A 57671-nucleotide genomic window follows, 5' to 3' on the forward strand; every position below is an offset into this window, starting at 1 on the left:
CATGAATTTCCTTCTTCTTCGAAGATAACGTTAATTACTTCGGCAGGACTCATTGCATTGCGAATGAATGTCGCAGCATCTTCACTATGTTCGATAATATCCATGTTTTCGCCGTTCAATTCATTAACAATTGTCTGAACACGTTGACCTTTTTGACCGACACATGTCCCTACTGGGTCAATATTTTCGTCACGTGATCTAACAGCTACTTTAGAACGATCTCCAGCTTCACGAGAAATAGAAACAATTTCTACTATACCATCGTAAATCTCTGGAACTTCTTGTTCAAATAATCTGCGCAAGAAATCAGGATGTGCACGACTTACCACTACTTGTGGTCCTCGGGGTGTTTTCTCAATCTTAGATACATAAACTTTAACTCGTTGGTCGATTTCTAAATGCTCTCCAACAATTTGTTCACGGATAGGCATAACTGCTTCCACTTTATCTAAATTTATATAAACAATCCCTTTGTCATAACGTTCAACAGTCCCTGTTAGAATCTCATCTTCATATTGAATGAATTCATTATAAATAATGTCACGTTCTGCTTCACGGATGCGCTGCATAACAACGTGTTTTGCAGTTTGAGTCGCAATACGTCCAAAATCATTTGGCGTTACTTCGAATTTAATTTTATCGCCTATTTCGTAGGCACGATTAATTTCTAACGCTTCTTCCAATGATATCTCGAACGTTGGATCATACTTAGTTTCGACTACTTCTTTTACTGAAAAAACTTTTATTAATCCTGTTTCTTCATTAAATTCAACTTCAACGTTTTGCGCATTGTCATATCTTTTTTTATAAGCTAATACTAATGCTGATTCTAAAGCCTCTTTGATAATTTGACTTGAAATACCTTTTTCTTCTTCTAGAATTTGCATAGCTTGCACTAAATCTTTACTCATCTTCTGTATCACCTCATTAATTTTTTAGAATTTAATAGCTAAACGGACATTTGAAACAGCGTCACGTTTAATAGCAAGTTCTTTTTTTCTAGTTTTAATTGTTACTTCTATTTGATAAATTTCATCAGTAACTTCTAACAACGTACCTTCATGAAATTTCTCCCCGAATTGTGGAACGTAATAATCCAAGTGAATATATTCGCCAACAGCGTTTAATATATCTTTATCAGATTTTAATGGTCGTTCTGCACCTGGAGACGACACTTCTAAAAAGTAAGCTTTCGGAAATGGATCTGGGTTAATTTGATCGAGTGCCTCACTTAGTTTTTCACTAATTGTTGCACAATCCTCAATATCTATTCCCTCTTCTTTATCGGCATAGACTCTTAAGTACCAGTTTGGCCCTTCTTTTACATACTCTATGTCAACCAAATAACAATTTTCTGATTCTACAATTGGCTCAATTACTGGAACTACGGACTCAATAACTTTACTCAATATTTCACCTCATCCTTTTAATTTAAATCTTAGTTATAAATATGAAAGGAGCAAGCGTCACCGCTCACTCCTCCCCGTCTCTTCTAAATTCCTTAACCAATATACCACAAATACTTATAATGTACAAGTAACAGCTACTTTAAAGGATTCTTCTTTCACAACAAAAAATCCTTTGATAAGTTTGTGCGAACTTATCAAAGGAATATTTAAGAGTATGTGTATAGTTTAACTAAACTTTAAAAATATCCTCCACGGTATTGTTTATATCAATGACAATATATAATTTATTCCCATGGACTTTTCCTGACATAAATTTATTTGATGTTCCACTTACTTCTGTAGTCTCAAATGGGAAATATACTTCATCACTATCAGAATTATCCCATTCTACAGTAAGACGCTCAATATCATGATTTTTGATAACAGTTTCAAACATACCTGCTTCTAAACCACCTTGATTAATATCTGTTGATTGAAACGTATCAGCTTCAGGTAGTATTTCAATACGAAAAGCTTCTGATGGGTGAATTTCTACAATTTCACCATCATTTATTCTACCTAAACTTGTTGATACACGTTTTATCCAAATATCTCCAACAAATTCAACTGGAACTTCCCACTGGCCTCCATTATGGAAATGGAAATTAAATGCTTTAACCCTTCTACTCATAATATATCTCCCCTTGTGTTATATATTTTTCTTATAGTCCAATTATAACAGACACAATTTTAAAACGCTAGTTATTTGATAAAAACTTCACATGATAATATAATCAGTAAATACTATTAATATCGTCTTTTAGAATTAATCGTGAATATTTCCGTTAAGTTTGTGAATTAAAAACTATTATTGAAGTGTATCATTATGCTTGAAAAACTGTAGCAATAAAATTTAAAAGCATTTACATTTTTTATATTATTTTCTATGCTATAATTCAATTTAGTAAATCAAGAAAGGAATTGGTATTATGAAGAAGTTTATAAAACTGTTACTATTTAGTACGTCTTTATTATTTTTGCTTTCGTCATTACAGGTAGCTCAAAGTGAGGAAGATACAGATAAATTCGCCGGCGAGAAAGTTAAAATTGGGACGGTCGGTGATGAGCTTGCTGATATATGGGAGTTTGTTGCTGATAAAGCTGCCGAAGAAGGAATCGAATTAGAAATTATCTTATTTACAGACTATAATACGCCAAATATTTCTCTAGTGGATGGCTCACTGGACATGAATGCTTATCAACATTCTGATTTTCTTAAAGAATGGAATGATTCTAACAACACGCAATTAACATCTATAGGAACATCTTTCGCTACACCTTTGCGTTTCTTTTCAGAACAACATAGCTCAATTGATGATTTACCTGAAGGTGCAACAATCGCAATACCTAATGATTTAGCAAGTAGCTCTTATGCTTTACAAGTATTAGACTTGGCTGGAATAATAAAGATTGACGATAATTTGGACAGCTTACCGACTATTAACAATATCGTTGAAAACCCAAGCAACTTTGAAATTGTTGAATTAGAAGCAGCTCAAATTCCTGCGACAATGCCTGACATTGATATGGGTGTGATTCATCAGGTATACCTAGAAAGCACTGACTTCGAACCAAATGATGCAATCTTTTCTTATGGTCACAACCCTGAAACTTTTAACTATAATAGATTAAATACGATAACTGTCCGTGCAGAAGATCAAGATAATCCATTATACCAGCACATTGTGGATTTATATCAATCACAAGACGTAGCTGATTATATTAACGAAATATCTAATGGTGGTCACTTACCTGCTTGGATTTTATTAGAGGAATATGAAGCCAGTTTAGAAGAAGAAAATACAGAGAACGAAACAAGTTCCAATTAAAAAAACGGCCAATTGGCCGTTTTTTAATTATATTTATTTAGTATTCTTTTCAATATGTGCGATGAATGCATCGGCAACTACTTGTAAGAATCCACGTGTTTCTTCATTATTTAATTTACCTGCTTCGTCAAAGAAATTTTGAGAATTAGCTAAAAACACTTCTGGTTGAGCTAATACTGGCATATCTAAGAATGCTAAAATTGGTCGTAATGATTGGACTGCATTTGCTCCACTAATATTCGAAATAGAATGTCCTAAGATTAATGCTGGTTTTCCAGCCCATACACTTTGTCCCCACGGACGAGATGCTACATCAATGGCATTTTTTAATACACCTGAAGTCGAACGGTTATATTCTGGTGTTGCAAAAATAATCGCATCTTGTTTTGCAACAGAATTACGAAATTCTGTATATTCGCTCGGGCTATTCTCATCATATTCTTCATTATATAAAGGCAAATTCCCAATCTCTAAGAATTCAACTTCTACACCAGATGGAAATAATTCTGCTAAAGCTACAGCCCACTTACGAGCAAATGATTCTTTACGTAAGCTACCTACTACTACACCAATTTTTGTCATAAAAATAACATCTCCTTTAAAGTTTTATTTGTCTACTTCTTCATCTTATACTCATTCAAATGTTTTTGCAAACGTTACGTTCACAATAGATCGTGATATTGTAAAATTGTAATATTTACTGCAAACCATTGCCATTTGTGACAATTTAAACATTAAATAATAGTTTAAATTTCAAATAATTCACAATTAATACTAATTATCTTTTAGATTTCAAAAAAACCTCACCTAACGTAATCCATGGAGATTAGTTAAAGTAAGGTTTATTTATTTATATTTAAAATAAACTCAGTTGATCTTCATCAGGCATACCTTCTAACACACCGTTATCGTCTAAATAAGCCAAAACAGTTTTGGATACTTTACCACGTTTTTGCAAATCTTCTTTAGATAAGAACGGCGCTTCATTACGTGCTTTAACTATTTGCTCTGCAACGTTATTTCCTAAACCTGGAACTGCTCTAAAAGGCGGAATTAATGAATCTCCTTCAATAATAAAATGCTTCGAGTCTGATTTTTCTAAATTTATCATCTGGAATCTGTATCCTCGTTCTAGCATTTCATTCGCAATTTCTAGCTCTGTCACGAGTTCTTTCTCTTTATTAGTTGCTCCAAAGCCTTTATCGTTTATTTCTCTAATACGGCGTTTAACCATTTCTTTACCTTGGTACATAGCGACTAAGTCAAAATCCTTCGCACGGATAGAGTAGTAAGCAGCATAATAATACATTGGGTGGTAGACTTTAAAATAAGCAACCCGTAGTGCCATAAGTACATAAGCAGCCGCATGGGCTTTAGGGAACATATACTTGATTTTTAGACAAGACTCTATGTACCACTCTGGAACATTATTCTTACGCATATCTTCTTGCCATTCATCCGGTATACCTTTACCTTTACGAACGTGCTCCATAATTTGGAATGCAGTTCCGTCTTCTAAACCGTATTGAATTAAAGTCGTCATAATATCATCACGACAACCAATTACGTCTGATAATTCAACCACGTTATTTTTGATTAATTCCTGAGCGTTACCCAACCAAACGTCAGTACCATGTGATAAACCAGATATTTGCAGTAGCTCTGCAAATGTTTTTGGTTTAGTCTCTGAAACCATTCCACGAACAAATCCTGTACCAAACTCTGGTACTCCAAGAGTTCCTGTATCAGAATTAATTTGTTGTGGAGTCACACCTAATACTTCAGTTCCACTGAATATTTGCATTACTTTCTCATCCACCGGAGGTATGTCCATTGGATCAATACCACTTAAATCTTGTAACATACGAATCATCGTTGGATCATCATGCCCAAGAATATCAAGTTTTAATACGTTAGCATCAATTGAATGGAAATCAAAGTGAGTTGTTTTCCATTCGGCATTAACATCATCTGCAGGATATTGAACAGGGGTAAAGTCATAAACATCCATAAAATCAGGTATGACAATGATACCACCCGGATGTTGCCCCGTTGTTCTTCTTGCTCCTTCAATACCATACGCTAACCTTTCCCTTTCAGCCTGAGGTAAGTGTTCTCCAGTAGACTCCAAATACCCTCTAATATAACCATGAGCGGTCTTATTAGCTACAGTACCAATCGTACCTGCACGGAAGACATAATCTTCACCAAATAATTCCTTTGTATAAGCATGAGCTTTTGCTTGATAGTCACCAGAAAAGTTCAAATCAATATCGGGAACTTTATCTCCATAGAATCCTAAGAAAGTTTCAAAGGGAATATCTTGTCCATCTTTGTGTAAATTAGCCCCACAGTCTGGACATGGTTTAGTAGGAAGATCATAGCCAGATTTATATTCTCCATTAGTGAAAAACTCACTGTAATGGCATTCAGTACAATAATAGTGTGCAGCTAATGGATTTACCTCAGTAATCCCAGTTAAAGTTGCGACTAAACTCGACCCAACCGAACCACGTGAACCTACCAAGTAACCTTCTTCATTACTCTTAAGAACTAATTTTTGTGAAATTAAGTAAATAACTGCGAACCCATTGGAAATAATACTATTAAGTTCCTTTTTTATTCGTTTATCTACTATATCTGGTAAAGGTTTCCCATACATTTCGTGAGCCTTGTCGTAACTCATATTAGTTATCTCATCTTCAGACCCTTCAATAACTGGCGGATACAGTTCATCTTTAATAACCAGAACCTCATCAATTGAATCAGCAATTTTTTGTGTATTAGTAACTACTATTTCTTGTGCTTTTTCTGCTCCAAGAAAAGAAAACTCCTGCAACATCTCATCTGTTGTTCTAAAGTGTACTTTTGGCATATGTAGCGTTCTATTTGCATTAATTTTCATTGATTTTTTCAGTACTTCACGGTAAATTGCATCTTTTTCATCTAGGTAATGAACATTACCAGTCGCAACAACTGTTTTATTTTTTTCATCACCTAAACGAAGCATCTCCCTAATAATATGCTTCAGATCATCTTCATTCCTAATTAAATCATCTTTTATTAGCGGTTCATAAACTGATGGTGGTTGAACTTCAATGTAATCATAAAAATCCACGAGTTCACTTGCTTCTTCATACCCTTTTTGCATCATAGCTGTAAATACTTCACCAGTAGAACACGCTGTTCCAATAAGCAAATCATCACGATATTGAGCTAAAACTGATCTTGGGATACGAGGTACTCGGTAGTAATATTCGGTGTTGGCTTTTGTTATCAACTTGAATAAAGCTTTAAGTCCATCTTGATTTTTTACAAGTAAGGTAGCATGGAATGGTCTTGATTGTTTATAACTATCCCCTTGACCTATTTGATCATTTAACTGATTGTGATTCACTATATCAAATTGATCTTTGGCTTGTTCTAACAACTTCATTAATAAATATCCAGTCGTTTCCGAGTCATACACAGCTCTATGGTGTTGCTCTAAACCAATGTTATATCTCTTTGCTAAAGTATTTAGTCGATGAGATTTATACTCTGGATTGACTAAACGTGATAATTCGAGTGTATCAATAACTGGTAATTCTGTTTGGGGTAAGCCCACTCGTTCATACCCTTTATTAATAAAACCGATATCAAATGTTGCATTATGCGCAACTAGAATTGAATCACCACAAAATTGCTGAAATTGCTCTAAAACTGGCTTAGCTGTCGGGGCATCTTTTAACATGTCATCTGTAATACCAGTTAACTCAGTAGTAAAAGCAGAAAGTCCTTTACCAGGATTAATAAATGCTTCAAAAGTATCAATGATTTCTCCTTCTCTCATCTTTACTCCTGCTAACTCAATAATATCATCGTAGACTGATGATAGCCCCGTAGTCTCCACATCAAAAACAACATAAGTTGCTTCATCTAATAACTGATCTCTTAAGTTAAATGCTATAGGTTCTCCGTCATTAACAACATAGGCTTCAATACCGTAAATTACTTTAATACCATGTTTCTTACCAGCCCAAAAAGCATCAGGAAAGGCTTGCGCAGCGGCATGGTCCGTAATTGCTACAGCCTTGTGTCCCCATTTGGCTGCCTGAGTTACTATATCAGTAGCAGAATTCGTTGCATCAAGTTGACTCATATTAGTGTGAGCATGTAACTCCACTCTTTTTGCATCAGTAGGTGCTTTATCCTCGCGACCTGGCATCGTTACTTTTCGGATACTTCTAGGTCTGAAATATAGTTCAGATGTGAAATTATCTGGTATCATATCCCCTTCTAGACGAATCCATTCACCTTTACTAAATTGGTTTAATGCTTCTTTAGTAATTCGACGGCCTGACATTAATTTAACTGTTACAGAGCTAGTGTAATCAGTAATATTCATAATTAATAGCTGACTTCCACTACGTAAATCTTTTACCTCATGAGAGAATACGAAACCTTCAATTACTTGCTTAAATTGATTATCTTCTAATTCTATCAATGGTAATGCTGGGGTATTGGGAATATCTTTACCAATATCATCTGACGTTGACTGAACGACAGTTCGCTCTTGTTTTTGTCTTTTCTCTTGTATCTCTAGAGCTTCTAATAAGCTTTTTTCATCTTCATTACTTTGACGGTCTCTAACCGCATTAATTTCTTCTTGCAGAAGATCCTCATCTACGTAATATTCTAAGTCTAATTCAGTTATTTGAACTTGCTCTAATTTCTCTAATAATATTTTTTCATACTTTTCTTTTAATGTATTAATTTGTATATCACTTGCCAAACCAATTCTTAATGCTTGTCCAACTATCTCGTATTTTGCCTGAGATAAAACTGAACGAATAAATGGTTTTTCTTGTGCTATAACCGACATAATTGCATACCAATATTCAAGTATATTGTTAGTTTCTAACGAATCATCTTCAAACAACCACCAAGTCTCAACTGTTCCGATGTGTTCAAACGCTTTTTTTATATGATGTTGAAATATCTGATATGCATTTGGATGTATTCGATGCTCTGAAACAAATGTGAAGTGCCATTGATTTGTTTGCGCTAAAATGTTCACTGTTTTTATTTCAGTTTTTTGAAATTCTGTGATTATTTCTTCATCCTTCAGCTGAATATGGTCTAGTAATAATTCGAATAACTCTCTTTTGTCTGCCATAATGACTCCTTTCGATAAAATTAAGGATGCAACCATCATAAATGATGCCACATCCTTAAATAAAAACTTATTGGAAAAACGCTCTGTTAATATCATTCCAAGTTACAGCAATCATTAATACTACCATGATTAAAACGCCGATAACTGTAATGATTCCTTCTTTTGACTCACTTAAAGGCTTACCTCGAACTGCTTCAATAGCATTCAATACTATCTTACCTCCATCAAGTGCTGGTATAGGTAATAAGTTGAAAACACCTAAATTAGCAGAAAGCATTGCTAGAAAATTAATTATTACAGGCAATCCTAAACTAACAACTTGATCAGTCATCTGTGCCATCGCTACTGGGCCACCGAAGTTATTGATATTAAAGCCACTTGTAATCATGCTGCCTATTACACCTAGTACACCAGTAATGACTCCCCAAGTAGCAGTAAATCCATATGTGATACTACTTGCAAAAGAAAATTCTCTATCTGCAATAATACCAATTTGTCCGATTTCTTCACCTGATTGTTCATCAGTCACAGCTTGTACATCAACGGTTGTATCAAACGTTTCATTATCACGTTCCACGCTGACTGCTAAAGCTTCATTTGGTTTTTCTTGAATTAATAAGACTAATTCGGACCACTCACTGACAGATTGCCCATCAACTTCGGTCACTCTATCTCCATCAACTAAACCTGCCTCTTGTGCAACGGATCCATCAACCACTTCCCCAATAACACTATCTGTATTAGGTATACCACTCATAAAAGCTACAAGCGTAAAGGCAATAATCGACAAGATAAAGTTATTCATAGGCCCAGCAAAGTTTGTCATCATCTTATCCCATACACTCGCACTTTCATAACGCATCTCACGAGGCGCCACAGGAAGTTTTGTTCCATCTGCTTCAATAATGTTTGCTTTCTTAGCTACAGAATAACGAACAATATCTGTTTGTCCAACTGGAACACCTTCAATAATCATCTCATCGATTAAATCAACATTATCAACTCTAATAGGCATCTCGTCTACTGAGAAGTTATCAGATAAATTAATTAAAGATACTTGATCATTATCATTAATTTCAAGTCCAACTTCCATTCCAGCTTGAATCTCATCTTCTTCATACAACCCAGCTAGACGAACATAACCACCAAGTGGCAACATTCTGACTGTATACGTTGTCCCATCTTTTCCTTGTTTAGCAAATAACTTTGGGCCCATTCCCAATGCAAATTCACGTACTAAAATACCTGAACGCTTTGCGAAATAATAGTGTCCAAACTCATGTATAACTACAATTATCGAAAATATGACTAAAAATACAAGTAAAGTCGTCAATAGTAACCATCCTATCTAAATAAATTTATCCAAATCATCATTATAAAACTTGCGAATATTAAACTATCAAAGCGATCTAACATCCCACCATGCCCTGGTAAAAACTTTCCAGAATCTTTGACATCAAAATGCCTTTTAAACGCAGATTCAACTAAGTCACCGAATTGGCCAAACAGTGAAATAACAATCGTTAAGATCCAAACTTGATTAACTGGTCCTAAGTGTGGTTGGAAAAGCATAACATATACACTCCCGACAACAACTGCAGTTAATACCCCGCCAATCATTCCTTCGATCGTTTTATTTGGACTAATATCTGGCGCTAAGGGCCTTTTACCCAATTGTTTACCAACGAAGTATGCGCCTGAATCTGTCGCCCAGACAACAACAAGTAAGTAAATGATGGTTTCAAGTCCCATATTTCTAATTAATATTAAAAATCTAAATCCATAACCTATATATATACACGCAAATACTATAATTGCAGCATTGACAAAGTTAAATTTGCGATGATTAAACACAGTAAATACGAGTAAAATTAAACAACATATATAGAATAAGTACTCTGTATTCACCTGACTTAATAATTCTGGCATGTATATTTGAGGTACCAATAAAGAGGTTAAACCTATTACAGAAAACAAACCGATATGGTTAAATATTTTTAGCTTTTGCATCTCAGCAAATTCAAATAATCCAATAACGCCAATTACCCACATCGCAAATGCAAAAAAGCCGCCACCTAATAGTATAAATGGAATATAAAGTGCGAGTGCTATTACAGCACTTCTAATTCTTACAATCAAAATATTTCCTCCTAAGACGACTGATTATCTTTAAGTTCCCCAAAACGTCGTTGTCTTCCGTTATAGGCAATGATAGCTTTATCTAATTCGCGTTCGTCAAAATCAGGCCATAAAATATCCGTGAAGTAAAACTCACTATAGGCTGCTTGCCACAATAGAAAATTACTTAAACGTTCTTCTCCACTTGTTCTTATAATTAAATCAGGATCACTAAATTCATTGTAGCGCCCTGTCATTAAGTATTTATTAATTAAAGATTCAGTCACTTCTTTTTCTTCGATTTTATTATTTTTTATATCGGTTATAATATCTTTTACTGCATCAGTTATCTCTTGACGAGAGCCATAATTAAGTGCAAAATTTAGCACCATGCCTGTACAGTGACTTGTTTTATCAATTGCCGAATTCAATATTTCCTGTGTTGCTTTAGGAAGTTTTTCTGTATGACCAATAACTTCGATTCTTATATTATTTTCAATCAATTGAGGCAAGAACTCATTAAAAAATTCTTTAGGAAGTTTCATTAGAAAATTCACTTCTTCCTGGGGTCTACCCCAGTTTTCTGTTGAAAAAGCATACACTGTAATTAATTTTACACCTAGTTCGCTTGCTCTAACTGTAATTTTCTTTATTGATTGAACACCTTTTCGATGTCCTGCTACACGTGGTAAAAAACGTTTTTTTGCCCAACGCCCATTCCCATCCATTATTATTGCAATGTGATTAGGAACCGTTTCAAATTCATTATTCATATAATACTCCCTTTTAAATGATCATCTTTAGTATTATACCAAAAGATTGACAAATTACGAATATTTTTGACAAAAAGCAGCAATTTATCTACTTAAGAAGTTACTTGAAATAAGAACATTTCATCTATGAATAAAAAAAATACTTCTATCGAGAAATGTTATTTTAACAATTCTGATAGAAGTATTTTTCAATTTGATACAAAATCACACTATTTCATTAGGACGACTATTTAATTAATCGTTAAAAATTTCTTCTTCTTTTGATTTAGTTAATTCTTCAATTTGCTTTGTTGCTGCATCCGTTAACTTTTGAATGTCAACCTCGTAATCTTTAACATCATCTTCAGTTAATTCATTCGCTTTTTCTAACTTTTTAACTGAATCAATGACATCACGACGAATATTACGCACAGAAATTTTAGCATTTTCTTGCTCTTTACCTACTACTTTAACTAATTCAGCACGTCTTTCTTTAGTAAGTGCTGGAATTACCAGTCGAATTACATCTCCATCGTTTGATGGTGTAATACCGATATCACTTTGTAAAATAGCTTTTTCAATATCTGTTAAACTTGTTTTATCGTATGGAGATACAACCAACATTCTTGCCTCAGGACTAGAAATACCTGCAAGTTGATTTAATGGTGTTGGAACACCATAATAATTTACATTTACACGATCCAAGATACTTGCGTTAGCACGTCCAGCACGAATAGAAGCAATTTCACGTTGATAAGATTCAACGGATTTGTTCATTCTCTCTTTTGTTGTTGATAAAACTTCACTCGGTGTCATAAAAATCCTCCTAATAATACTCTATTATTTCATTTTTTCTATTATATCATAATTTGTAATTAAAGAGTATTGAATCACACATTATGATAGGTAATTGGTTATTTAATATAAATCATTTCTGAATACTAGTGGACACATAATAGGTTATACTCAAGTGATAATAGTATTATACTGTTTAGTAAACATATTAATCCATCATATTTATAATAAATCGCAAAAACGCAAGCAATATTTATTTTAAAGTTCAATACTTCGCTGTAAATCACTTTTATAAATATTACTTGCGTTTTATATGTTACTAATTTTTTATTGTTTTGCTTCTACAGTTGTACCAATATTTTCACCAAGAATAACTCGACGAATATTACCTGATTCGTTTAAATTAAATACAACTAAAGGTATGTCATTATCCATACTTAACGAACTCGCTGTTGAATCCATTACTTTTAATCCTTTTGAAATAACATCAAGGTGAGTTAAGTTATCAAACTTAACTGCAGCTTTATTTTCCTTAGGATCTGAATCGTAAACACCATCAACATTATTTTTAGCCATAAGAATAACGTCAGCATTTATTTCGGCAGCTCTTAATGCAGCTGTAGTATCAGTTGTAAAGTAAGGGTTACCTGTACCACCAGCAAAGATGACAACACGTCCTTTTTCAAGATGACGAATTGCACGACGACGAATATATGGTTCAGCAATTTGACGCATTTCAACAGATGTTTGTACGCGGGTTGGTACTCCACTGTTTTCTAACACATCTTGTAATGCTAATGCGTTCATAACAGTTGCTAACATTCCCATATAGTCTGCTTGAGCGCGTTCCATTCCCATTTCTTCCCCAATTGTTCCGCGCCAGATATTCCCTCCACCAACAACGATTGCAATCTCAACACCTAAGCCATGAATGTCTTTGAGTTCTTCAACCATTTCTTTGATCGTATCTGGATTTATTCCAAAGCCTTGATTTCCTGCGATAGCCTCACCACTTAGCTTTAGTATTACACGTTTATATTTTGTTGTTTCTTTAGTCATATTATTCTGCCTTTCTTAATCATAATCATACCTTTAAAAATAGCCCCAGATTTCTGGGGCTAAGGTTATCAAATTAATCTTTTTTCATTTGAGCAGCAACTTCTTCAGCGAAGTTGTCTTGGCGTTTTTCAATACCTTCACCAACAGTGAAACGGATGAATTGTTTAATAACTCCACCTTTTTCACCTACGAATTTACCAACTGTTGTATCGTTATCTTTAACAAATGGTTGCTCGTTTAAGCTAACTTCAGCTAAGTATTTGTTCATACGACCATCAATCATTTTTTCAACGATATTTGCCGGTTTACCTTCGTTTAATGCAATCTCAGTTTGAACTTTTTTCTCGTGATCTAACTCTTCAGATGGTACTTCATCACGATTTACATATTTAGGTTGAATAGCCGCTACGTGCATTGCAACGTCTTTAGCAACTGCTTCATCATTTAATCCTTCGATTAATGTAACAACAGCGATTTGTCCACCACCATGAATGTACTCACCGAAAGAATCATTATCAGTTTTTTCTAATAAAGAAAAACGACGGAATGAAATTTTCTCACCGATTTTATTAGTAGCTTCTAATACGATATCTGCAATTGTTTTACCATCAATTTCGATAGCATTTGCTTCGTCCATTGATGCTGGTTTGTTAGTAGCAACTGCAGTAGCAATTGTATTAACAATGTTTACAAATTGTTCGTTTTTAGAAACAAAGTCTGTTTCAGAGTTAACTTCGATAATTGCAGCAGTATTTCCGTTAACACTTGTTGCAGCTAATCCTTCAGCCGCAATACGGTTTGCTTTTTTAGCAGCTTTCGATAGACCTTTTTCTCTTAAAAAGTCCACTGCTTTTTCCATATCTCCATCAACTTCAACTAACGCTTTTTTAGCGTCCATCATACCTACACCAGTCATTTCGCGTAGTTCTTTAACTTGTTGTGCACTAATTTTAGCCATAAAATTCAAATCCTCCTTGATATTTTAAAATTCATAATAAAAAGCTGCCTTAGCACAGGGCAAGGTTTTTAGGCCTGTGTTACGTCCTGGATTAAGACAGCTGTGAATATTCTAACTACTTAGCTTCTGTAGATTCTGCTGCAGCAGCTTCTTCTTCAGAATCAAATAAATTGTCGAAGAATTCTTTATCAGATTTTTCTTCTGAATCATCTTCACTATGTCCTTGATTTCCTTCAAGAATTGCGTCAGCCATTGCAGATGTGATTAATTTAATCGCACGAATAGCATCGTCATTTGATGGAATAACATGATCAATTTCATCAGGGTCACAGTTAGTATCAACCATTCCAACTAATGGAATATTTAATTTTTTAGCTTCTTGAATAGCAATGTGCTCTTTGCGTGGGTCTACAATAAAGATTACATCTGGAATACGAGGCATATCTTTAATTCCACCAAGGTTTTGCTCTAAACGATCTAATTCTTTACGCAATTGTAAAACTTCTTTTTTAGGTAATACATCAAACGTTCCATCTTCTTCCATTTTTTCAATGGCTTTAAGACGACGGATACTTTGTTGGATAGTTTCCCAGTTAGTTAACAATCCACCTAACCAACGGTGGTTAATGTAGTATTGACCAGCACGTTTTGCTTGTTCATCAATAGCACCTTGTGCTTGTTTTTTAGTACCTACAAATAATACAACCGCTCCATTAGCTGCTTCATCACGCATAAAGTTATATGCTTTATCAACTAACTTAACCGTTTTTTGTAAGTCAATAATATAAATACCATTACGTTCCGTAAAGATATATTGTTTCATTTTTGGGTTCCAGCGACGTGTTTGGTGTCCGAAATGTACACCTGCTTCTAACAATTGTTTCATTGAAATAACTGCCATAATTATCATTCTCCTTTGGTTTTGTTTTCCTCCGAATAACTCTACTAACAAAACGTCTCCCATTGAGAGAGCACCCGTTAAATTATCATTATTCGTGCGTTTTTGGTTTTACACCACGGACTATACTACTATAATATTAACCATTATGCAAGCTTGATTAGTGTTTTTCATAAAAAAACTAGTAATATCTTAATATTATTCAGAAATAATTTGTTTCTATCGTTAGTTAAGTAAGATTCCTTTGCTTGTACCCAAATAAAAAACTAGGACGTTGAATATAATTCCATTGTCTATGTTGGAATTTATCAAAATCCTAGTTTAGTTAAATATTTACTTATTTCTGAGACTTTTTGGTTTGTTGATAACTTCGTTAAAAATCATCATCTCTCTTAGCTTAGCTTCGTCATTCAATGAGCGATAAATATGATTTACAGTACGATTAATAGATCTTGATGCTTTTTGTGAGTGTTCATCTTCAAGAATATTTGTCTCATCTAATTCCATCCAAGAAACATCCGTAATTTTACTATCCGCGTACCAATCATCTAGCTCATCCAAGTAATTTTCTACATTTTTTTCTTCTAAATCATAATGACTTTGGGAATCATCGTAATCAGCAATCGTTGTATAATCTACGATTTGATTATCTTCCTCCACGTAATTTTTTACTTTTGATGTGTTATTACTAGTTAAAGTTTTCTTAGCTTTCTTTAAGCTATTATTCAACTGATTTAAAGACATGTCTTTTGCCAAATTGCTTTGTTTTCCAGAGTTTCTGTGACGTTGTCGTAACTCTTGGACATGTTTATTTCGAGTTTGAATATCTGCCTCACGTTTTGGTGTTGTATTAATTGTCGTTCGGTTTTTAGCTATATCAATTGGTTTTTCGACAGATTCTATGTCTTCCACATAGCCGTCCCGAGGACTTTTAGATATATTATCTTTCTTCTTAGGTGAAAACATCGAGAATAGAAACGACCCCACTAAGTAAATAACCCAAACTCCAACTAAAAAATCCATTATTCTCTACCTTCTTCAGGTGAGTTCGTTCCTTTAGCTATAGATTCACGCATTGATGTGTCAGATTCAATATTTTTCATATTGTAATAATCCATGACACCAAGATTTCCTTTTTTGAAAGCTTCTGCCATTGCTAACGGTACTGCAGCTTCTGCTTCAACAACACGCGCTCGCATACGTTGTACTTCAGCAACCATCTCTTGCTCTTCTGCCACCGCAAACGCTCTACGTTCTTCGGCTTTAGCTTGGGCAACATTTTTATCCGCTATTGCTTGATCGGCTTGAAGTTTCGCACCAATGTTACGGCCAACATCCACATCTGCAATATCAATGGATAGAATTTCAAAGGCCGTACCTGAGTCTAACCCTTTACGAAGAATTGTTTGTGAGATAGAATCTGGATTCTCAAGGACTTTTGAATGACTTACTGAACTACCAACAGTCGTTACGATTCCTTCACCGATACGAGCGATAATTGTTTCTTCACCAGCTCCACCAACAAGTCGTTCAATATTTGCACGAACGGTTACTTTCGCTTTTGCTCGAACTTCAATACCGTTCATCGCAACAGCTGATATTAATGGTGTTTCGATAACTTTGGGATTAACAGACACTTGAACGGCTTCAAACACATTACGTCCTGCTAAATCAATTGCTGCAGCTTGTTCAAATTCTAAATCAATATTAGCTCTTTGCGCAGCAATTAAAGCATCAACAACTAAGTTAACATCTCCTCCAGCTAAATGATGGGCTTCTAATTGGTTCGAGTCTAAAATTAAACCTGCTTTAGTCGCTTTGATTAGTGGTCGAACAATTTCAGATGGTTGAACTCGACGCAATCGCATTCCAACTAAATTACCAATCGATATCTTAACTCCAGAGAAATATGCTGTAACCCAGAGACCTACAGGAACGAAACGGAAAAACAATGATATTAAAATTAATACGATAACAATGATAACACCAATTGAAATAATTGTGCTTACTTCAAAATTATTACTTGAAAAATTATTCATACTACATTTCCTTTCTTACATATATTTTTGCGCCCTCAACTTTTGAAACATATATATTAGTTCCACTTTGAATCATATCTTCGGAACTAACAACCTCATAATACTCATTGTCAATTTCACATCGACCAACTGGTCTAAGCGCTGTGACTGTGACTCCTCTTTTACCCTTTAAATGCGAAAAATCTTTGCTACTTGAATACCCTTTTTCTTTTTCAGATGAAGTACCAAGTACAAATCCATTTCCGATAGCCAATTCTTTGCCTAATCGTAAAGGTACGAGTATTCCAATCGCACTTACTAGGATCATTGCAAGAAGTGTTAATACAACATCTCCTAGATCATTCAAATGCATATAGAGTGATATGCCTATTGCTATAAAACCAAACAGACCAATAATACCGAAATCTGGCACATAAAACTCTACTATTAACATTAAGATACCAAGTAAAAAAATAATAAAGATTAATAAATTTTGACCAGGCATTTCAAAGTAAAAACCATAAGCTATTACTGCTAGACCTAAAAATAACCACTTAGGGCTATAAAATAGACATAAACAGAGTAATAGCATCCCTATCAATAATGCTACTATCATATCCATTCTCCTCTCATATTCATTATATCATGAAAATAAGATTTACCGAAGAGGAATATAATTATTTATAGTAAAAAATTGTATGGTTATTAAATCACTATTTTTGCACTTTAATATTAGTCATTTTCTAGATGGGTCATTTTTGCCACTGATTCAACATATTCATTTTTAGCAGACATACTTTTCCTTCTATATTTCACATCATTTTTCAGTAATTTATACAGGGTCGAAGCTAACGGTACTGCTAGCAGCATACCCCATATACCTAATAATCCTCCACCTATTGTAATAGATACGAGAACCCACAATCCAGGTAATCCAATGGATCCACCTACCACGCGAGGGTAAATTAAATTGCCCTCTAATTGCTGCACGATTATAATAAAAAGGATGAAAGCAAATGCTTGTATGGGTGAGTCTACTAAAATTAATAAAAATCCAATAGCTCCAGATATATAGGCACCCAGTACAGGTATTAATGCTGTCACACCTGTCAAAGCTCCAATCATAGATGCATATGGGAATTGAAAAATCCACATTCCTACTGTTACTAAGGAACCTAATATTAATGCCTCTAAAACTTCACCAGTAATAAAGTGACGGAAAGAAAAGTCTGTAACATCCAATACATACATCAATCGTCTATGAATTTTGGACGATAAATACGTTTCAGATAATAATCTAAATTGTTTTCCTAATGTTTCTTTTGACATTAAAACGTAGAGTGAAATCATCAGTGATAAAAATAAATTTACGACAATACTAAAGACTGATCCAACTGTAGAAAGTGTTGTTTCAATAATATTTGTTGTAAATCGATTCATAATAGATAACAAGTTAGACACTATGTTTTGCCAATCTATCTGCGATGTTTCAACTAATTCTGCTAGGGGCGGAAATGCTTCTTCATTTTCAATCACCCAGTTTTGAATGCGGGTCGCAAGTTCAGGTATGATTTCAATAAATCGGCCAATGACTGATACTAATTGTGGAATCACTAAATTTAGAATAAAAGTTAAAACAACCGAAATAAGTATAATTGACACAAGTATACTTATGGGTCTGCGCGTCTTATTCACCATATTATTGTTACTATGTGGAAAATATAACTTTTCTAATTTCACCATTGGTATATTCAATATGTAAGCCATTATAAAACCAACAATAATTGGCATTGAAATTGTTATTAAAAAACTGAAAATATTTTTGATTCGATCAAAATTCACAATAGCTAATATTATAAGTCCTGCTACCAACAAGTATTTAATAATATAAAATTCAAATTCTTTTATTTTTTTCATGTTTCACCTCAACTATTTTCATGTAATATAACACATATTCTTTTTCTAAAATAGTAATATAGTCGTCTTTACAAATGCTTTATAGAATATAATCTGTTTCTAAATGACCAACATGAAATACTACTAATTGTGCAGCATCTTCTGGAAGAACAATTCAGCGTGACAAATAATTTGGGCTTTAAGTTTTTTTATTCCCTACGTCCCACAACCTGTATCCGTATGCTCTGGGTTTATTGCGTTTACTGTAGCGCCTATTCGCGTCAATTAGTCTGACACTAAAAGTGTAAATGCTGATATAGCCCTTTAGTTTCAAAATAGGCTAATTCATCAGTGATTGGAGTGAGAGACTGTCCAAATGTAAAATCAATGATTCGACCCATTCCATAATTTTATTGTTTAAAACAACGGGCAAACTCAACACATAGTAAGAATGTCACTCTCATATATCATTCCCTAGAAGAATGGGTTGCTTTGTTCACTAATATCGAAGGTGTTTTTAATTGTTGAGTAACTATGTATAATAGTCTTATTAATGCGTTTACAGCCAATAAGTCAAACCTTAAGTCTCTACATCTTATTTCATATTCTTGTATCAATTCATCTTTAAAATTTTGTGCTCAATTCGCTTAATATTCCCAATGTATAAAAAACATCTCAATGCTTAATGCTAGCTTACGACAAATAGCTTTTCCAATTCTTTCATTATTACTTTCAACAGTTATTATTGCTATCGATTTCTTTGATTTCATACTTACTTGTCTAACATCAATCTATTCTAGCGGTCTTAAGTAAAATAAATACATACTTAAAATTTTATGTATATCCTCTCTTAAATATATTCACAAAAAAAGCCAACGTATTTGCTTTCAATACGTTGGCTTTTTTGAAACTATTTAGTTTCTTCTTTGTTATTAAAAACGAGTTGACCTTCTTCTAAATCAACAGTGATTATTGAATTAGGTAATACTTTTCCAGCAACGATTTCTTTTGCTAAAGGTGTTTCTAGTTCCTTCATAATGAATCTTTGTAATGGTCTCGCACCATAAATTGGATCATATCCTTGTTCTGCTAACCATAAGGTTGCTGATTCTGATACTTCTAATTTAATTTGTTGGTCTGCTAATCGATTTGATAGATTTTGAATCATTTTTAATACAATTCCACTCATATTATTCAAAGTTAATGGAGAGAATAGCACCGTATCGTCGATTCGGTTTAAAAATTCTGGTTTGAATTGTTGACGGAGTAATTGATTTACTTGTTTTTCTGTTTCTTGAGAGATCAAGCCATCTTCTTCAACACCCTCAAGAAGTAGATGCGATCCAATATTACTGGTCATAATTATAACGGTATTCTTAAAGTCTACGACGCGCCCCTTAGAATCAGTTAGTCTTCCATCATCCAAGACTTGTAATAATATATTAAAAACATCCGGATGCGCTTTTTCTACTTCATCTAAAAGAATAATTGTATACGGATTACGACGAACTGCTTCAGTTAATTGTCCGCCTTCATCATGGCCGATGTATCCAGGAGGTGCACCTACTAATCGTGACACAGTATGTTTCTCCATATATTCACTCATATCAAGTCGAATCATGTGGTCTTCTGAATCGAATAAAGCTACAGCTAAAGCTTTCGCCAATTCAGTTTTACCAACACCTGTAGGTCCTAAGAATAGGAATGAACCTATTGGTCGATTTGGATCTTGGATTCCAGCCCGTGATCTAAGTACAGCTTCATGAACTAATCGGACTGCCTCATCTTGACCGATAACTCTTTTATGAAGAATCTCGTCAAGATGCATTAATTTTTCGCGTTCACCTTCGACGATTTTATTCACTGGGATTCCCGTTAAACGGCCAACTACTTTGGCGATTTCTTCATCTGTTACCGATTCTTGTGTTAGACGATTTTGAACTTCAGTTTCAACATGTTCATTTTCTAAATCAGTTAATTCTTTTTCTAATGTAGGTATAATTCCATGTCTTAATTCAGCGGCTCTTTCTAAATTGTATTCTGCTTCCGCATCATCTAAATCATGTCGAGCTTGATCTAATTGTTCACGTTTATCACGTAATTTATTGGTTTCTTCTTTTTCGATATCCCAACGAGCTTTCAAAAGATTTGCTTCTTCGCGTAAATTGGCTAACTCTTCTCGAAGTATATCTAAACGGCGTTTACTCGCATCATCTTCTTCTTTTTTCAAAGCCTCTTCTTCTATTTCTAATGTCATTAAACGACGGTTGGCTTGATCAATTTCTAATGGGACTGAATTAAGTTCCATTCTAATTGTAGCACAAGCTTCATCGACTAAATCAAGTGCTTTGTCAGGTAGAAAACGATCCGTAATATAACGGTTCGAAAGTGTTGCAGCCGCTACTAACGCATTGTCATGAATGTTAACCCCATGGTGAATCTCGTAACGTTCTTTAAGTCCTCGCAAGATAGATATAGTATCTTCAACATTCGGTTCTTTAACCATAACTCTTTGGAATCGTCTTTCTAGAGCTTTATCTTTTTCAAAGTTTTGACGGTACTCATCCAATGTCGTTGCACCTATACAGTGTAACTCTCCTCGAGCTAACATTGGCTTCAATAGATTCCCTGCATCCATTGATCCTTCAGTTTTTCCTGCTCCAACGATAGTATGTATTTCGTCAATGAACAGTAAAATTTGACCTTGAGCATCTTTAACTTCTTTTAAGACTGCTTTCAAGCGTTCTTCAAATTCTCCTCGGTACTTAGCACCAGCAATCAACGCTCCCATATCTAATGAATAGACAGTTTTACCTTTTAAGTTTTCTGGAACATCATTACGTACAATACGTTGGGCTAACCCTTCTACAATTGCTGTTTTACCTACTCCAGGATCACCAATTAGTATAGGATTATTTTTGGATTTACGTGATAAGATACGAATGACGTCACGTATTTCTTCATCTCGCCCAATTATTGGATCCATTTCATTTGATTTAACTGCTTCGTTTAAGTTAATCGCGTATTTTTCTAATGATTCATAAGTTTCTTCTTGGTTTTGAGATGTCACACGATTTCCTCCTCTCAAATCTTCAATTTTATCTTTAAAAATAGTTTCAGTCAGTCCATTGTTAATTAAAAATTTAACAATAGGATTATTTTTTTGCTTATATAATGCGAGTAATATCACTTCTGTTGATAAGTAATCGTCATTATATTCTCCGGCAATAGTCGTCGCATCTTGTAATAAGCGATTTAAGTTTTGGCTAATACCTTGTCCGTATTGAACATTACTTCCGCTTACTTGAGATATCTTATTAATCTCTTCTTCAACAAGACGAATAAATTGGTCCATTGGTATGTTTTGTTCTTTATATAATTTATAAGCAAAATGGTCTGCTTGCAGCATAATTAACCATAAATGCGCAATATCTATTTGTTGATGTTGCCGAGTCATGGCTACTTGCTGTGCCTCACCAATTGCTTGTTGCATCGTGGTAGTTAATTTGTCAATCATATATACACAGCCTTTCTTTAGTCAAAATTGGTCAGTTAAATTATTGTATAAATATAAGCCTCACCTTGAGACTATATTTATTATACACAATTGGTCAATGAAGGTCAAACTTTATCTTAGGATTGTTTGATAAATCTATTCGTGAAACTCTACCTTGCCCTCGGTTAATGATTTAATTCTACATATTGAGTAAACATCATAACCAGATGCTTCTAACCGCTTACGACCTGGTTGAAATGACTTTTCTACACATATGCCAATTCCCACATTTTCTGCTCCACTTTGACTAATTAAGTCTGCTAGACCAAATGCAGCTTCACCATTTGCTAAAAAATCATCTATAATCAAGACCTTATCATCAGGTTTTAAATATTCCTTCGAAATAAACACATTATTTGTTGTTTTTTTCGTATAGGAGTGAACTAACGTTTCGTACTTATCCTCTGACTTTAAGGTGTTTGGTAAGGCTTTCTTAGCAAATAACATTGGAACGTTCAAACGATAAGCAACCATTAATGCGGGTGCGATACCAGATGATTCGATTGTTAATACTTTCGTCACACCTCTATCTTTAAAGTAATGGTAAAAGTCATTTTCAATACTTTTAATGAGATGAGGATCAATTTGATGATTTAGAAATGAATCTACTTTTAAAACATTCCCAGGATATATTTCACTATGTTTTATAATCATCTCTTTCAAACTTGTCATCCACAGGCCTCCTAAATTCTGGATTGTTTAAATATCTATTTTATTGTGTTCTTCACCATTACGGATATTTCGCCAATCTAAAAAACCACTTTCTAAACCACGAATTAAAATCTCTGCCGTTCCTATATTCGTTGCCAATGGAATATCGTATACATCACATAGACGCAATAAAGCAGAAACATCTGGTTCATGAGGTTGAGCCGTTAATGGATCTCTTAAGAAAAGAACTAAATCCATACGGTCATCTGAGATAGCTGCACCAATTTGTTGGTCACCACCTAGTGGACCTGACTTATAGCGATGCACATCTAAGCCAGTTGCTTCTATTATTCTAAGCCCTGTAGTTCCAGTAGCGAATAATTCATGCTTGGCGAAAATCTCTCGATACGCTACAGCGATTTTAATCATATCATCTTTCTTTTTATCATGTGCAATTAAAGCAATTTTCACTTTATAACACACCTCCTTTTTTTATTCATTATATCAGATATTATACTTTCTATCTCATTAAACACTCATTATTCTTCTAACCTTTGCAAGCAAATCAATTGCAATAACTTTGTTGATTGTTAAACTGTACTTAGACTATTCAATGGAGGATTTTATTAATGGCAAAAGTTGCTACAGTAATAACAGACTTATATGAAGATGTTGAATTTACTTCACCACGTGATGCACTAGAAGGTGCTGGGCATAAAATTATAACAATTGGACCGGATGCCGGACATACAGCAAAAGGAAAAAAAGGTGAATCAGAAGTTACAATCGATAAAGGCATTGATGATGTAAAGTCATCAGACTTCGATGCTTTACTGATTCCTGGAGGATTTTCTCCAGATAAGTTACGTAAAGACGACCGAATTGTTGATTTCGTTCGTGAATTTGCATTAGCTCGCAAACCAATCTTTACAATTTGTCATGGACCGCAGTTATTGGTTAATGCCGATATACTACGTGGTAAAGACATAACAAGTGTTAAACAAGTGGCTATTGATGTAAAGAACGCTGGTGCGAACTTTTACGATGCGGAAGTGGTTATTGACCCTTCAGGTATTATTTCTAGTCGTACGCCAGAAGATATTGATGCATTCAATAAAGCAATTGTGAATGCTTTAGCATAAATAAAAAAACTCCCTCATGGGGAGTTTTTTTGTGTCATCATTGAATATCGTGTGTATCATCTAGTTTAGTAGAATATAGCTTAACGTTCGTAGTCGATGTAATATCGGTATATAACATAATATTACAACTTGCCAGCTCTATCTCATGATGATAATTATAATAGTTAAGTAAATCGTCTTCTATAAGCTTCAAAAAATTATCTGCGTACACTAAAGGTCTCATTGTTCGACAATGATTGTCTTGGTTATACTCCTCGAATTTATCTATAACTAATTGATCAATATTCAATCGCTCATTACTAATTAAATTCGGAAAACCTGATCGAATATCCGTCGCAATATAGCTACTCGGCACAAGCAACATTAAAGACAGTTGAAATTGAGCAATTGAAGGATGTTTCTCATCAATTAATTCGATTGTATGTGTTATAAATTGATGTTTGTTAATTATAAAAACTCCTTTATTCAAATATATAAGAGGTTAACATTATAACTCAAGTAATGAAAAAATCCAGTTTTATTATATTACAAAGAAATTATTTTATTCCTTTTCTTCAATGATATTAAAAGCATATTTTAAAAATTCTGGAAAATGCATTGCCCAATACAACTCATGATGTTCCTCGTCTGCCAGAATACGCAGCCAAGTATGATTGATTGGATGTTGATTCTTTAATAAAGCGTTATAATATCTTATATTTGCATCAATATAACGTTGATTCATCTTACCATCAATGAAATTAGCATCTGTGTCATCACCTTCACTTGTACCAACTTGGATGTATACTTTCGTTTCAGGATTTAACGGATGTTGACTGATGAATGATAGAAATGCTTCCTCACTAAACCAAGAGGCTAGAGAAAATACACCTAAGACACCAAATATATGTGGATACTTACTTCCCATATATGCCGTTATAATCCCACCCATAGAACTTCCAGCTAACATGGTATTCGCTCTATCAGGTAATGTACGGTATTCTTTATCGATAAAAGGTTTTAGTTCATTTACAAACCACTCACCATGGGCTACACCATCACCACCTACACCAGAAAATTCATCTGATTTAGTTTGATCCGTTGGCCAAGGTCCATATTCATTTAATCGATTTTCATTCGCATTATCCACCGCAACAATAATCATTTTGGGTAATTCTGGATTATTTTTTATCGCTGGTATAACTTTCCATGAATGACCAACAAACGCTTCTTTACTATAAAAAACATTTTGACCATCATGCATATACAAAACTGGATAAGACGCTTTCGTTTCTTTCTTATAATCTTTTGGTAATAACACACGTACTCGTCTTTTTTCATTGTAGTAAGGTATTGTTAAGTAATGAGTTTCTAACTTTAAGTAGTAATAATCTTCTGTTCTATAACGAAGCATAGGCTCCACGTGCTCACCCCACATCTAATAGTATTAATCTATATCCATTATACTGATTAAAATCTATAATTTAAACACAACGACTTATCAATCTGAAATATATATTGAGTTTAGAACTTAATTAAGAAAACTTTTTAATAAGTTAATCCAAAACCACTCTTGTACTCATTGCCTGATTGATCAATATATGCATAGTCCATACCTTCGCGTAAGTACTTATCTTTGTCATATCCTGGAACGTCATTTCGTGAAATGCTTACTCCAAGTTCATCTACTGCGACAACAGCACTATTCTTAGGTAGTGTTAAAGGTAATTTTCCAATTGGTGAAAAGTCTCCAGCAATTACTTCAAGTACTGCTTTAGGGAAGGTATCATATCCTACAAGAAGTGCATCAGATTTCTCTTCAATATTTCCTAAAATCCAAGGTATGATAACATTTACTGAAGTAACCACTTTCTTGCCATTTTCATGCATATAATCTACGATTTTATTCAGTTCATAAAAATTACTTAAAGTAGTTTCTGTATATGTATCTCCATTTAAAGCTACATTCGTTTTATCTTCACAGATTTCTAATTCTAATAAACCTGGAGTTGCATCGAAATACGACCCACTGACAGGATATAAGAATAACACTGCAAGATCAGCTTCTGTATAATCTTCAACTAGTTCTAAGTTCAATGACTTCGCATCATTTAATACAAGTTGTTGATACTTTTCAGTCTGTTCTGCATCTTTACCAAATGTTTTAACAAAGACTTTTTGTCCTTTATTTGGTAACACACCATCATTTTTTAGTAATGTCACTGATTTCAGATGGGTTTGATAAGCAGCTTCTTTGGCTTCTTTTTTCTTTTCGTCACTCACTATATTGTTTTCATCTATATAAGTTTTATCATCAAACAGGCCTAAAGCAAACATTTCAGTCAGAACATTAATATTAGCTTGGTCAATTCGTTGTGGAGAAATCAAATGAGTATTAATTGCTTTCTTAAGGTCCGATACTTGGTTTGTTCCACTTATTAAATCCGTACCAGCATTAATCGCTTTAGCAAAACGACCTGGAACAGATAAATCTTCAACGCCCCATCCAGTTTTACCCATAATACCAGTATCTGAATTAATATAACCAGTAAAGCCTAACTTATCGCGCAATAAAGTATTAAGTATATAGTGGTTAAATGCCATCCCAACTTCTTCAAATGGAATTGCTTCTCCATCAAAGCTTTGGAAATGACTCTTTTCAATACTTGGTGCTGAATAATATGGCATCATTGAACTTGGGTTATGTTTTGCTGCTTCAATAAAAGGAGGCAAGTGATACGTTTCTAAACTTCCTTCAGTACGATAAATGTTCCACTTACCTTCTTTATAATGTGGGTCAAATCCATTTTCTCTAGCTCCACCACCCGGGAAATGTTTAATTGTTAAAGCGATAGAGTCATCCCCTAGTTCTTCACCTTGGAATCCATCAATTAATCGACCAATAATCTCACCTATTAATTCAGGTCGTTCACCAAATGTTCCATCTGTTCGTTGCCATCTAGGATCTGTTACAACATCAGCCATATACATATAGCCTTTTCGGATTCCTGAATCCAGCCACTCTTGTCTACTATACTTAGCAAAGTCATCAATTATCTGATACCCCTCACCTTGTTCAATATCACCTTGTACTGCAGCAGCGATACCTAATGTACCTGGGTATAATGAAAATGCTAAACTATCTAGATCAACATCTAGTAATCTACTTGCAAATTCATTTCGTGAGTTTGACGCGACTAAAACCGGTATCCCGAGACGTGTTGCTTCAGCAACTTCGTTCAATTTATTAATCCACTCATTAATATCTTTCTTTGGCATATCATCTCTTAGTATAAAATGACGCAAATGTAGCTTTTCAATTGTTTCGGTTGTTGGGTATTTATCGAGCATTTTCATTGGTGTTCCGTCAGCTTTTTCAAATTCTTCATCAAGTATTTGAGTATTATCGTCTTCTTTTTTCGCTTTCCCCATACCTAATTGATTAATCATGAGCATTCCGATTTTCTCATCTACATTCATTAATGACACAAGATTTTCAGCTCGTTCTTGACTTGATAGACGCCAATCTTCATAAGGATCCAAGAGTCCATTGTTATTTAAATCTTTAAACTTTAATCCATCCACTTCTATAATTTGTTTGTTTGATGTTTTTAATGTTTTCATTATTTCCCCCCTAAAGTCATCTGATGTTTTCATTTTACCATTTAAAATAAAGCGCTTCAATATTAATTTTAGCGTTTTCATAATGTCATTCTTAACTTATTTGTATAAAAAAAACACAATGCGTCGACTACATTGTGTTTTACTATTATTTAACCCCAAAGCTTATCAAAGTTTTCTTCAGTCGTTTTAAAAACATCGTCTTTCTCTTTTGTATAAGCAGCTGATAAAAACTCTGCCATCCTGGCCATCTCTAAAAATGGTACCTTATGGCCACCTTGGTTGTTTAATTTTAAATATACATATTTACCTTCAGGTATGCTATTTGCTTGTTCAACAAACTCTTCACTATAAGTATAAGGTACGACAGGATCAACTTTAGAATGCCATAATAATAATGGTCGTCCTTCAATTGCCTTCATATTCAAGCTTAAATCATGCTTTTTGAAAAACTCAATCATCTCATCATATGTATTCTTAGCATTAGGTATTAAATGCTCATAGTTATCTACTTGACTAACATATTGGCTAATTACCCAATCATTGAATTTCAGTTGTTGAGGAGATCCCATTAAGATAACACTCGCTTTGACATTTTTGTTTGATTTAAAAATCAATGACGTGGTCATACCCCCCATGGACATCCCAGCCACTGCTATAAATTCATCTTTAATCAATTTTTTGTTCCGATAATAATGAACTAACTCAGGAAATTCATTAACATTACTCATTAAGGCTTCGAAAAATAAAATACCGTTTGTATTTAAATCAATTCCATACTTACGTCTAGACCCGTGATGCTTAGCATCTGGCATAACAACTCGAAACCCACGCTTAGCAATTTCATTACCAAATGTCATACTTGAGTCTTTACTACCTGTAAAGCCGTGATAAAAAATAGCCAATGGAGCTTCTTTATCTTCTAAATTGGCATCAATTATTTCAATTACCGGGATTTCATTAATATAATAATATTTCGTAATATGACGCATAAAATTCCTCCATTTAATGTTTTTCTATTCATTGATATTGTACCTAATTTCAACTGATAAAAACAATTTTAATTATCATTTGTATGATTCATTATAATTAAGTATAATCATTACTATATGAAAGGAGTTTCTTACATGCATCAACATTTAATTGCTATCGATTTAGATGGCACAACTTTAAATAATCAATCTAAATTGTCTCGATTCACTATCGAAACTTTGAGAAAATTAGATAATCTTGGACACCTAGTAATGATTGTTACAGGTCGTCCATACAGAAATAGTATCGATATTTATAATGAAATGAATATAAATTCACCCATGGTGAACTTCAATGGAGCGTACTGTCATCATCCAAAGAAAAATGACTGGCTACCCGCCTACCATGAAGAATTAGATAAAGAGATTGCCTTTGAGCTTTTCGCTCATCAAGATGATCTAGATATCAATCTATTAATTGCCGAAGGTAGAGACAGGATGTTCACCTCGTCTATGAATTTACCAGATAGTCCATTCTTTCCAAAAGATATCGCTGAAATAAGTCAGTTAAATCGGACAAATCTTACAAAAAATCCAACTGCTTTAACAATTTTGTGTGATGTTGAAAAGCAAGAAATGATTGAAGAGCGTATTATGGCTCGATATGGTGATGATGTTTCAGTGCGTACTTGGGGTGGTATTCTACCGATTCTTGAAGTAGTTAGACAAGGTATCAACAAGTCTGTTGCTGTAAAAAAAGTCAGTGAATTCTATCATATTCCAAATGAGAATGTATTAGCATTCGGAGATGAAAATAATGATTTAGAAATGTTACAACATGCTGGGTTAGGTGTAGCTATGAAAAATGCTACAGATGAGATCAAAGGCATTGCTGATACTCAAACAAAATTTACTAATGATGAAGATGGACTAGCACACTTCTTAACGAACTATTTTAATTTATAATATATAACCCTCATGGTTTTACTATGAGGGCCTTTTTATGCAAAAAAACACCAGCAATTTCTCACTGGTGTTCATGATTATATTTGATTTTTGATTTGTTTTAGTTTGATTTGCTGCTCTCGGTTTAAGTAATTTCCGTTCACTCTCGTTGACTGAATAATATTTACAAAAGCATGGATATCAGCTTCCCCAATCGCCATCTCTAAATCATAAAGTTCATATCGGTTAATTACTATCATAAGTGTATTTCGTGTTTTTTTCGAATACCCACCACGACCATCAAGGATAGTAATCCCACGATGGATACGTCCGTATATCGACTTAACTACTTCATCTTCCTTATCAGTCACAATAAATGCTGTTAAACGTTGCTCATTTGTATGAATTGAATTCACAACTCTTGAAGTAACATACATTGAAATCAATGTATATAGAGCGAATTCCCATGAATAGAGAAATCCTGCACCAACGATAACGACTGAATTAATAAGTAAAGACAATGAACCCACGTTTATTGGCACTAAGCGATTAACCACTAAGGCAATAATATCGATTCCTCCAGCAGACATACCGAACTTAATCGTTAACCCTCCACCTAGACCATTCAAAGCACCTGCTACAATTCCATTTAATAATGGATTAGAAGATACTTGTTGAACAGGTATAACTAAAGTAAATGCCGTTAATGTAGCTACAACGACGATCGTTAAAATTGTAAACCGGCGGCCCAACTTCATATAACTTAATATAAGTAACGGAATATTAAGTAAAAAGTTTAAGGTTCCTGTCTGAATAATATGACCATATGGAGTAAATTGTTTAAGTGAGTACGTAATTAACTGCGATATACCAGTTACTCCCCCACTATAAATATCCCCTGGTATTAAAAACATATTCAGAGACACCGCGAAACATAATGCTGCAAATATAATGATGAATATTTGGATGACGACATTAAGCGCAGGATATTGTGATAGAACTTTATTAATCATTAGTGATCACCTTACATTGCTTTTCCAGATTCACCTAGTACGCTTACTAAGTCTGTTTGTAAACCTTTTGCAATGCCTGAACCCATAACTAATGTCTGGTATAATGGCTCAGCATCTTCACCCGTTCTAAGTAGTGAACGTAAGAATACTTCTCCGTCACCTGCTAGAAAAAGACTGTAATAACCTGTTTTCATTTCGTTCAATGAATTTAACAATTCAAATGCATCCGCTTCTTTACTACGGTCCGTTAATAAGTGAACGTGGCGATAGATAATTTGAGCGTCAGCATAGTTATCTTTCGATGCTTGAATGATTACCTCAACAACTAGAGCACGCTCTGTAGTAAGACGAAAGTTAAAACGATATAAAACATGACCATTTTCAATTTCTTTCTTGTTAAACGGAATGTTCATTTCATTTAGTTTGTTTTCAAAATTAGTATGAATAATAGACATTATTTTCCCTCCAATAAATTCAATAATCAACAACAAGTTAAGTATATCATTTATTACTTAAGGAACAAACCCTACAATCTAGTATAAAATTGTAAGGTTTGAAAAATTAATCTATAATGTTTTTTTAAATATTTTTTGTGTTGTCTTACTACACTTGTCCAAGCATCACTTGAATGACAAATGAGACAACTACAACTAATATAGATATAATAAATCCATGTACCATAGGTAAAAATCCATTTTGAGCCACTGCTTTAAAATTTGTTCTTAAACCAATTGCTCCTAAACTCATCACCATAAAGAATTTACTTACTGTTGATAACGATGATCCAAAATCAGCTGATATGACGCCAACTGAACGTAATATGACCATGATTAAAAAGAATAGTATAAACCAAGGAATCACTCTCGTTAATTTAAATGTTGCGTCTGAACTTTCATCATCTTGACGGGCCTTTTGTTCAATCCGTTGATTAATAATCGAGTAAATAAATACAATTGGAACGATGGCTAATGTTCTAGTTAATTTAACAATCACAGCATAATTTCCTGCCGCTTCTGAGAAAGCATAGCTTGCAGCAACAACCGACGAAGTATCGTTAATTGCAGTCCCTGCCCATAATCCAAATCCTAAATCAGTCATGCCGAAAAATTGTCCCGCAATTGGGAATAAAATAACCATTAAAATATCAAAAATAAATGTCGCTGATAAGGCATAAGCTATATCTTCATCTTTGGCTTTAATAATAGGTGAAACTGCAGCAATGGCACTGCCACCACACACACCTGTTCCTACGGAAATTAAGTTAGATAATTTCCAGTCCATATTAAACCACTTTCCTATCAAGTTACCAAATATAAAAGCGGTAGCTAAAGTAAATACCATCACTATTAGAGAGAACTTCCCAACCTCTACAACTTGAGTCAAGCTTAAAGACGCTCCCATTAGAACGATGGAGACTTTGAGCAATCGTTTCGCAACTAAATCTATTCCTGTAAAGGATGGTAACAACTTCTTTACAAGCGGATGCAGAACCATCCCAATTAACATCGCCATTACACTGGCTCCAATATACCCATTTGGCAAGACATTGGTAATCATTATTGAAACAACTGCTAATATCAAAGTCACTACAATTCCATATAAAGCATTTATAACTGTTGAATTCTTACGCATAATTATCTCCTATCTACTATATATAAAAAGAAGCCATAGATATTAATAGCATTTCTATAGCTCTTCATTAAATTACATCCGACGTTAGAAATTTATTCTCGAAGTGGTCAATTAACTGACGTGCTTCGTCTGTTGTATTTGTCTCCATTAATTGGATGCGCAAATCATTGGCTCCTTTAAACTCGCGCACATAAATCTTAAAGTAGCGACGTAAAGGTCTGAAATGACGTTGCCCATCTTCATTATATTGATCAAATAAGTCTAGATGGAATCTTAATAAGTCTAATAATTCTTTTGGACTGTGGTCTTTTTTATCTACTTCAAAAGCAAACGGATTTTTAAAGACACCACGTCCAATCATAACACCATCCACACCGTATTTCTCTACTAATTCCAAACCTGTTTGGCGATCTGGAATATCACCATTAATCGTAATCAATGTGTTTGGAGCAATTTCATCACGTAGTTTCATAATGTCAGGAATTAATTCCCAATGAGCGTCTTCTTTACTCATTTCTTTCTTAGTTCTTAAGTGAATCGATAAGTTAACAATATCTTGTTTTAACAAGTGAGTTAACCAACCTCTCCACTCGTCAACTTTTAAATAACCTAAACGCGTTTTAACACTTACGGGTAAACCTCCTGCTTTTGCAGCTTGGATAAGCTCAGCAGCGACGTCTTCTCGCTTGATTAAGCCACTACCACGCCCATGTTTTACAACATTTGGTGCTGGGCAACCCATATTAATATCAAGGCCGCTAAAGCCCATTTCTGCCATACCAATGCTCATTTGTTCAAAGTACTCTGGACGATCTCCCCAAATATGAGCAACAATTGGCTCTTCATCTTCAGTAAAAGTTAAACGGCCACGAACACTTTCAATCCCATCAGGATGACAGTAACTTTCAGAGTTTGTAAATTCCGTAAAATATACATCAGGTTCTGCGGCTTTTTGAACGACATGGCGAAAAACAACATCAGTCACGTCTTCCATAGGTGCCAGGATAAAAAATGGTTTAGGTAAATCATGCCAAAAATTAGAAGTCATACTATTATCAATTCCTTTCTTAAGTCATTTCTTTCTTCATTGTGTCAGTTATATAAAATTCAAATAAAAAAGCTAAGAATAGCATCAAAGCCATTCTTAGCCTGTTCATTATAAGCAGCAATTCGATTGCATCATTGCAATCAAGCTACTTAATTAGTTCATTTACTAAAATACATGTAAATGACTAAGATTGATGAATTGGCAAAACATAGCATAACGTAAGATGACTTAAAAGTCTAGATTAAATACTTGATAATCAGAACTAAATTAAGCTTTTTATAAATATATTTGATATAATAATAATGATTAATTATATGAAATGGGAGTTGATAGGATGGATGACAATTTCGATTCAATCGTCAAAGAAAAAATTAGACCCTATAATATTCTTAACAATATCTTTTTTATTTTAGTCATTATAGGCGGCTTTATATTAGCCGGAAACATTTCTACCACTTATAGTTATGATACAACTGGATATTTTCCAGTCGAAACCACTACCACTGATAACTTCACTCTTTTCTCTGTTTTTATTAATATTGTTGGCTCTTACTCACTGCTATTTGTGTTTATACGTGTGACAATCTTGTCATATGGCGAAAAAATACGTGCAAATCTATATGATCAACAGATCTATTCAAAGTTATTTGAAATATCTTTGAAAGAATAAGTAAGGAGATGATTTTTTTGAAAAAAATATTATTATTTGCTGCCACCCTTTCATTATCATTCGTCGCTCCTATTAAAGCTCAAGATAAAGAATTTTATGATCAAAGTACTTATCAAACAGTTCTCGAACCTGGTATGTATAAAGTTGGCTCTACATTAGATGCAGGAATATATCGGATTATATCCGATGCTGAATATGGCATGTATGTGATTTCGTCAGATGCGAATCAAGAAGATATTATTGATTTTTCTGCTATTACGACTCATTCTTACTTTGAAGTTGTTGACGATCAATATTTAAAACTTGACGGAACATTTGCCGTGCCTATGGATGAAGTTGATCCTATATTCATTGAAGACAACACTATCGGACCTGGAACTTATTTCGTTGGTTATGATATACCTGCGGGAGAATACGAAGTCATCCAAGATGAAGAAACTGCAATGTATGTAATCTATGATTCTTTAGATAAATCAGAGATTGCCTCGATGTCAGCTATTACAAATAATGCCTTTGTTGAAGTTGAGGATGGCCAGTACCTTCAATTATATGGAGCAATCATTACAGATGATGCATTAGTAAATGAAGAAAGGCCTGATGAATCAATAAACTCTAACTCAAATTAAAGCAATTTAAAAAGAGCCTTCGAGGGCTCTTTTCTTTTTAATATTTTGCCTCTACCTCTTAAATTCAATTTTAATGAGATACAAAACAAAAAATGAACAAATAAAAAAGCTAAGAACAGCTTATTATAGCCATTCTTAGCAGAAATATTATCTAACGCGCTCTTGAATACGAGCTGCTTTACCAGATAATTTACGGATGTAGTATAATTTAGCACGACGTACTCTACCTTGACGTAGAACTTCGATTTTTTGTACGCGAGGTGTATGTACAGGGAATGTACGTTCAACACCAACACCGTTAGAAATCTTACGAACTGTGTAAGTTTCAGAGATGCCTTGTCCGCGACGTTTAATAACTAATCCTTCGAAAAGTTGAACACGTTCACGTTCTCCCTCAACGATCATAGCATGTACACGAACTGTATCTCCAGGACGGAAATCAGGAATGTCATTACGTAATTGAGTTGAAGTAATTTTTGCAATAATTGGATTAATACTCATTTTATCTTTCTCCTTCCAACAAATAATCTTAAATAGTCATTTCTATTTAGCGGATTATAGTTAATTCGGGGCCAATGGCCACTTTTAATATTATACCTAAAATTCTAAACTTGTAAAGGGATTTTTAGGCTTTTTTTGTTATTTTTTTGATCTAGCCAAGTCGTTTAGTGAATCGACGTTCAATCCAACCTAATAACACATCTGTTAGAATTGCCATCAATGCTGTTGGTATTGCTCCAGCTAGAATAATAGCTCCTCCATCTGTTGCATTTGTTCCTCGGATAATAATATCACCCAAACCACCTGCACCAATAAAAGCACCTATAGCAGTAATACCAATACCTACAACTAAAGCATTACGAATACCAGCCATGATGACTGACATTGACAAGGGTAATTCAACGTCTTTCAAGCGTTGCCAAGGTGTCATTCCAATACCTTTAGCTGCGTCAAGGACATCAGCATCTAAGGTAATCATTCCTGTGTAGGTATTCTTAATAATTGGTAATAAAGAGTAAAGGAATATAGTTACAATCACTGTATTTACTCCAAGTCCAACCACTAGCATAATGATAGACATCATCGCTAAAGATGGAACGGTTTGTAACACATTCGCTATACCTATGACCCAATTACTCATTTTTCTATTATGTGAAATCCAAATCCCAATTGGGATTCCAACTATTGCTGCAAATAACACACCATAGATAGAGATAAGGAAGTGGCGCCAAAATTGTTCTAGAACATATGTACCATTCATTGAAAAATAATACATAAATTGTTCTAATAAATTCATTTCTTGCATTACGACCCCTCCCCTCTAAAGTAGTTATTCTCTATAAGAAACCGCTCTGCTACTATAGATGGTTCTAATAAATTATCATCTGCTTCAAAGTTTAATTGCTGCATTAACTCTGTATCGATTTGTCCAACTAATCTTTCGAATAGAGCATCAAGTTCTGGATTGCTCTCTAGGATTTCATCTGTAGCTCTAACTGACCCTTCATAAGGAGGGAAAAATCCTAGGTCATCCTCTAAGACAACAAGGTTATTACTCAAGATACGCCCATCCGTTGAATAGCCTAAAACAACATCCATATCTCCAGATGCAACTGCATCATAAACTAGTCCAATTTGCATTGGATAAGTTTCACCAAATGAAAACTCATATGCCTCTTGGAAAGCCGGATAACCGTCACCCTCGCGTATCAGCCAAGTTTGGTCGAAGCCTGCTCTCAAGTCATCAGCTATGTCTTTCAAATCACTGACTTTTTCTAAGTTTTTCTCTTGAGCTAACTCCTCAGTTACCATGAAAGCATACGTATTCTCAAAGCCCATTGTGTCGTAATACTTATGGTTGTACTCATTTGAGAATCGTTCTTGTAGATAAGCCATCGTTTCGTCTGCATCATATGAAGCAGTCTCTCCAAATATAGCAACGATATCTGTACCTGTATAAGTTGGTGCAAGTACATCAGCGTCTCCGTTAACAAGTGCATGATGTCCGACTATACCTGTACCAAGATTACTTATTAATTCTACATTGTAATCTGTTTCTTCTTCAATTAATTGTTGCACCATTGATGATATAATTTGACCTTCTGTAGAATTAAGACCGGCTACTCTAATGGTCTCACCACCGAATCCACCACCAAGTCCTGGTAACGCACATCCAGCAAGAAGGAATATTGAAGCGATTAATGTTATTATTCTATTTGTTTTATTCTTAATCATGTTCATCCTCCTATTTCGCTGCAGTGACTTCAGGCGTAAAGTATATCTCTACTTTACCTAATAGATAGTCTGCTAAGAGTGCCATAATTGTCACAGGTATTGTTCCTGCGAATATAAGGTCTGCTTCATATAAGGATATACCACTTAAGATAAAGTCTCCTAAACCGCCAGCTCCGATATATGATGCTAATGATGTCCAAGCAATCACATACACTGCTGACAAACGAATACCGGCCATGATTACGGGCATTGCTAAAGGTAATTCAACTTTTGTAATTGATTGAAGTGCCGTCATACCCATCCCTTTTGCAGCATCTTTTGCAGTGGGGCTCACATCGTTCATTCCGATATACGTATTACGTAATATAGGTAGTAAAGAATAGATAAACAATGCGATAATCGCTGGAAAACGTCCAATCCCAATTAGAGGAATCATTAACGCTAGCAAGGCTAGTGTTGGTACCGTTTGGAAGATACTTGCAATACCAATAACAAAGTCAGCTGCTTTAGGTGTTCGAGTTAATACAACTCCTAGTGGTACAGCAACTATAATTCCCAATAACAAGGAAATAAATGATATAGATAAATGTTCAAAAATTAGAGTAACTAATTGACTCCCATTTTCTTGAAGAAATGTCATCATAGAACATACCCACCATCTTTTTCACTGGCAGCTGGTGGTATAACAACGCCATCTCCTTCGATATTTTCCACATGTTCTACTGAATTCTCAGGTGAAACATCTTCTAATGTTTCATATTCTCCCCAAATCGCATCATAGATGATGTTTACGAATGTAGCACGTGTTACTATCCCTTTTAGATGACCTACCTCATTAACAATAGGAACATATGAATAGCCTCGTTTTAAGATTAAATCAACTGATTCACGAACTAATGCGTCCTCTCTAAGTGAGAACATCTTAGTACTCGTAATATCCGCTAAGTTGATAGCTGTATTAAAGTTTCTTTGTATCATATGAATATCAACAAATCCTTTTAATACATTATGCTCATCAGTGACCAACAAAGTATCAACAGACTGTTCTTTCAATAACTCTAATGCATCAATAAGTGTTCTATCTTCAGTCATAGCAACATGTCGTCGACTCATTATTTCACCAACAGTGGTTGTATTTTGTTGAGCTTGAATCAGTCGATCTTGTCCAATAAACTGAGCAACAAACTCATTCGCAGGATTACTAAGAATTTCATCAGGTGTTCCTACTTGAACAATTTGCCCCTCACTCATAATAACAATACGTGTCGCAAGCTTTAATGCTTCATCCATATCATGAGTTACGAATACAAAGGTTTTACCTAATTCTTCTTGTAGTTCTTTGACCATTATTTGTAAAGTATCTCTTGTTAATGGATCTAATGCACCAAATGGCTCATCCATTAGAATTATATCTTGATCGGCAGCTAAGGCCCTTACAACACCGATACGTTGTTGTTGTCCACCTGATAATTCTGATGGGTAACGATCAAGAAATTCTTCTGGTAGTTCAGCTAATCTAATCATACGTTCTGCAGTTTCGTCTAATTTACTTTGATCCCATTTTAATAATTTAGGAACCATTAAAATATTGTCTTTTACAGTCATATGTGGCATTAAACCAATATTTTGGATAACATATCCAATTTGTCGTCTTAAATTTACAGGGTTCATATCCATAATGTTCTTGCCATCAATCAAGATTTCACCATCTGTTGGCTCAATCATACGATTAATCATTCTCATAGAAGTTGTCTTACCAGATCCAGATGTACCTATAAAACAAATAAACTCGCCATCTTCAATCTCTAAGTTAATATTATCTACAGCTAGTACGTCACTAGCATAACGTTTTGTAACGTTTTTGAATTCTATCACAACTAATTTCTCCTCCTTATTTATAAGCAGTTGTCAGATTAACATTATATATAAATAAATTCAAGCGATATGGTCTCGTTTAGATTGATTGAACGCCATTTTCATGAAAACCACATTATCTTATCAGATTATTTTGATGAGTAAATTAAAAACTATTCACTTTCAAACTCCTTAACCCATTCACGTTCTTGAGTCGATAGTTGAGCTTTTTCTAACAAGTCTGGTCGGTTATTATATGTTCTTCTAATCGCTTCTTTAAGTTGCCATTTTTCGATATTTCCATGGTGCCCACTCATTAAGACATCTGGAACGGTTTTCCCTCTAAATTCTCTCGGTCGAGTATACTGAGGGTGCTCTAGTAAGTTTCTTTGGTGAGATTCTTCAACGATTGAATCAGCATTGCCTACTACTTCTGGGATAAGTCGAACTGTCGAGTCAATCATGACCATTGTAGGCAATTCACCATTTGTTAACACATAGTCTCCAATAGAAACTTCATCGGTTATATAATCACGTATTCGGTGATCAAACCCTTCGTAATGCCCACAAATGAATACAAGATGATCTTGCTTAGACCATTCTTCAGCCATATCTTGCGAGAATGGTTTACCAGCTGGATCCATTAATATAACGCGAGACTGTTCAGTTATTTCTAACTCCTCTAAAGTATTAACGATTGGCTCTATACGAAGTAACATGCCGGCTCCACCACCATAAGGATAATCATCCACATGACCGTGCTTGTTCACTGGATTTCGGCGGAAATTATGCGTCTTAAAAGACAAGACACCTTCATCTTGAGCTTGTCTCATGATCGAGTGTTCCATTGGTGCGAACATCTCTGGAAACAGAGTTAATACATCAATTTTCATCGTCAATTAATCCTTCCATCAACTCAATTAAAACAAACCCTTCTTCAACATTTACTTCCTTAACAATATCTTCTATATAAGGAATTAAAGCATCAGGTAATTTTGGTTTATTACGCTTAACAACCCAAACATCGTTTGATCCTAAACTTAAAATGTCTTTAATTGTCCCTAATTCTTCGTTATCAGTTGTTAATACCTTTAAGCCCATGATTTCATGATAATAAAACTCATGATTATCAAGTTCCTGTTGTTGGCTCTTATCGATAGCTAACCACATTGTTTTAAATTTCTCAACCTCATTAATATTGTTGAACTCCTTAAAACTAATAATATATGTACCTTTACTTAATTTAGAATCTTCTACCGTTACTTTTTGTACAGCTTGATCATTATCTAAAATTGTTAACACCTCTCCAGCTGCAAAACGCTCTTCTGGAAAATCAGTATCAGCTATGACTTTTATCTCTCCTCGAATCCCAAATGTATTAACTATTCTTCCTATACGAAAATATTCCATTGTTAATTTCCTTTCAGTACGATATTTGTTTAAATTTCTAGTTGCTTTATTATTGTATACCATTAAATTCATTATATATAAATTCTGTCCAAACAAAAAGTGCTAAGTAGAAACAAATTAATTTGTTTCTACTTAGCACTTTTAACTTATTCGCTATCACCGTCAGCAATGACAATACGAGCTCGTTTAGAACCGCGTTGACGAATGCTATAAATGATTGTACGTATTGCTCTCACAACACGCCCTTTTCTGCCAATGACACGTCCGATATCATCCGGATGCAAGTTCAGATGATACTCTATAAAATCTTCTGTTTCAACAATATCGACAGAAAACTCTTCTGCATTGTCAATAAGTGGTTCAACAATTGTTTTTATTAAAGCTTCAATATCTGGCATTTTTATCATCCTTTATTGTGATACTAGACTTATCAAACATGCCTTATTTAGCTTGTTTAGACTCGTGGAATTTTTGCATGATTCCTTGAGTTGATAATAAGTTACGAACAGTGTCAGATGGTTGAGCACCTTCACTTAACCATTTTAACGCTAATTCTTCGTTGATTACTAATTGTTTTGGTTCTTGAACTGGATTATAAGTTCCAATTTGTTCAATAATACGTCCATCACGTGGTGCACGTGCGTCCGCTACTACAATACGGTAGAATGGGTTTCTTTTAGAACCCATACGTTTCATACGAATTTTAACTGCCATGTAAGTCACCTCCATTAATTAATCTCACAGTTAAGTATATTATCAGATAATTATGACCCTGTAAAGTGTTTTTCCTTTACAGCTTAAAAATATTTTCGTTTTTTACTCTTTTCACTTCCGAAAAGTTATTATAACAGTGTTTACATCGATCATTTTTTTGTATAATCTCTTATTTTTTTCATACAACTCAATTTCAGTAAAAAAAGTCCACTTAGTATCAAGTGAACTTTACTTATTATTAAATGAATTAACGACGTTTTTTCTTCATTTTCTTTAATTTACGTTGTAATTCTTTTTCTTTTTGTTGTTTTTCTTTCTGTTCTGGTGACATAAAGTCAGAATCATTCATTTGTGGCATCCCAGGCATATTCGGCATACCCCCGCCACCACCTTGTTGGTTAAGCTGATTCATCATCTTCTTCATATTCCCCATCTTACCATTTGATGCTGAGCTCATCATTTGACGCGTTTGATTGAATTGCTTAATCAATTGGTTAACAGCTTGTAAGTCTTGTCCGGCACCTGCAGCAATTCTTTTTCGACGACTTTGAGAGATAATATCTGGATTCGCTCGCTCTGTTGGAGTCATAGATAATACAATGGCTTTAACTCGCGCCATATCTTTCTCAGATACATCAAATTCATCTACTCCAGGTAATTTATTTAATCCAGGAATCATTTTAATAATATCTTTAATTGAACCCATTTTATTGACTTGATCCATTTGTGCAATAAAGTCATTAAAGTCAAACGATGCATCCTTGATTTTATCAGCCATTTTTTGAGCTTCATCTTCATCAAAGTCTTGTTGCGCTTTCTCAATAAGAGTCAGCATATCTCCCATACCTAAGATACGGCTTGACATACGATCTGGGTAGAATGGTTCTAAAGCATCTAACTTCTCACCTTGACCCGTAAACTTGATTGGTTTATCGGTAATTGAACGGATTGATAAAGCCGCTCCACCACGTGTATCACCATCCAGTTTTGTAATAACCACACCCGTAATATCTAAGGACTCATTGAACGATTGAGCCACGTTAACAGCGTCTTGACCAGTCATTGCATCAACTGTTAAAAGAATCTCTTGAGGGTTTGCTACAGCCTTAATATTGCGTAATTCAGCCATCAACTCTTCATTAACGTGCAAACGTCCAGCCGTATCAATAATAACGACTTCGTTACCTTGAATTCTTGCTTGGTTTAAAGCTGATTCAGCAATTTTAACTGGATCTGCATCAGTTCCTTCGCTATAGACATCAAAACCTAATTGATTACCTATTGTTTGTAATTGTTCAATAGCAGCGGGACGATAGACATCAGCTGCTACTAATAATGGTCTTTTTTTATTTTCTTTCTCAGAAATATATTTAGCTAATTTACCAACAGTCGTTGTTTTACCGGCACCTTGTAAACCAGCCATCATAATTACTGTTGGAGGTTGACTTGAAAAGTTTAAAGGTACACGCTCTCCACCCATTAATGCAGTTAATTCTTCATCAACAATTTTTAATACTTGTTGCGCTGGAGATAATGATTTTAAAACATCTGATCCTAATGCTCGTTCATTAACACTTTTTACAAACGTTTTTACTACTTGAAAGTTTACATCGGCTTCAAGTAATGCAAGTCTTATCTCACGCATCATTTGTTTCAGGTCAGCTTCGGTGATTGTACCTCCCGAACTTACCTGACTGATTGCGCCTTGTAGGCGCTCTGATAATCCTTCAAATGCCATATTATAACCCCTCTATTTTTTAATCTTCTATTTGAATTAATTTTTCAATCATCGAATATTCTTCTTTATCTATTAATAACTCACTTAATGTATTTAATAATTGCATGCGTTCCTCACGTTTTTCGTTTAAATGTAGTGATTTTTCATAATCTCTCAATGATTTCTCTCCACGTCTAATGTTATCATGAACGCCTTGACGACTAATCTCGAATTGTTCTGCTATTTCACTTAATGATAAATCTTCTTCATAATAAAGTGATAGCATATCTTGTTGTTTTTCTGTTAACAGAGTTCTATAAAATGAAAATAATTGCCCAATATAAATCGTTTTTTCTAACGACATTTCATTCACCTACTCTTCAGGATACTCTATATATAATGCTAATCGATCTGCTAAATCCTTTGGTGTCGCATGTTCTAACACTTCTGCGAATTCATGTACTTCTTCTTGTGTGTATCCTAATCTATTTTGTAAAAAATATTCCCATATTTCATGTTTACGCACCATCTCTTGAGCCATTTGATTTCCTTGACTTGTTAAAGCACTTCCCCTGTAGCGTTTATTCACTACAAGTCCCTCTTTAGCTAGTTTATTAATCATTTCACTCACTGATGCTGGAGAAACATCTAGACCTTCTGCAATCGCTTTATTGGTGATTGACTCGTCCCCACCATGTTCATACATAAATTTTACATAGTCTTCACGACTCTGTGACATTGATATCACCCCAATGATTTTTTTACCAATCCTAATTTTACCATGTTTTCCCCGTGGCCTCAAATATATTTAGTCTTTTCACTTGACTTTAGGTGCGCCTAACATTATAATTTGATTAATATTTAGGTGTGCCTAAAAATTAATTATCGGAGGTCCAAAATGAATAAAAATATCAAATCAGTCTTTACCTTTTTCTCGTTGCTTTTTATCTTATTTATTAGCTCAACAACTTTAACACAAGCACAAGAGAACAAACCCAAAATAACTGTTACTACTACTTTTTTAGTAGATATCATTGAACAAATTGCTCCTGATACGTTTGACATTGAATCGATTGTCCCTGCTGGAGGCGACCCTCATATTTATACGGCAACTGCTGGGAATCTAAAGGATATTACTGAAGCAGAAATAGTGTTATTCCATGGTCTCCACTTTGAAGCTCAATTGGCTCAAGTATTGAATTCACTTTCTCATACTCATTCTGTTACAGCCGATTTCGATTCAACCCAATTAATTTCACTTTCTGAAGATTCAGAGGAAGTCGATCCGCATTATTGGTTTGATCTGGATCTATATAAGCAATCGGTAAAAACAACCGAAGCAGTGATTCTCGATACCTTTCCAGAGTATACTGATTTAATTACTGAAAACACTCAGAGTTACGTCAATGAATTGGATGAGTTAAGAAAATGGATAGATACAGAGCTTGATAAATTACCGGTGGAAGACCGCATACTTGTTACACCACATGATGCCTTTGCTTACTTTGCTCATGCACATGATTTTACTGTCTATGCACCCCAAGGTATCAGTACTGAGTCAGAAGTTTCTAATGATTCGATTATAAGTACTGTGAATTTTATCATCGAACATAATGTACCAGCAATCTTCTTGGATACAACGTCTAATCCACAAGCAATGGAGAAACTACAGGAAGGTGTAAAACAACAAAATTCTGAGGTAACCGTCGTTGGCGGCGAAGGACAAGAATTATATTCAGACTCTTTAGCAACAACTGGTCAACCCAATGACAATTACATCGATATGTATCGACACAATGTCTCTTTAATCGTCGAAAATTTAGTTCGTTAATCTTAAATTATAAGGAGTGTTACATATGGAAACTATGATAGACATCAAAAACTTATCTGTTAGATACCAACAAACAATCGCATTAGAAGATATATCATTACAAATCCCTAATAATGTACGTATGGCTATAGTCGGTCCCAATGGCGCCGGCAAGTCAACTTTTATCAAATCTTTATTAGAATTGATACCATCAAAGCATAATCATTTAACTTTCTTCAATGGAGTTAAATTGAAACAAGCTCGTTCTAATATTGCATATGTCCCTCAAACTTCAGAAGTAAATTGGCATTTTCCAACGACAGTTAAAGATGTCGTTATGATGGGGATAAGTTCGAATCGATGGGGGTTTCAAAAAATCAGTAAAGGTCAAAAAGAAAGAGTTTCGAATGCACTTGAGGCGATGCAATTAACTGATATTTCGAACCGTCAAATCAGCCAATTATCTGGCGGTCAAAAGCAACGCGTATTTATTGCCAGAGCAATTGCTCAAGATGCTGACCTTTATTTTTTTGATGAGCCACTTGCTGGAGTAGACATGAAGTCAGAAGCTATTATTATGGATCAATTAAAGAGATTTCAACAAATGGGTAAGACAAGTTTAACTGTTCATCATGATTTGAATACTGTTCCAAACTATTTTGATCATGTCCTATTATTGAATAAAAAAGTTATCGCAATGGGTCCAACTAAAACTGTTTTTACTAAAGAAAATATCGATGAGGCATATTTGAATCATCCTCAAGTAACTACAACTGAACATACTTCCACTCATTCAAAGTATCAAATGTTTGGAGCGGATGATTATGTTTGATGTTTCTTTTGACTATTTCTTTTGGGTGGTAGCAATTGGAACGATGGCTTTGGGCTTTGCATCTGGAGTGATTGGAACCACGATTGTTCTTGAAGGTCAAAGTCAATTAGGAGATGCAATTGGACACTCGGTATACCCTGGTGTTATTCTCGCTTTCATGCTTTTCCAAACTCGTAATTCATTAATCTTACTATTCGGAGCAGTTATCTTTGGTTACATTGCATTTATACTCATCGAGTGGATTCATAAAAACAGTCATTTTGCTTATGAAAGTGTACTAGCTTTAGTTCTTTCCTCTTTTTTTAGTTTAGGTCTCATGCTCTATCGTATCGTACAAACTAATCCTAATTTTCAATCTGTTAATTTTTCAGGTTTAGACAATTATATTATGGGACAAGCAGCTTTCTTAACTCAGTTTGATGTCATAGTGATTATAGTCGTGGCGGCTCTAATTATCATCGTTTTTTGGGCATTCTATCCTAAAATTAAACTATATTTATTTGATAAAACTTTTGCCAAGACAATTGGAATAAACACTAAGCTTATTAATTATATTTTGTTGACTTTAAGTTTATTAGCGATTGTCATTGGACTACAAGCTGTTGGTGCGAAATTAATTAGTAGCATGTTAGTAGCACCTGTCATTGGTGCGATGCAATGGACAAACAACTATCCAAAGACGATTGCTCTTTCAAGTCTTTTTGGTTTAGCTTCTGGATTCCTAGGTACATTTTTAAGTACTAATATAACTGACTTAGCAACCGGTCCTACCATTGTTGTTCTTTTATCGGCAATTGCATTAATATCAGTTTTTATTGGTCCTAAAGGCATACTTGGTACATATATAATGTCTAAAAGAGGTGAAACATCATGATGATGCAAATATTATTCATACTAATTATTGTTGCTTTAGCATGTAGCTTACTTGGCTCTCTATTATTAATGCGGTCTAGTTTAATGGTGGCTGATGCAATATCACATACCATTTTACTAGGGATTGTGATTGCTTTTTACTTTACAGAAGACCTATCCTCACCTTATTTAATCATTGGTGCTACCCTGTTTGGTATTTTAACTGTCATAGCGATTGATTTATTGACTAAAACAGGTCGAATGCAAAATGATGCTGCAATCGGTTTGGTCTTCCCTTTGTTCTTTTCAATTGCCGTGATTATTATTTCTAAATATTATACGAATGTTCATCTCGATATTGATATGGTTCTATTGGGTCAAGTTGAACTGGCTCCGTTACGTCAAATAGAAGTCTTTTCAATTCATATGCCCCAAGCATTATTTGTCGGGCTTATCATATTATTCATTAATTTATTATTCATTTTACTCTCTTATAATTCTTTGAAGATACGCTTATTTGATGAAACATTTGCCCGAACAGTCGGTATTCAAGTTGCGTTATTGGATTTGGTCTTGATGACTCTTGTTTCTCTCACAGCAGTTACTTCATTTGAAAGTGTCGGATCTATCTTAGTCATCGCCCTCATGGCCACACCTGGGATGACTGCAAGATGCTTTACCAATAAATTCAGTACACTTCTAATCGGTTCTGCTTTTATTGCTGTTTTGAACTCAATCACTGGTTACTATATTGGGATTCAATTGGATACATCTATTTCAAGTATGGTAGCAGTAACAGGTTTTGTTACATTCTTAATAGTTTTTTTAGTAACAAACATTATCATGCCAAAGCTGAGACAAAAACAAATAATGATTAATTTTTGATATCTTAGCAGTATTTCAATTTAAGCCTAAAAAATAACCGTAAAGTCGAGAGAAAAACACCTCGGCTTTACGGTTATTTTTTTATTCTTTAACTTCTATGACATCGCGAACTAAATTATACATATATTGTTCTGGATCGAATTGTTGCAAGTCAGTGGCTTGTTCTCCAAGACCAATATATTTAACTGGAATATCTAAATCATAACGAATTGAGAGAACAACTCCACCTTTAGCAGTTCCATCTAGCTTAGTCAGAACTAAACCAGTAATTTCAGTGGCTTCATTGAATTGTTTTGCTTGAATAAGTGCGTTTTGTCCAGTTGTTGCATCTAAGACTAATAAAACTTCTTGAACACCATTAGGATTTTCGCGTTCAATAATTCGCTTCATTTTTGCTAACTCTTCCATTAAGTTAGCCTTAGTCTGCAATCTACCAGCAGTATCTACTAACAAGTAATCGTAGTTCTCATCATTTGCACGTTTAACGGCATCAAAAACAACTGAGGCTGGATCACTATTAGCTAATCCTGAAACAACGGGGATATCCAAACGTTCTCCCCATACATTTAACTGCTCAATGGCACCTGCACGGAAAGTATCTCCAGCTGCCATTAAAACTTTTTTACCTTCTTGTTTCAAGTTGTATCCAATTTTACCGACCGACGTTGTTTTCCCAACGCCATTAACCCCGACAAAAAGAATGACAGTTGGTCCAGCAGGATTTTCTTTAATTGCGACTGTTCCTGATTCATTTTTCTCATAAATATTAACCATTTGCTCTAAGACAACACGCTTAACATCATCAGCACGGCTAACATTTTCTTCCTCAATTGCATCACGGATAGCATCTGTCAGAGCAATTGTCATATTAAAGCCAACATCAGCACCAATAAAAGCTTCCTCTAGATCCTCATAAAAATCTTCATCAATTTCTCTAAAACTAGTAAATAAATCAGCGATACGTTCTGAAAAGTTTTTACGTGTCTTTTCCATTCCCTTGTCATACTTATCGAAAACTATCTCGGTATCTTTTTCTTTTAGCTCTTCTTTGACAACTTGGTCTTCCCCAGTAAAGGCACGTTTTATACGATCAAAAATCCCCATTATCTCACTCCTTAATTTATATTATTATAGCATTGTAACCATTCAATTGAAATCTAAGGTAAACTAAAGTAATAATGGCTTCAGTACTTATTATTTTATAAAATGGTAAATCGCTTTTGCAACACCGTCGTTATCATTAGTATCCGTTACATAATCTGCACTTTCTTTAATTTCTTTAACTGCATTACCCATAGCAATACCATAACCAGCCATGTCAATCATCGTTTGGTCATTGTTCTGATCACCAATAGTCATCATTTCCTCTGGTTTAATATCTAATTTTCGTCCCAATTGCTTTAATGCATTTCCTTTATTTACATTTAACTTACCTATCTCTAATTGAAATGGATGTGATAAGACTGTTTGATACTTTTCCATTAAAGCTTTACTAATATTTGGTAATTGTTCATGTAAATGGTACTCGTCAGAACAAATGACAAATTTATTAAACGTATGCCCTTCTTTAAAATCATGATAATTTACCGCTTTTCTAGGCGCTGGCGTCGTATAAGTCGATTCTCTTCCGTCCGGGTATTTCAATGGATCATATACCCATTCTGAATCAATTGGATTTAACGGCAAGTTCAAACGCTCAGTTTCTTTATACCATCGTTTTAAATCGCTCGTTTCAATGACATCATTTACGACGACTTCACCTGTGTTCGCTTTTATAACTTGACTACCATTAAACACAACCAAATATTCATCATCACCATCGAAACCAATATTTTCAGCAAAATCCTTCATAGCTAAGTAAGGTCTTCCTGTACACAGAACCACTTTTACATCTTTAGATTGTGCATAACGTACAGCTTTAATATTCTCCTCAGATAGTGACTTATCTGTTCTTAATAAAGTTCCGTCTAAATCTATCGCAATTAATTTTATCATTAAATTCTCCCTTATTCTGATAAAGCTTCATCAGCTTCACTTAATTTAACTGAGGCTAGTTTTGAAATCCCAGATCGTTCCATTGTTACTCCATACAAGCGATCAGCACTTTCCATTGTCCCTTTTCTATGAGTAATGACAATGAATTGAGTTTGTTCTCTAAACGCCTTTATATACTCACCATAACGGTATACGTTCGCATCATCCAATGCGGCCTCAACCTCATCTAATATAACAAACGGAACCGGCTTCACTTCTAAAATTGCAAACAACAATGCAATGGCAGTTAAAGCTCGCTCTCCTCCTGATAATAAAGCTAAATTTTGCTTTTTCTTTCCAGGTGGTTGAGCAATAATATCAACCCCAGTTGTTAACACATCCTTGGGATTAGTCAACTCGAGTGACGCCTCTCCACCACCGAATAGTCGTCCAAAGGTTTTTTGGAATTTTTCATTAATCAACTTGAACGTTGCACTAAAACGACGAGTTACTTCAACATCCATCTCATCCATTGTATCTTTCAATTGCCCCATCGCTGTCAATAAATCTTCTTCTTGCTCAACTAACAGCTCGAAACGTTCATTTAACTCATCAAAATCTTCTATAGCTTGCAAGTTAATTGGCCCAAGTTTATTGATAAATTGACGTAACTCTTTAACCACTTTATTAATTTCTTTAGGAGATTCAATCGGTTTAGCTATTTTTTTGGCCATCTCAAAAGTCAATTGATATTCTTGATTTAAATGATTCAAATGATTATCAATCAAAGCCTGATTCTTCTCAATTTGAGCTTGTAATTTAGCTTGTTGCTGATATTTTTGTTGACTCTCTTTTTGAACTTTGTTGAATAACAATTCCTTTTCTTGAATAGTATCACTTAATTGTTGACGTTCTAGACGATCAGATTGAATTTGTTTTTGTAGTTTCTTACTTTCTTTTTCTGAAAGTGCAATCGATTCTATTGTTTGTTCAAGATTATCGTGCAATTCTTCAATAGAAGCCATCCCGAATGTCTTACTTGATTCGTAATTCTCAATCCAATCATTAATGACCGTATGCTGGTTGTTTAATGAAGATAAAGTTTGTTTTAATTGTTTGATTTCGACATCCAAAACGGCTTTTTGAGTCGTTTTCTCTTGTCGGATTTCGTCTAATTCTGACAATTTCTTTTTTCGAGCGTCTTCATCAAGATTGTGTTGTTCTAAAATTCTATTTACCTCTATTATCGAAGTCTTTGCTTGTTCAAGATTTTTTTCTGCTTGTTCTAATGTCCTTGTAGCTTCTAACAGATCTTCATCAAGTTCACGTATAGTATCTTTTAAGATAATCGTTTGATTTTTGGCTTGTTTGAATGCTTGTTTAGCATTCTGACTCGATTGGAATAATCGTTGATAGATCCCCTCTGTTTGATTAACTTGTTGACGTTGCTCTTTAAGCTGTTGATCATTTTGAGCTAAATCATTAGATACTTGTTCCCACTCCTGTTCAATCTTTTGCAGATTGTGTCGGTGTTCTTCATAAGCATCATTAGCTTGTTTTATCTCGTTTTGACGAGAAAGCATGGACTGTTGCCTTTGTTTTTGTTGCCCACCCGTTAAGGAACCACCTGGCATTAGAACATCTCCGTCAAGAGTTACAATCTTCACTGCATGACCTAAAGCTTTCGCTATATTTTGAGCATCTCGCAAAGTCTCCGCAACAATAGCGCTACCTAATAAGTTCTGTACAATATTCTCATTCTGCTCATCATATTTAACTAATTCTGACGCCACTGCAATAAACCCTTGCATTTCTTGTGCTTGAAAAAGTTTAAAACTTTGAATATAACGAGGCTTAATGTTGGGACGTGGTAAGAATGTCGCCCGCCCTGCATGTTGTTGCTTTAAATAATTAACAGCTTCACGCGCAGCCTGATCGTCACTTACAACAATATGTTGCATTGAACCACCCAGTGCTGTATCAATTGCTACTTGGTATGCTTCCTCTACATTAATTAAGTCAGCAACCGTACCTTCAATTCCATTCAACCGTTTAGCTTGTTGCATAACAGCACGAACACCCGCATAGTATCCAGTATAATTTTCATGCATTTGTTTTAAGGAGTTGAGCCGTGTTTCGATAGATTGTGTTTGTCTCTCTTGATTAAATAGTGATTGTTGAAGCTCATTGCGACGGTTTAATAGGATTTCATTATTTTCAGTTAATTCTTGTAACAATGAACGTTGCTCATTTTGACTTCCAGTAAATGAATTCAACTCATCTTCAGCTTCTTTAGATTCGGCTTCAAGTTTACTAAATTTCTGACTAACGCTGCTTAATTCTTCAACAGTTTGTTCTTTTCGAGCTCGTTGTCTTTCTATAACTGTTTTTTGCTGTTGAATCTCATTATTAGACCGAGCTTCCAATTGATAATACTCTAGCATTTCATTTCTCAATTCATCTTGTTGATTTGCATCGAGTCCTTGAGAAATTTGTATTTCTTTATTTATTTCTTTTAATTCATCAATTAATTCCTTTAAATTCAATTGAAATGTTTTTAATTGTGTTGAATTATCGGTTATATCTTGATTGAGTCTTAATCTTTCGGACACTTGTTCTTCATAAATATTTGCTTTGTCTTGTTGTTCAGTTTTTGTATATTCAATATCTTTTTCAATCATTTGTTGTTGAGCTTTTAACTTTTCTACTTGTGAAGTAAGCTCTTGATAGGTATCCGAATTTTGATCGATACCATCTATTAATTTGTTCTGTGTTGTTTTTGCTTGATTAATTTCATGATCTAATACATCATTTTGCTTAATTAAATTAGAAATTGTTATGTCAATTTTTTCTAATTGTTTCTCAAGTGCTTCCCATCCAGACTGATAATCTTCAATTTGATGCGTGTACAGAGATACTTCTAACTCTTTTAATTCTTCTTTCTTACTTGTATATAGAAGTGCGGTCTCCCTTTGTTTTCTTAAAGGATTCAATTGAAGCTCTAATTCATGAATAATATCCTTCACCCGACTTAAATTATCACTTGATTTATGTAATCGTCGTTCTGCCTCAGTTTTACGATATTGATATTTTTGAACTCCCGCAGCTTCTTCGAAAATCGTACGACGTTCTTCAGGTTTACTCAGAAATATCTGTTCAACCTGTCCTTGAGAAATAATAGAAAAACTATTCTTTCCTAATCCCGAATCTAGGAGTAAATCAACTATATCTCTTAGTCGTACTTGCTCATTATTTATTAAATATTGGCTATCACCATTTCGATTATAACTGCGAGTAATACTTATTTCACTAAAATCATAATCCAAATATCGATCCTCATTATTCAAAACTAAGGTTACTTTAGCAATATTGACTGGTTTGCGTAATTGAGTTCCATTAAAGATAACATCTTCCATACGACTTCCTCGTAGACTTTTCGCCGATTGCTCTCCTAAAACCCATCTAATCGCTTCTGAAAGGTTACTCTTACCACTTCCATTAGGTCCGACTACCGCAGTCATCCCTTCATCAAACTCGATAACTGTTTTATCAGCGAATGACTTAAATCCTGTCATTTCTACTCTACTAAGATACATTATTTAACCTCTCCAATTAAGTGTTGGTAAGCTATTTTAGCTGCTTGTATTTCAGCTTGTTTCTTACTGTTCCCCTTGCCACGACTCATTAACTTTTCATCTACAAATAACCCCATCTCAAAAATCTGATTATGATCAGGGCCTTGTTTTGATATTAAACGATATTCAATTAATACAGAACCATGAGTCTGAGCTTTTTCTTGAAACAGGGTTTTGTAATCTAAGTTTAATTGTTTTAGTAGCTGTTGATGATTCTTCAAAAGTTGGTTATTCAAGAACTCAGTAACAACTTCAATGCCTTGTTCTAAGTAAGTTGCTCCTAAAAATGCTTCAAAACAATCTGCTAAGATAGAATCGCGATTATTCCCACCACTTGATGATTCACCTTTTCCTAATTGAATAAATTTGTGAAACTGATTCTTTCGAGCTAATAAAGCTAAACTAGGCTCACGAACTAATTGTGCCCGTGTGCGAGACAGACTGCCCTCAGGCTCATTGGGATAAAACTTATATAAATAATCACTGGTAATAATTTCTAACACTGCATCTCCTAGAAACTCTAATCGCTCATTTGATTCTAATAATTTATGTTTTTGTTCATTCACGTATGATTTATGCATAAAGGCACGTTTAAAAAGTGATTCATCTTTTATCTCTATATTTAATATTGCCTCTAAATGCTTAATTAATAAACTCATAGCATCCTCCTATTATATATCTTTTCTTTAACTTCGATGTGTACAATTCACCACTTATTCTATCATGAATCCCTTAAGGATACCATGTTGTATGCTATTCATTGCTATTAGATATTTTATATAATTTCGACAAAATAAATTATGTAAATTCACTAAAAAAGAACCTCCGAAGAGGTTCTAATAAGGAAGGAATTAAATTTTGACTTTAAATTATTCAGCAATTGGCTCATCAGCTAATAAGTAGATATCTGACCATTTTAAATCTGATCCGATTGAAGTTTCCCATTTACTTACACGGTTATTCACTGCTGTCAGTGTATAACGGAATAATGTAGGAATTACTGGTGCTTCTTCCATTGCATATGCTTGCCAGTCATAGAATGCTTTTTGACGGAATTCTTCATCAAATGAATCATCCGATTCAATTGCAGCTAATAACTCATCGTTTTCTTCAGTTGCCCAACGAGTATAGTTGAATGCAGCTGTACGACCATATAAACCAGTTGGGTTTGGATCTCCACCAGTACCCCAAGCTCCTTGGTATACATCGATCGCTGGATCATCTGCTTCAAGACGCTCGTAGAATGAGTTAAATTCCATTAATTGTCCATCAACTAATTGAACGTCTATTCCCACCTCACCCCATGCTTGCATGTAGTATTGTGCGATTGGCTCAGCTGTTTCTCCACCTGACATTGATGCAAATCCTAATGTAAATGCTTCACCATTTGGATCTTCAACAAATCCGTCTCCATCGTTATCCACGAAACCAGCATCTGCTAAAATTTGTGCAGCTTGTTCTGGATTGTAAGTATATCCTTCTTGATCAGCATTGTGATACTCTGCAAAGTTTGGTGTAATTAAGGTATTTGCATTTTGACGTAATCCATAGTAAAACTCATTAGCAATAGCATCATTATCGATTGCATATCCCATTGCTTGACGTAATGCTTTATTCGTTGTTACACGTTCTGAATCAGTTACTACTTCCCCTGCTTCAGCATCCCAAGTTCCGTGTTTAAATCCGATATAAGTATAAGCATTCTCTAAGAATCCTACACTTTGGAAGTTAGTTGCATCTGAATATGTATCATATTGGTCTGACGGTAATGACGCAATATCATAGTTTCCAGCTTTTAATTCAGATACGATCGTTGTTGGATTTACAACTTCTAAAACAACTTCGTCAATATTAGGACGTCCATCATAATAGTCATCGAAAGCCGAGAATGTTACCGACTCACCAGGAGTGATAGATTCAACTTGGAAAGGTCCAAATCCAACTGGGTTCGTACGAACATATTCACTATCTTCTAACTCAGCTACAGCAACCTCACCTAATAAATGCTCAGGCTCGATGTAGCTTGAAATCCCTCCACCAGCTTGTAATAATGAGTTATTAAAGTTGTGATACGTAACGGTTAATGTATAGTCGTCCACACGCTCTAATCCTGAAATTTCTTCAGCATCACCATTGTGGTATTCTTCCATACCTACAACATTTTGGAAGTCAGTTCCATAACGGATACCCGTATATTCTGGGTTTCCAATTACGTAGTAAGGGAAGATAACATCATCAATTGTAATTGCTTCACCATCATGCCAAGTAGCGTCTTCTGGAATAGAAATTGTTACTTGTTTGTTTTCTTGGTCAAACTCAACGTTAGCGAATCCAGAGTCATCAATAGCAAAGTTTTCATCGTATCCGTATACACCAGGGTTAATAAATCCAATAATTGCAGAATCTGGTTGTCCTTGATATAACATGTTGTTTAATACCCCAGCGAATGTTGTATCAGATACTAAGGCGTAACGTAATGTTCCACCTTCAATTGGTTCACCTTCGTTTTCAGCAACAGGTGAGAAATCGAGTACGTCACCTTCACCTTCTTCTTGTGCGTGGACCAGGTTAGCAGCTGGTGCTGCTAATACCGTCGATAGTGTTAGTGCCGTTGTTGCAAAAGCAAATGTTTTCTTTAATGTCTTTTTCATAAACTAACCTCCAATTAGTAGTTCTTATTTATATATAATATAATAACCGTTTACAATTAGAATATCAAGTTATATTTTAATATTTCTCTAATAATAGTTATCATTTTATTATGTAAACGTTTTTTACCCTGTTTTACAATTTTAGTAACATTCTTAAATATGTATATAGTTTTTTTTATGAACCATATTAGTTTAAAATGTGATAATGGAGTTATTTAAAGACTAAAGGATTAATATAACTTGGATAAATGCTTGGTATTTTAAAGTTATCAATTAAGTTAAAAGAATTTGTATGACAACAAAAAAAACATCCAAGAAGGATGTTTTTTTGTTGTCTTAAATTTGATTTATTCTCCGATTGGTTCTTCAGACAATAAGTAAATATCTGACCATTTTAGATCTGATCCAATTTCTGTATCCCATTGACTAACACGGTTATTCACTGCTGTTAGTGTATAGCGGAATAATGTTGGAATTGTTGGCACTTCTTCAATCATGTATGCTTGCCAGTCATAGAATGCTTGTTGACGGAATTCTTCATCAAATGATTCTTCAGACTCAATTGCAGCTAACAATTCATCATGCTCTTCTGTTGCCCAACGCGTATAGTTAAATGATGCATTGCGTCCATATAAACCACTTGGGTTAGGGTCTCCACCAACACCAAATGCTGCTTGGAATACATCAATCGCAGGATCATCAGCTTCAAGACGTTCATAGAATGAGTTAAATTCCATTAATTGACCATCGACTAGTTCTACATTAATTCCAACTTGTTGCCAAGATTGAATATAATATTGAGCTATAGGTTCTGCTGTTTCACCACCAGACATTGATGCGAAACCTAATGTGAATGGTTCACCATTTGGATCTTCAACAAAACCATCACCATCATTATCTACAAATCCTGCATCTGCTAAAAGTTTTTGAGCACGTTCTGGATCGAATGTATATCCTTCTTGTTCAGAATCATAATACTCAGTAAAGTTTGGTGTAATATGTGAGTTAGCATTTTGGCGCAGTCCATAATAGAACTCTGATGCAATCGCATTGTTATCAATCGCATATCCCATTGCTTGACGTAACGCTTTATTAGATGTCACACGTTCTGGATCTGGAACGACTTCACTATTTTCAGCATCCCATGTTCCTTGTTTAAAGCCAATATAAGTAATGGCATTTTCTAAGAAACCAACTGGTGTAAAGTTAGTAGCTTCTGCATATGTCTCATATTGATCAGCAGGAAGTGATGCAATATCATAGTTACCAGCCTTTAATTCAGAAACAATTGTAGATGGATTAACTACTTCTACGACAACTTCATCAATATTTGGGCGACCATCATAGAACTCATCAAAGGCTGTTAGAGTAACAGCTTCTCCAGGAGTAATAGATTCAACTTTAAATGGACCAAAGCCAACTGGATTTGTTCGAACATATTCACTGTCCTCTAATTCAGCAACTGGTACTTCACCTAATAAATGTTCAGGTTCGATATAGTTAGAAACGCCACCACCTGCTTGAAGCATTGAGTTATTGAATGTATTATATGTCACTGTTAATGTGTAATCATTAACACGTTCTAAACCTGAAATTTCTTCAGCCTCTCCATTGTGGTACTCTTCCATACCAGCTACGTTTTGGAAATCAGTTCCATAACGAATACCAGTGTAATCAGGATTACCGATAACATAGTAAGGGAAAATTACATCATCAATTGTAATTGCTTCACCATCATGCCATGTAGCACCTTCTGGAATTGTAATTGTAACTTGGCTATTCTCTGGATCCATTTCAATATCAGCAAATCCTGAGTTATCAATTGTGAAGTTTTCATCATAGCCATAAAGACCAGGATTAAAGAAATCGATAATTTCACCATCTGGTTGGCCAGTATATAACATAATATTAAGAACTCCAGCAAAAGTACTATCAGATACTAATGCGTAACGTAAAGTACCTCCTTCAATAGCTTCTCCTTCATTTTCTACCAATGTTTCAAACTCTAATACGCCGTTCGCTTCCTCTTCTTGAGCTGACACAAGCTGAGTAGTTGATCCTACGAGCGTTGACGCGAATGTCATAGCTAAAGTAGTTAATGAAACATATTTTTTTAACGATTTTCTCATTAAAATCCTCCTATAAAATGATTTACCTAGCATTATATTAAAATAAAAATAATAAATTTTATACAGTTTTAATGCAAGCGGTATTATATATTTTATAGTATTCTTTGATGAATTTCCATAGTTTCAAACGATTCTTATAGCCTTATAATTATTTTAATTAAATTATAATCACAGTAATATTTTATATATT

The 57671-nt window shown here is 34.5% G+C and carries 54 protein-coding genes (1 of these 54 running past the window's edge); 9 read left to right on the forward strand and 45 right to left on the reverse strand.

What is annotated here, in order from left to right; all coding sequences use genetic code 11:
• From nusA to HYQ40_01660, 3 genes are all read right to left on the reverse strand, one after another.
• Window positions 1-911, reverse strand: the 5' portion of a protein-coding gene (gene nusA, locus HYQ40_01650; protein MBZ6526463.1) for a transcription termination/antitermination protein NusA. Its footprint begins 418 nt before the window's first position; only the first 911 of its 1329 coding nucleotides appear in the window; it begins with the start codon at window positions 909-911; the stop codon falls past the left edge of the window.
• A gap of 24 nt (window positions 912-935) precedes the next feature.
• On the reverse strand, window positions 936-1409 hold the full coding sequence (gene rimP / locus HYQ40_01655; protein MBZ6526464.1) for a ribosome maturation factor RimP: 474 nt from the start codon (window positions 1407-1409) through the stop codon (window positions 936-938).
• A 229-nt stretch (window positions 1410-1638) separates the two neighbouring features.
• Window positions 1639-2079: a hypothetical protein gene (locus HYQ40_01660; protein ID MBZ6526465.1), complete on the reverse strand. Its 441-nt coding sequence runs from the start codon at window positions 2077-2079 to the stop codon at window positions 1639-1641.
• Window positions 2080-2377: 298 nt separating this feature from the next.
• On the opposite strand from HYQ40_01660, the gene HYQ40_01665 reads away from it, so the two are divergent.
• Complete coding sequence (locus tag HYQ40_01665) at window positions 2378-3277, forward strand: methionine-binding protein (protein ID MBZ6526466.1); 900 nt, start codon at window positions 2378-2380, stop codon at window positions 3275-3277.
• A gap of 33 nt (window positions 3278-3310) precedes the next feature.
• Here the strand turns inward: HYQ40_01665 and HYQ40_01670 are convergent, their stop codons facing one another.
• From HYQ40_01670 to mgsA, 16 genes are all read right to left on the reverse strand, one after another.
• Window positions 3311-3859 (reverse strand): NAD(P)H-dependent oxidoreductase, encoded by a 549-nt coding sequence (locus HYQ40_01670; GenBank protein ID MBZ6526467.1) that lies wholly within the window; start codon window positions 3857-3859, stop codon window positions 3311-3313.
• A gap of 274 nt (window positions 3860-4133) precedes the next feature.
• Window positions 4134-8435 carry a PolC-type DNA polymerase III gene (locus HYQ40_01675; GenBank protein MBZ6526468.1) on the reverse strand — a complete coding sequence of 1434 codons (4302 nt, stop codon included), beginning with the start codon at window positions 8433-8435 and terminating at the stop codon, window positions 4134-4136.
• Between the two features lie 67 nt (window positions 8436-8502).
• Complete coding sequence (rseP, locus tag HYQ40_01680; GenBank protein ID MBZ6526469.1) at window positions 8503-9768, reverse strand: RIP metalloprotease RseP; 1266 nt, start codon at window positions 9766-9768, stop codon at window positions 8503-8505.
• Window positions 9769-9779: 11 nt separating this feature from the next.
• The gene (locus tag HYQ40_01685; GenBank protein MBZ6526470.1) at window positions 9780-10574 is read right to left on the reverse strand and encodes a phosphatidate cytidylyltransferase; all 795 of its coding nucleotides are present in this window, start codon (window positions 10572-10574) and stop codon (window positions 9780-9782) included.
• A gap of 11 nt (window positions 10575-10585) precedes the next feature.
• Complete coding sequence (locus tag HYQ40_01690; GenBank protein MBZ6526471.1) at window positions 10586-11326, reverse strand: isoprenyl transferase; 741 nt, start codon at window positions 11324-11326, stop codon at window positions 10586-10588.
• Window positions 11327-11560: 234 nt separating this feature from the next.
• The gene (frr, locus tag HYQ40_01695) at window positions 11561-12121 is read right to left on the reverse strand and encodes a ribosome recycling factor (protein MBZ6526472.1); all 561 of its coding nucleotides are present in this window, start codon (window positions 12119-12121) and stop codon (window positions 11561-11563) included.
• A gap of 306 nt (window positions 12122-12427) precedes the next feature.
• Complete coding sequence (locus HYQ40_01700; protein ID MBZ6526473.1) at window positions 12428-13159, reverse strand: UMP kinase; 732 nt, start codon at window positions 13157-13159, stop codon at window positions 12428-12430.
• A 73-nt stretch (window positions 13160-13232) separates the two neighbouring features.
• The gene (locus HYQ40_01705; protein ID MBZ6526474.1) at window positions 13233-14117 is read right to left on the reverse strand and encodes an elongation factor Ts; all 885 of its coding nucleotides are present in this window, start codon (window positions 14115-14117) and stop codon (window positions 13233-13235) included.
• A 115-nt stretch (window positions 14118-14232) separates the two neighbouring features.
• Complete coding sequence (rpsB, locus tag HYQ40_01710) at window positions 14233-15018, reverse strand: 30S ribosomal protein S2 (GenBank protein ID MBZ6526475.1); 786 nt, start codon at window positions 15016-15018, stop codon at window positions 14233-14235.
• Window positions 15019-15348: 330 nt separating this feature from the next.
• Window positions 15349-16038: a hypothetical protein gene (locus HYQ40_01715; GenBank protein MBZ6526476.1), complete on the reverse strand. Its 690-nt coding sequence runs from the start codon at window positions 16036-16038 to the stop codon at window positions 15349-15351.
• Entirely contained in the window at window positions 16038-17054 is a 1017-nt protein-coding gene (gene floA / locus HYQ40_01720) for a flotillin-like protein FloA (protein ID MBZ6526477.1), read from the reverse strand. Before floA ends, HYQ40_01715 begins: the two co-directional genes overlap by 1 nt.
• A 1-nt stretch (window position 17055) precedes the next feature.
• Window positions 17056-17649 carry a hypothetical protein gene (locus HYQ40_01725; GenBank protein ID MBZ6526478.1) on the reverse strand — a complete coding sequence of 198 codons (594 nt, stop codon included), beginning with the start codon at window positions 17647-17649 and terminating at the stop codon, window positions 17056-17058.
• A 116-nt stretch (window positions 17650-17765) separates the two neighbouring features.
• The gene (locus HYQ40_01730) at window positions 17766-18950 is read right to left on the reverse strand and encodes an AI-2E family transporter (protein ID MBZ6526479.1); all 1185 of its coding nucleotides are present in this window, start codon (window positions 18948-18950) and stop codon (window positions 17766-17768) included.
• 889 nt (window positions 18951-19839) lie between these two features.
• Window positions 19840-22446: an ATP-dependent chaperone ClpB gene (gene clpB, locus HYQ40_01735; GenBank protein MBZ6526480.1), complete on the reverse strand. Its 2607-nt coding sequence runs from the start codon at window positions 22444-22446 to the stop codon at window positions 19840-19842.
• 135 nt (window positions 22447-22581) lie between these two features.
• Complete coding sequence (locus HYQ40_01740; GenBank protein MBZ6526481.1) at window positions 22582-23157, reverse strand: xanthine phosphoribosyltransferase; 576 nt, start codon at window positions 23155-23157, stop codon at window positions 22582-22584.
• A gap of 27 nt (window positions 23158-23184) precedes the next feature.
• The gene (mgsA, locus tag HYQ40_01745) at window positions 23185-23607 is read right to left on the reverse strand and encodes a methylglyoxal synthase (GenBank protein MBZ6526482.1); all 423 of its coding nucleotides are present in this window, start codon (window positions 23605-23607) and stop codon (window positions 23185-23187) included.
• Window positions 23608-23765: 158 nt separating this feature from the next.
• On the opposite strand from mgsA, the gene HYQ40_01750 reads away from it, so the two are divergent.
• Window positions 23766-24278 (forward strand): type 1 glutamine amidotransferase, encoded by a 513-nt coding sequence (locus HYQ40_01750; GenBank protein ID MBZ6526483.1) that lies wholly within the window; start codon window positions 23766-23768, stop codon window positions 24276-24278.
• A 37-nt stretch (window positions 24279-24315) separates the two neighbouring features.
• Here HYQ40_01750 and HYQ40_01755 read toward each other — a convergent pair whose 3' ends face one another.
• The 4 genes from HYQ40_01755 to HYQ40_01770 all read right to left on the reverse strand — a co-directional run bounded on the left by HYQ40_01755 (window position 24316) and on the right by HYQ40_01770 (window position 28870).
• Window positions 24316-24747, reverse strand: a complete 432-nt coding sequence (locus HYQ40_01755; GenBank protein ID MBZ6526484.1) for a hypothetical protein — start codon at window positions 24745-24747, stop codon at window positions 24316-24318.
• Between the two features lie 72 nt (window positions 24748-24819).
• Window positions 24820-25671, reverse strand: coding sequence for an alpha/beta hydrolase (locus HYQ40_01760; protein ID MBZ6526485.1), 852 nt, complete (start codon window positions 25669-25671; stop codon window positions 24820-24822).
• 134 nt (window positions 25672-25805) lie between these two features.
• Window positions 25806-27881, reverse strand: a complete 2076-nt coding sequence (locus HYQ40_01765; protein MBZ6526486.1) for a glycoside hydrolase family 3 C-terminal domain-containing protein — start codon at window positions 27879-27881, stop codon at window positions 25806-25808.
• A 149-nt stretch (window positions 27882-28030) separates the two neighbouring features.
• The gene (locus tag HYQ40_01770; protein ID MBZ6526487.1) at window positions 28031-28870 is read right to left on the reverse strand and encodes an alpha/beta fold hydrolase; all 840 of its coding nucleotides are present in this window, start codon (window positions 28868-28870) and stop codon (window positions 28031-28033) included.
• A gap of 135 nt (window positions 28871-29005) precedes the next feature.
• On the opposite strand from HYQ40_01770, the gene HYQ40_01775 reads away from it, so the two are divergent.
• Window positions 29006-29815 carry an HAD family phosphatase gene (locus tag HYQ40_01775; GenBank protein ID MBZ6526488.1) on the forward strand — a complete coding sequence of 270 codons (810 nt, stop codon included), beginning with the start codon at window positions 29006-29008 and terminating at the stop codon, window positions 29813-29815.
• 77 nt (window positions 29816-29892) lie between these two features.
• Here the strand turns inward: HYQ40_01775 and HYQ40_01780 are convergent, their stop codons facing one another.
• From HYQ40_01780 to HYQ40_01795, 4 genes are all read right to left on the reverse strand, one after another.
• The gene (locus HYQ40_01780) at window positions 29893-30804 is read right to left on the reverse strand and encodes a YitT family protein (protein ID MBZ6526489.1); all 912 of its coding nucleotides are present in this window, start codon (window positions 30802-30804) and stop codon (window positions 29893-29895) included.
• A 14-nt stretch (window positions 30805-30818) separates the two neighbouring features.
• Window positions 30819-31262: a hypothetical protein gene (locus HYQ40_01785; protein MBZ6526490.1), complete on the reverse strand. Its 444-nt coding sequence runs from the start codon at window positions 31260-31262 to the stop codon at window positions 30819-30821.
• A 148-nt stretch (window positions 31263-31410) separates the two neighbouring features.
• On the reverse strand, window positions 31411-32439 hold the full coding sequence (locus HYQ40_01790) for a putative sulfate exporter family transporter (protein ID MBZ6526491.1): 1029 nt from the start codon (window positions 32437-32439) through the stop codon (window positions 31411-31413).
• A 67-nt stretch (window positions 32440-32506) separates the two neighbouring features.
• Complete coding sequence (locus HYQ40_01795; GenBank protein MBZ6526492.1) at window positions 32507-33487, reverse strand: tRNA-dihydrouridine synthase; 981 nt, start codon at window positions 33485-33487, stop codon at window positions 32507-32509.
• A gap of 334 nt (window positions 33488-33821) precedes the next feature.
• On the opposite strand from HYQ40_01795, the gene HYQ40_01800 reads away from it, so the two are divergent.
• Both HYQ40_01800 and HYQ40_01805 read left to right on the forward strand, forming a co-directional pair.
• The gene (locus HYQ40_01800; GenBank protein MBZ6526493.1) at window positions 33822-34157 is read left to right on the forward strand and encodes a hypothetical protein; all 336 of its coding nucleotides are present in this window, start codon (window positions 33822-33824) and stop codon (window positions 34155-34157) included.
• Between the two features lie 17 nt (window positions 34158-34174).
• Entirely contained in the window at window positions 34175-34783 is a 609-nt protein-coding gene (locus HYQ40_01805) for a hypothetical protein (GenBank protein MBZ6526494.1), read from the forward strand.
• Window positions 34784-34930: 147 nt separating this feature from the next.
• Here HYQ40_01805 and rplS read toward each other — a convergent pair whose 3' ends face one another.
• The 12 genes from rplS to HYQ40_01865 form a co-directional block, all read right to left on the reverse strand.
• Entirely contained in the window at window positions 34931-35284 is a 354-nt protein-coding gene (gene rplS, locus HYQ40_01810; GenBank protein MBZ6526495.1) for a 50S ribosomal protein L19, read from the reverse strand.
• A gap of 151 nt (window positions 35285-35435) precedes the next feature.
• Complete coding sequence (locus HYQ40_01815) at window positions 35436-36080, reverse strand: ABC transporter permease (protein ID MBZ6526496.1); 645 nt, start codon at window positions 36078-36080, stop codon at window positions 35436-35438.
• Between the two features lie 8 nt (window positions 36081-36088).
• Window positions 36089-37018 (reverse strand): osmoprotectant ABC transporter substrate-binding protein, encoded by a 930-nt coding sequence (locus tag HYQ40_01820; GenBank protein MBZ6526497.1) that lies wholly within the window; start codon window positions 37016-37018, stop codon window positions 36089-36091.
• 10 nt (window positions 37019-37028) lie between these two features.
• The gene (locus HYQ40_01825) at window positions 37029-37661 is read right to left on the reverse strand and encodes an ABC transporter permease (protein ID MBZ6526498.1); all 633 of its coding nucleotides are present in this window, start codon (window positions 37659-37661) and stop codon (window positions 37029-37031) included.
• Window positions 37658-38893 carry a betaine/proline/choline family ABC transporter ATP-binding protein gene (locus HYQ40_01830; protein ID MBZ6526499.1) on the reverse strand — a complete coding sequence of 412 codons (1236 nt, stop codon included), beginning with the start codon at window positions 38891-38893 and terminating at the stop codon, window positions 37658-37660. The genes HYQ40_01825 and HYQ40_01830 overlap by 4 nt, the downstream gene beginning before the upstream one ends.
• Before the next feature lie 152 nt (window positions 38894-39045).
• Window positions 39046-39765: a tRNA (guanosine(37)-N1)-methyltransferase TrmD gene (gene trmD / locus HYQ40_01835; GenBank protein ID MBZ6526500.1), complete on the reverse strand. Its 720-nt coding sequence runs from the start codon at window positions 39763-39765 to the stop codon at window positions 39046-39048.
• Window positions 39755-40282: a ribosome maturation factor RimM gene (rimM, locus tag HYQ40_01840; protein ID MBZ6526501.1), complete on the reverse strand. Its 528-nt coding sequence runs from the start codon at window positions 40280-40282 to the stop codon at window positions 39755-39757. The genes trmD and rimM overlap by 11 nt, the downstream gene beginning before the upstream one ends.
• Before the next feature lie 146 nt (window positions 40283-40428).
• Window positions 40429-40680, reverse strand: a complete 252-nt coding sequence (locus tag HYQ40_01845; GenBank protein ID MBZ6526502.1) for a KH domain-containing protein — start codon at window positions 40678-40680, stop codon at window positions 40429-40431.
• A gap of 43 nt (window positions 40681-40723) precedes the next feature.
• Window positions 40724-40996 (reverse strand): 30S ribosomal protein S16, encoded by a 273-nt coding sequence (gene rpsP / locus HYQ40_01850; GenBank protein MBZ6526503.1) that lies wholly within the window; start codon window positions 40994-40996, stop codon window positions 40724-40726.
• A gap of 247 nt (window positions 40997-41243) precedes the next feature.
• A complete protein-coding gene (gene ffh / locus HYQ40_01855) occupies window positions 41244-42734 on the reverse strand; it encodes a signal recognition particle protein (GenBank protein MBZ6526504.1) in 1491 nt (496 codons plus the stop codon).
• A 19-nt stretch (window positions 42735-42753) separates the two neighbouring features.
• On the reverse strand, window positions 42754-43077 hold the full coding sequence (locus tag HYQ40_01860) for a YlxM family DNA-binding protein (GenBank protein ID MBZ6526505.1): 324 nt from the start codon (window positions 43075-43077) through the stop codon (window positions 42754-42756).
• A gap of 9 nt (window positions 43078-43086) precedes the next feature.
• Window positions 43087-43452: a metal-dependent transcriptional regulator gene (locus tag HYQ40_01865; protein MBZ6526506.1), complete on the reverse strand. Its 366-nt coding sequence runs from the start codon at window positions 43450-43452 to the stop codon at window positions 43087-43089.
• Between the two features lie 159 nt (window positions 43453-43611).
• Here HYQ40_01865 and HYQ40_01870 point away from each other — a divergent pair, with 159 nt between their 5' ends.
• The 4 genes from HYQ40_01870 to HYQ40_01885 are packed head-to-tail and all read left to right on the forward strand — an operon-like array spanning window position 43612 to window position 47092.
• Entirely contained in the window at window positions 43612-44544 is a 933-nt protein-coding gene (locus HYQ40_01870; protein ID MBZ6526507.1) for a zinc ABC transporter substrate-binding protein, read from the forward strand.
• A gap of 25 nt (window positions 44545-44569) precedes the next feature.
• Window positions 44570-45355: a metal ABC transporter ATP-binding protein gene (locus HYQ40_01875; GenBank protein ID MBZ6526508.1), complete on the forward strand. Its 786-nt coding sequence runs from the start codon at window positions 44570-44572 to the stop codon at window positions 45353-45355.
• Entirely contained in the window at window positions 45348-46229 is an 882-nt protein-coding gene (locus HYQ40_01880) for a metal ABC transporter permease (GenBank protein MBZ6526509.1), read from the forward strand. The genes HYQ40_01875 and HYQ40_01880 overlap by 8 nt, the downstream gene beginning before the upstream one ends.
• A complete protein-coding gene (locus tag HYQ40_01885) occupies window positions 46229-47092 on the forward strand; it encodes a metal ABC transporter permease (GenBank protein MBZ6526510.1) in 864 nt (287 codons plus the stop codon). Before HYQ40_01880 ends, HYQ40_01885 begins: the two co-directional genes overlap by 1 nt.
• A gap of 81 nt (window positions 47093-47173) precedes the next feature.
• Here the strand turns inward: HYQ40_01885 and ftsY are convergent, their stop codons facing one another.
• The 6 genes from ftsY to HYQ40_01915 all read right to left on the reverse strand — a co-directional run bounded on the left by ftsY (window position 47174) and on the right by HYQ40_01915 (window position 57481).
• A complete protein-coding gene (gene ftsY, locus HYQ40_01890; protein MBZ6526511.1) occupies window positions 47174-48196 on the reverse strand; it encodes a signal recognition particle-docking protein FtsY in 1023 nt (340 codons plus the stop codon).
• A 90-nt stretch (window positions 48197-48286) separates the two neighbouring features.
• Entirely contained in the window at window positions 48287-49087 is an 801-nt protein-coding gene (locus HYQ40_01895; GenBank protein ID MBZ6526512.1) for an HAD family phosphatase, read from the reverse strand.
• An 11-nt stretch (window positions 49088-49098) separates the two neighbouring features.
• Window positions 49099-52662 (reverse strand): chromosome segregation protein SMC, encoded by a 3564-nt coding sequence (gene smc, locus HYQ40_01900; protein MBZ6526513.1) that lies wholly within the window; start codon window positions 52660-52662, stop codon window positions 49099-49101.
• The gene (gene rnc, locus HYQ40_01905; GenBank protein ID MBZ6526514.1) at window positions 52662-53360 is read right to left on the reverse strand and encodes a ribonuclease III; all 699 of its coding nucleotides are present in this window, start codon (window positions 53358-53360) and stop codon (window positions 52662-52664) included. The genes smc and rnc overlap by 1 nt, the downstream gene beginning before the upstream one ends.
• Before the next feature lie 210 nt (window positions 53361-53570).
• Entirely contained in the window at window positions 53571-55352 is a 1782-nt protein-coding gene (locus HYQ40_01910; GenBank protein ID MBZ6526515.1) for an oligopeptide ABC transporter substrate-binding protein, read from the reverse strand.
• A 347-nt stretch (window positions 55353-55699) separates the two neighbouring features.
• Window positions 55700-57481: an oligopeptide ABC transporter substrate-binding protein gene (locus HYQ40_01915; GenBank protein ID MBZ6526516.1), complete on the reverse strand. Its 1782-nt coding sequence runs from the start codon at window positions 57479-57481 to the stop codon at window positions 55700-55702.
• Between the last annotated feature and the right edge of the window lie 190 nt (window positions 57482-57671).

It is taken from the genome of Aerococcaceae bacterium DSM 111021 (assembly GCA_020112395.1).
Lineage (GTDB): Bacteria > Bacillota > Bacilli > Lactobacillales > Aerococcaceae > Ruoffia.

Coding starts and splice junctions, on each gene's coding strand:
- HYQ40_01660 (MBZ6526465.1), bottom strand. CDS start 2,079: ATGAGTAGAAGGGTTAAAGCATTTAATTTCCATTTCCATAATGGAGGC.
- HYQ40_01665 (MBZ6526466.1), top strand. CDS start 2,378: ATGAAGAAGTTTATAAAACTGTTACTATTTAGTACGTCTTTATTATTT.
- HYQ40_01670 (MBZ6526467.1), bottom strand. CDS start 3,859: ATGACAAAAATTGGTGTAGTAGTAGGTAGCTTACGTAAAGAATCATTT.
- HYQ40_01675 (MBZ6526468.1), bottom strand. CDS start 8,435: ATGGCAGACAAAAGAGAGTTATTCGAATTATTACTAGACCATATTCAG.
- HYQ40_01690 (MBZ6526471.1), bottom strand. CDS start 11,326: ATGAATAATGAATTTGAAACGGTTCCTAATCACATTGCAATAATAATG.
- frr (MBZ6526472.1), bottom strand. CDS start 12,121: ATGACACCGAGTGAAGTTTTATCAACAACAAAAGAGAGAATGAACAAA.
- HYQ40_01700 (MBZ6526473.1), bottom strand. CDS start 13,159: ATGACTAAAGAAACAACAAAATATAAACGTGTAATACTAAAGCTAAGT.
- HYQ40_01705 (MBZ6526474.1), bottom strand. CDS start 14,117: ATGGCTAAAATTAGTGCACAACAAGTTAAAGAACTACGCGAAATGACT.
- rpsB (MBZ6526475.1), bottom strand. CDS start 15,018: ATGGCAGTTATTTCAATGAAACAATTGTTAGAAGCAGGTGTACATTTC.
- HYQ40_01715 (MBZ6526476.1), bottom strand. CDS start 16,038: ATGGATTTTTTAGTTGGAGTTTGGGTTATTTACTTAGTGGGGTCGTTT.
- floA (MBZ6526477.1), bottom strand. CDS start 17,054: ATGAATAATTTTTCAAGTAATAATTTTGAAGTAAGCACAATTATTTCA.
- HYQ40_01725 (MBZ6526478.1), bottom strand. CDS start 17,649: ATGATAGTAGCATTATTGATAGGGATGCTATTACTCTGTTTATGTCTA.
- HYQ40_01730 (MBZ6526479.1), bottom strand. CDS start 18,950: ATGAAAAAAATAAAAGAATTTGAATTTTATATTATTAAATACTTGTTG.
- clpB (MBZ6526480.1), bottom strand. CDS start 22,446: ATGATTGACAAATTAACTACCACGATGCAACAAGCAATTGGTGAGGCA.
- HYQ40_01740 (MBZ6526481.1), bottom strand. CDS start 23,157: ATGACAAGTTTGAAAGAGATGATTATAAAACATAGTGAAATATATCCT.
- HYQ40_01750 (MBZ6526483.1), top strand. CDS start 23,766: ATGGCAAAAGTTGCTACAGTAATAACAGACTTATATGAAGATGTTGAA.
- HYQ40_01760 (MBZ6526485.1), bottom strand. CDS start 25,671: ATGCTTCGTTATAGAACAGAAGATTATTACTACTTAAAGTTAGAAACT.
- HYQ40_01765 (MBZ6526486.1), bottom strand. CDS start 27,881: ATGAAAACATTAAAAACATCAAACAAACAAATTATAGAAGTGGATGGA.
- HYQ40_01770 (MBZ6526487.1), bottom strand. CDS start 28,870: ATGCGTCATATTACGAAATATTATTATATTAATGAAATCCCGGTAATT.
- HYQ40_01775 (MBZ6526488.1), top strand. CDS start 29,006: ATGCATCAACATTTAATTGCTATCGATTTAGATGGCACAACTTTAAAT.
- HYQ40_01785 (MBZ6526490.1), bottom strand. CDS start 31,262: ATGTCTATTATTCATACTAATTTTGAAAACAAACTAAATGAAATGAAC.
- HYQ40_01790 (MBZ6526491.1), bottom strand. CDS start 32,439: ATGCGTAAGAATTCAACAGTTATAAATGCTTTATATGGAATTGTAGTG.
- HYQ40_01795 (MBZ6526492.1), bottom strand. CDS start 33,487: ATGACTTCTAATTTTTGGCATGATTTACCTAAACCATTTTTTATCCTG.
- HYQ40_01800 (MBZ6526493.1), top strand. CDS start 33,822: ATGGATGACAATTTCGATTCAATCGTCAAAGAAAAAATTAGACCCTAT.
- rplS (MBZ6526495.1), bottom strand. CDS start 35,284: ATGAGTATTAATCCAATTATTGCAAAAATTACTTCAACTCAATTACGT.
- HYQ40_01815 (MBZ6526496.1), bottom strand. CDS start 36,080: ATGAATTTATTAGAACAATTTATGTATTATTTTTCAATGAATGGTACA.
- HYQ40_01820 (MBZ6526497.1), bottom strand. CDS start 37,018: ATGATTAAGAATAAAACAAATAGAATAATAACATTAATCGCTTCAATA.
- HYQ40_01825 (MBZ6526498.1), bottom strand. CDS start 37,661: ATGATGACATTTCTTCAAGAAAATGGGAGTCAATTAGTTACTCTAATT.
- trmD (MBZ6526500.1), bottom strand. CDS start 39,765: ATGAAAATTGATGTATTAACTCTGTTTCCAGAGATGTTCGCACCAATG.
- rimM (MBZ6526501.1), bottom strand. CDS start 40,282: ATGGAATATTTTCGTATAGGAAGAATAGTTAATACATTTGGGATTCGA.
- HYQ40_01845 (MBZ6526502.1), bottom strand. CDS start 40,680: ATGCCAGATATTGAAGCTTTAATAAAAACAATTGTTGAACCACTTATT.
- rpsP (MBZ6526503.1), bottom strand. CDS start 40,996: ATGGCAGTTAAAATTCGTATGAAACGTATGGGTTCTAAAAGAAACCCA.
- ffh (MBZ6526504.1), bottom strand. CDS start 42,734: ATGGCATTTGAAGGATTATCAGAGCGCCTACAAGGCGCAATCAGTCAG.
- HYQ40_01860 (MBZ6526505.1), bottom strand. CDS start 43,077: ATGTCGTTAGAAAAAACGATTTATATTGGGCAATTATTTTCATTTTAT.
- HYQ40_01865 (MBZ6526506.1), bottom strand. CDS start 43,452: ATGTCACAGAGTCGTGAAGACTATGTAAAATTTATGTATGAACATGGT.
- HYQ40_01870 (MBZ6526507.1), top strand. CDS start 43,612: ATGAATAAAAATATCAAATCAGTCTTTACCTTTTTCTCGTTGCTTTTT.
- HYQ40_01875 (MBZ6526508.1), top strand. CDS start 44,570: ATGGAAACTATGATAGACATCAAAAACTTATCTGTTAGATACCAACAA.
- HYQ40_01880 (MBZ6526509.1), top strand. CDS start 45,348: ATGTTTGATGTTTCTTTTGACTATTTCTTTTGGGTGGTAGCAATTGGA.
- HYQ40_01885 (MBZ6526510.1), top strand. CDS start 46,229: ATGATGCAAATATTATTCATACTAATTATTGTTGCTTTAGCATGTAGC.
- ftsY (MBZ6526511.1), bottom strand. CDS start 48,196: ATGGGGATTTTTGATCGTATAAAACGTGCCTTTACTGGGGAAGACCAA.
- HYQ40_01895 (MBZ6526512.1), bottom strand. CDS start 49,087: ATGATAAAATTAATTGCGATAGATTTAGACGGAACTTTATTAAGAACA.
- smc (MBZ6526513.1), bottom strand. CDS start 52,662: ATGTATCTTAGTAGAGTAGAAATGACAGGATTTAAGTCATTCGCTGAT.
- rnc (MBZ6526514.1), bottom strand. CDS start 53,360: ATGAGTTTATTAATTAAGCATTTAGAGGCAATATTAAATATAGAGATA.
- HYQ40_01910 (MBZ6526515.1), bottom strand. CDS start 55,352: ATGAAAAAGACATTAAAGAAAACATTTGCTTTTGCAACAACGGCACTA.
- HYQ40_01915 (MBZ6526516.1), bottom strand. CDS start 57,481: ATGAGAAAATCGTTAAAAAAATATGTTTCATTAACTACTTTAGCTATG.